This window comes from Sporolactobacillus shoreae (assembly GCF_004684935.1).
In the GTDB taxonomy this organism is placed as follows: domain Bacteria; phylum Bacillota; class Bacilli; order Bacillales; family Sporolactobacillaceae; genus Sporolactobacillus; species Sporolactobacillus shoreae.
The window spans coordinates 1-48,650 of record NZ_SRJD01000020.1 but is presented as its reverse complement, the minus strand read 5'-3'; the positions used below and the strand labels follow the sequence as shown (position 1 = coordinate 48,650).

49 protein-coding genes and 1 pseudogene are annotated in these 48,650 nt (G+C 43.5%); 33 read left to right on the top strand and 17 right to left on the bottom strand.

Annotated elements, in window-relative coordinates; genetic code table 11:
• The first annotated feature begins 194 nt into the window (after window positions 1-194).
• The 3 genes from vanR (at window position 195) to E4665_RS14545 (ending at window position 3,003) form a co-directional block, all read left to right on the top strand.
• Window positions 195-890, top strand: coding sequence for a VanR-ABDEGLN family response regulator transcription factor (gene vanR, locus E4665_RS14555; RefSeq protein ID WP_135349523.1), 696 nt, complete (start codon window positions 195-197; stop codon window positions 888-890).
• Window positions 880-2,004, top strand: a complete 1,125-nt coding sequence (locus tag E4665_RS14550) for a sensor histidine kinase (protein ID WP_135349522.1) — start codon at window positions 880-882, stop codon at window positions 2,002-2,004. Before vanR ends, E4665_RS14550 begins: the two co-directional genes overlap by 11 nt.
• Window positions 2,005-2,079: 75 nt before the next feature.
• Window positions 2,080-3,003, top strand: a complete 924-nt coding sequence (locus E4665_RS14545; RefSeq protein ID WP_135349521.1) for a D-alanyl-D-alanine carboxypeptidase family protein — start codon at window positions 2,080-2,082, stop codon at window positions 3,001-3,003.
• Between the two features lie 538 nt (window positions 3,004-3,541).
• Here E4665_RS14545 and E4665_RS14540 read toward each other — a convergent pair.
• Window positions 3,542-4,414 carry an aldo/keto reductase gene (locus tag E4665_RS14540; protein ID WP_135349520.1) on the bottom strand — a complete coding sequence of 291 codons (873 nt, stop codon included), beginning with the start codon at window positions 4,412-4,414 and terminating at the stop codon, window positions 3,542-3,544.
• A 241-nt stretch (window positions 4,415-4,655) separates the two neighbouring features.
• Here E4665_RS14540 and E4665_RS14535 point away from each other — a divergent pair, with 241 nt between their 5' ends.
• Window positions 4,656-5,312: a Crp/Fnr family transcriptional regulator gene (locus E4665_RS14535; protein WP_135349519.1), complete on the top strand. Its 657-nt coding sequence runs from the start codon at window positions 4,656-4,658 to the stop codon at window positions 5,310-5,312.
• A gap of 119 nt (window positions 5,313-5,431) precedes the next feature.
• Here E4665_RS14535 and E4665_RS14530 read toward each other — a convergent pair whose 3' ends face one another.
• Genes E4665_RS14530 through larA form a run of 6 tightly spaced genes read right to left on the bottom strand, consistent with a single transcriptional unit; the run spans window position 5,432 to window position 10,371 of the window.
• Complete coding sequence (locus E4665_RS14530; protein ID WP_135349518.1) at window positions 5,432-5,914, bottom strand: helix-turn-helix domain-containing protein; 483 nt, start codon at window positions 5,912-5,914, stop codon at window positions 5,432-5,434.
• Window positions 5,911-6,159 carry a hypothetical protein gene (locus E4665_RS14525; protein ID WP_135349517.1) on the bottom strand — a complete coding sequence of 83 codons (249 nt, stop codon included), beginning with the start codon at window positions 6,157-6,159 and terminating at the stop codon, window positions 5,911-5,913. The genes E4665_RS14530 and E4665_RS14525 overlap by 4 nt, the downstream gene beginning before the upstream one ends.
• Window positions 6,160-6,176: 17 nt before the next feature.
• Complete coding sequence (larC, locus tag E4665_RS14520) at window positions 6,177-7,448, bottom strand: nickel pincer cofactor biosynthesis protein LarC (protein WP_135349516.1); 1,272 nt, start codon at window positions 7,446-7,448, stop codon at window positions 6,177-6,179.
• 17 nt (window positions 7,449-7,465) lie between these two features.
• Window positions 7,466-8,215, bottom strand: coding sequence for a nickel pincer cofactor biosynthesis protein LarB (gene larB / locus E4665_RS14515; RefSeq protein WP_135349515.1), 750 nt, complete (start codon window positions 8,213-8,215; stop codon window positions 7,466-7,468).
• Complete coding sequence (larE, locus tag E4665_RS14510; RefSeq protein WP_135349514.1) at window positions 8,202-9,062, bottom strand: ATP-dependent sacrificial sulfur transferase LarE; 861 nt, start codon at window positions 9,060-9,062, stop codon at window positions 8,202-8,204. The genes larB and larE overlap by 14 nt, the downstream gene beginning before the upstream one ends.
• A 34-nt stretch (window positions 9,063-9,096) precedes the next feature.
• Entirely contained in the window at window positions 9,097-10,371 is a 1,275-nt protein-coding gene (gene larA, locus E4665_RS14505) for a nickel-dependent lactate racemase (protein ID WP_135349513.1), read from the bottom strand.
• Between the two features lie 437 nt (window positions 10,372-10,808).
• Between larA and E4665_RS14500 the strand changes: the two genes are divergently transcribed.
• Together E4665_RS14500 and E4665_RS14495 are read left to right on the top strand one after the other, a co-directional pair.
• Window positions 10,809-11,753: a C40 family peptidase gene (locus E4665_RS14500; RefSeq protein ID WP_135349512.1), complete on the top strand. Its 945-nt coding sequence runs from the start codon at window positions 10,809-10,811 to the stop codon at window positions 11,751-11,753.
• A 145-nt stretch (window positions 11,754-11,898) separates the two neighbouring features.
• Entirely contained in the window at window positions 11,899-12,858 is a 960-nt protein-coding gene (locus tag E4665_RS14495) for an aldo/keto reductase (RefSeq protein ID WP_135349526.1), read from the top strand.
• Window positions 12,859-12,902: 44 nt separating this feature from the next.
• Here E4665_RS14495 and E4665_RS14490 read toward each other — a convergent pair whose 3' ends face one another.
• Complete coding sequence (locus tag E4665_RS14490; protein ID WP_135349511.1) at window positions 12,903-13,781, bottom strand: helix-turn-helix domain-containing protein; 879 nt, start codon at window positions 13,779-13,781, stop codon at window positions 12,903-12,905.
• Between the two features lie 542 nt (window positions 13,782-14,323).
• Here E4665_RS14490 and E4665_RS14485 point away from each other — a divergent pair.
• The 4 genes from E4665_RS14485 (at window position 14,324) to E4665_RS14470 (ending at window position 19,865) form a co-directional block, all read left to right on the top strand.
• Window positions 14,324-16,861: a glycoside hydrolase family 31 protein gene (locus tag E4665_RS14485; protein ID WP_135349510.1), complete on the top strand. Its 2,538-nt coding sequence runs from the start codon at window positions 14,324-14,326 to the stop codon at window positions 16,859-16,861.
• A gap of 15 nt (window positions 16,862-16,876) precedes the next feature.
• A complete protein-coding gene (locus E4665_RS14480; RefSeq protein ID WP_135349509.1) occupies window positions 16,877-18,466 on the top strand; it encodes an alpha-amylase family glycosyl hydrolase in 1,590 nt (529 codons plus the stop codon).
• 431 nt (window positions 18,467-18,897) lie between these two features.
• The gene (locus E4665_RS14475) at window positions 18,898-19,425 is read left to right on the top strand and encodes a YcxB family protein (RefSeq protein WP_135349508.1); all 528 of its coding nucleotides are present in this window, start codon (window positions 18,898-18,900) and stop codon (window positions 19,423-19,425) included.
• A 35-nt stretch (window positions 19,426-19,460) separates the two neighbouring features.
• Entirely contained in the window at window positions 19,461-19,865 is a 405-nt protein-coding gene (locus tag E4665_RS14470) for a DUF4064 domain-containing protein (RefSeq protein WP_135349507.1), read from the top strand.
• A 147-nt stretch (window positions 19,866-20,012) separates the two neighbouring features.
• Here E4665_RS14470 and E4665_RS14465 read toward each other — a convergent pair whose 3' ends face one another.
• Window positions 20,013-20,372, bottom strand: coding sequence for a winged helix-turn-helix transcriptional regulator (locus tag E4665_RS14465; RefSeq protein ID WP_135349506.1), 360 nt, complete (start codon window positions 20,370-20,372; stop codon window positions 20,013-20,015).
• A 132-nt stretch (window positions 20,373-20,504) separates the two neighbouring features.
• On the opposite strand from E4665_RS14465, the gene E4665_RS14460 reads away from it, so the two are divergent.
• The 5 genes and pseudogenes from E4665_RS14460 to E4665_RS14445 all read left to right on the top strand — a co-directional run bounded on the left by E4665_RS14460 (window position 20,505) and on the right by E4665_RS14445 (window position 24,778).
• On the top strand, window positions 20,505-21,707 hold the full coding sequence (locus E4665_RS14460) for an MFS transporter (protein ID WP_135349505.1): 1,203 nt from the start codon (window positions 20,505-20,507) through the stop codon (window positions 21,705-21,707).
• Window positions 21,708-21,898: 191 nt separating this feature from the next.
• Window positions 21,899-22,708, top strand: a pseudogene (locus tag E4665_RS18560) (DUF896 domain-containing protein); the annotation flags it as partial.
• A gap of 93 nt (window positions 22,709-22,801) precedes the next feature.
• Window positions 22,802-23,749, top strand: coding sequence for a ring-cleaving dioxygenase (locus tag E4665_RS18555; protein WP_167815217.1), 948 nt, complete (start codon window positions 22,802-22,804; stop codon window positions 23,747-23,749).
• Window positions 23,750-23,832: 83 nt separating this feature from the next.
• Window positions 23,833-24,300, top strand: coding sequence for a MarR family winged helix-turn-helix transcriptional regulator (locus tag E4665_RS14450; protein ID WP_135349503.1), 468 nt, complete (start codon window positions 23,833-23,835; stop codon window positions 24,298-24,300).
• Between the two features lie 76 nt (window positions 24,301-24,376).
• Window positions 24,377-24,778 (top strand): DoxX family protein, encoded by a 402-nt coding sequence (locus E4665_RS14445; protein WP_135349502.1) that lies wholly within the window; start codon window positions 24,377-24,379, stop codon window positions 24,776-24,778.
• 322 nt (window positions 24,779-25,100) lie between these two features.
• Here the strand turns inward: E4665_RS14445 and yidA are convergent, their stop codons facing one another.
• Window positions 25,101-25,913, bottom strand: a complete 813-nt coding sequence (yidA, locus tag E4665_RS14440; protein WP_135349501.1) for a sugar-phosphatase — start codon at window positions 25,911-25,913, stop codon at window positions 25,101-25,103.
• Between the two features lie 203 nt (window positions 25,914-26,116).
• On the opposite strand from yidA, the gene E4665_RS14435 reads away from it, so the two are divergent.
• Together E4665_RS14435 and E4665_RS14430 are read left to right on the top strand one after the other, a co-directional pair.
• The gene (locus E4665_RS14435; RefSeq protein ID WP_135349525.1) at window positions 26,117-26,539 is read left to right on the top strand and encodes a GNAT family N-acetyltransferase; all 423 of its coding nucleotides are present in this window, start codon (window positions 26,117-26,119) and stop codon (window positions 26,537-26,539) included.
• 112 nt (window positions 26,540-26,651) lie between these two features.
• A complete protein-coding gene (locus E4665_RS14430) occupies window positions 26,652-28,124 on the top strand; it encodes a nicotinate phosphoribosyltransferase (RefSeq protein ID WP_135349500.1) in 1,473 nt (490 codons plus the stop codon).
• 108 nt (window positions 28,125-28,232) lie between these two features.
• On the opposite strand, the gene E4665_RS14425 is transcribed toward E4665_RS14430, so the two are convergent.
• Window positions 28,233-28,790, bottom strand: a complete 558-nt coding sequence (locus E4665_RS14425) for a DEAD/DEAH box helicase family protein (protein WP_135349499.1) — start codon at window positions 28,788-28,790, stop codon at window positions 28,233-28,235.
• A 67-nt stretch (window positions 28,791-28,857) separates the two neighbouring features.
• A complete protein-coding gene (locus tag E4665_RS14420; protein ID WP_135349498.1) occupies window positions 28,858-30,099 on the bottom strand; it encodes an MDR family MFS transporter in 1,242 nt (413 codons plus the stop codon).
• A gap of 118 nt (window positions 30,100-30,217) precedes the next feature.
• Between E4665_RS14420 and E4665_RS14415 the strand changes: the two genes are divergently transcribed.
• The 7 genes from E4665_RS14415 to E4665_RS14385 all read left to right on the top strand — a co-directional run bounded on the left by E4665_RS14415 (window position 30,218) and on the right by E4665_RS14385 (window position 39,513).
• A complete protein-coding gene (locus tag E4665_RS14415) occupies window positions 30,218-31,981 on the top strand; it encodes an ABC transporter substrate-binding protein (RefSeq protein ID WP_135349497.1) in 1,764 nt (587 codons plus the stop codon).
• A 110-nt stretch (window positions 31,982-32,091) separates the two neighbouring features.
• Window positions 32,092-32,850 carry an exodeoxyribonuclease III gene (locus E4665_RS14410; RefSeq protein WP_135349496.1) on the top strand — a complete coding sequence of 253 codons (759 nt, stop codon included), beginning with the start codon at window positions 32,092-32,094 and terminating at the stop codon, window positions 32,848-32,850.
• 98 nt (window positions 32,851-32,948) lie between these two features.
• Window positions 32,949-34,070, top strand: coding sequence for an NADH-dependent flavin oxidoreductase (locus tag E4665_RS14405; RefSeq protein WP_135349495.1), 1,122 nt, complete (start codon window positions 32,949-32,951; stop codon window positions 34,068-34,070).
• Window positions 34,071-34,262: 192 nt separating this feature from the next.
• On the top strand, window positions 34,263-34,739 hold the full coding sequence (locus E4665_RS14400) for an S-ribosylhomocysteine lyase (RefSeq protein ID WP_135349494.1): 477 nt from the start codon (window positions 34,263-34,265) through the stop codon (window positions 34,737-34,739).
• 230 nt (window positions 34,740-34,969) lie between these two features.
• A complete protein-coding gene (gene acsA / locus E4665_RS14395) occupies window positions 34,970-36,691 on the top strand; it encodes an acetate--CoA ligase (RefSeq protein ID WP_135349493.1) in 1,722 nt (573 codons plus the stop codon).
• Between the two features lie 203 nt (window positions 36,692-36,894).
• On the top strand, window positions 36,895-37,854 hold the full coding sequence (locus E4665_RS14390) for a D-2-hydroxyacid dehydrogenase (protein ID WP_241654884.1): 960 nt from the start codon (window positions 36,895-36,897) through the stop codon (window positions 37,852-37,854).
• A 318-nt stretch (window positions 37,855-38,172) separates the two neighbouring features.
• On the top strand, window positions 38,173-39,513 hold the full coding sequence (locus tag E4665_RS14385) for a murein hydrolase activator EnvC family protein (RefSeq protein WP_135349492.1): 1,341 nt from the start codon (window positions 38,173-38,175) through the stop codon (window positions 39,511-39,513).
• An 83-nt stretch (window positions 39,514-39,596) separates the two neighbouring features.
• On the opposite strand, the gene E4665_RS14380 is transcribed toward E4665_RS14385, so the two are convergent.
• Both E4665_RS14380 and E4665_RS14375 read right to left on the bottom strand, forming a co-directional pair.
• Window positions 39,597-40,427, bottom strand: a complete 831-nt coding sequence (locus E4665_RS14380) for a DUF6612 family protein (protein WP_135349491.1) — start codon at window positions 40,425-40,427, stop codon at window positions 39,597-39,599.
• A 53-nt stretch (window positions 40,428-40,480) separates the two neighbouring features.
• Complete coding sequence (locus E4665_RS14375; RefSeq protein WP_135349490.1) at window positions 40,481-40,855, bottom strand: VOC family protein; 375 nt, start codon at window positions 40,853-40,855, stop codon at window positions 40,481-40,483.
• Window positions 40,856-41,054: 199 nt separating this feature from the next.
• On the opposite strand from E4665_RS14375, the gene E4665_RS14370 reads away from it, so the two are divergent.
• Window positions 41,055-41,441 (top strand): Spx/MgsR family RNA polymerase-binding regulatory protein, encoded by a 387-nt coding sequence (locus E4665_RS14370; protein WP_135349489.1) that lies wholly within the window; start codon window positions 41,055-41,057, stop codon window positions 41,439-41,441.
• A 460-nt stretch (window positions 41,442-41,901) separates the two neighbouring features.
• On the opposite strand, the gene E4665_RS14365 is transcribed toward E4665_RS14370, so the two are convergent.
• Genes E4665_RS14365 through E4665_RS14355 form a run of 3 tightly spaced genes read right to left on the bottom strand, consistent with a single transcriptional unit; the run spans window position 41,902 to window position 44,444 of the window.
• Window positions 41,902-43,059 (bottom strand): tyrosine-type recombinase/integrase, encoded by a 1,158-nt coding sequence (locus E4665_RS14365; protein ID WP_135349488.1) that lies wholly within the window; start codon window positions 43,057-43,059, stop codon window positions 41,902-41,904.
• Between the two features lie 46 nt (window positions 43,060-43,105).
• A complete protein-coding gene (locus E4665_RS14360; protein ID WP_135349487.1) occupies window positions 43,106-43,549 on the bottom strand; it encodes an ImmA/IrrE family metallo-endopeptidase in 444 nt (147 codons plus the stop codon).
• 4 nt (window positions 43,550-43,553) lie between these two features.
• A complete protein-coding gene (locus E4665_RS14355) occupies window positions 43,554-44,444 on the bottom strand; it encodes a helix-turn-helix domain-containing protein (RefSeq protein ID WP_135349486.1) in 891 nt (296 codons plus the stop codon).
• A 107-nt stretch (window positions 44,445-44,551) separates the two neighbouring features.
• On the opposite strand from E4665_RS14355, the gene E4665_RS14350 reads away from it, so the two are divergent.
• The 8 genes from E4665_RS14350 to E4665_RS14315 form a co-directional block, all read left to right on the top strand.
• Window positions 44,552-44,791, top strand: coding sequence for a helix-turn-helix transcriptional regulator (locus tag E4665_RS14350; protein ID WP_135349485.1), 240 nt, complete (start codon window positions 44,552-44,554; stop codon window positions 44,789-44,791).
• Between the two features lie 84 nt (window positions 44,792-44,875).
• Window positions 44,876-45,634, top strand: coding sequence for a BRO-N domain-containing protein (locus tag E4665_RS14345; protein ID WP_135349484.1), 759 nt, complete (start codon window positions 44,876-44,878; stop codon window positions 45,632-45,634).
• Window positions 45,635-45,639: 5 nt separating this feature from the next.
• The gene (locus E4665_RS14340; RefSeq protein WP_135349483.1) at window positions 45,640-45,921 is read left to right on the top strand and encodes a DUF771 domain-containing protein; all 282 of its coding nucleotides are present in this window, start codon (window positions 45,640-45,642) and stop codon (window positions 45,919-45,921) included.
• Window positions 45,922-45,935: 14 nt separating this feature from the next.
• Window positions 45,936-46,172 (top strand): hypothetical protein, encoded by a 237-nt coding sequence (locus E4665_RS14335; RefSeq protein WP_135349482.1) that lies wholly within the window; start codon window positions 45,936-45,938, stop codon window positions 46,170-46,172.
• A 3-nt stretch (window positions 46,173-46,175) separates the two neighbouring features.
• Window positions 46,176-46,487 carry a hypothetical protein gene (locus E4665_RS14330; RefSeq protein ID WP_135349481.1) on the top strand — a complete coding sequence of 104 codons (312 nt, stop codon included), beginning with the start codon at window positions 46,176-46,178 and terminating at the stop codon, window positions 46,485-46,487.
• Window positions 46,484-46,735, top strand: a complete 252-nt coding sequence (locus E4665_RS14325; RefSeq protein WP_135349480.1) for a hypothetical protein — start codon at window positions 46,484-46,486, stop codon at window positions 46,733-46,735. Before E4665_RS14330 ends, E4665_RS14325 begins: the two co-directional genes overlap by 4 nt.
• A gap of 70 nt (window positions 46,736-46,805) precedes the next feature.
• Window positions 46,806-48,101 (top strand): AAA family ATPase, encoded by a 1,296-nt coding sequence (locus tag E4665_RS14320; protein ID WP_135349479.1) that lies wholly within the window; start codon window positions 46,806-46,808, stop codon window positions 48,099-48,101.
• On the top strand, window positions 48,101-48,650 hold a 550-nt coding region (locus tag E4665_RS14315), incomplete at its 3' end, for an ATP-binding protein (protein ID WP_135349478.1). The genes E4665_RS14320 and E4665_RS14315, both read left to right, overlap by 1 nt.

Sequence of the window (48,650 nt, the reverse complement as noted above, 5' to 3'; positions counted from 1 at the left end):
CATACAAAGGAGTGGCTCCTTTTTCATTAATTTTAATCACCCAATCAGTGAAAATGAGAAAATCGTTACAACACTGAGTAAGTAAGCATTTTAGCTAATCAAATAGATTGGCCGTGAATAATTCAGGCTTGTATTTATTGATAAAATAAATTCATAGGTCTTTTTTATCGGTTAGTGAGCGAAGAGGTGTTGTTATGAGTACAAATATTCTAGTCGTGGATGACGAGCGGGAAATTGCTGATTTGGTAGAGTTGTATTTAAAAAATGAAAATTTTACAGTTTATAAATATTACCGGGCTCAGGAAGCTTTAAAATGTATTGAAAATGTTCCACTTGATTTAGCCATATTGGATATCATGCTCCCAGAGGTAAGTGGATTGACGATTTGTCAAAAAATACGGAAGAAGTATAACTTCCCTGTTATCATGCTTACAGCTAAGGTTGAGGAGACGGATAAAATAACTGGCCTAACGCTTGGCGCAGATGACTATATAACGAAACCATTTAGCCCATTGGAAATGCTTGCAAGAGTGAAAGCTCAGCTGCGCCGTTTTACAAAATATAATGAGAAGGCTCAGTTAAATCAGGAAGTCATTGACTTTTCAGGATTGATTTTAAATAAAAACACTCATGAGTGCTATTTTAATGAAAAGAAGCTGCATTTGACACCAACTGAATTTTCGATATTACGGATACTCTGTGAAAATAGGGGACAAGTCATCAGTTCTGAACAAATTTTCCATGAAGTGTGGGGAGAAAAATATTTTGTAAATAGTAATAACACAGTCATGGTTCATATCCGTCATTTAAGAGAGAAAATGAATGAACCGGCCGGAAATCCGAAGATGATAAAAACAGTATGGGGGGTGGGCTATAAAGTTGAAAAATGATTATAGAAAATTAAAAGTCAGGATATTGGTTCAAATTATGGCCACTATTCTGTTGACTGGAGTGGCTGAAATTTTTCTTTGTACGGTTTTTGTGGATGGTGTTTTTCAAAGACTGTTTGCAGACGCAGTTGTAAGATTTTTTCAAGGTGTTTTCTCTATGTCAGAAAATCAAGCGATTTATTTTTACCAGCAGTTCTTTGTCTTTCATAAAGCAGAAATACTAATCGTTACATATTTTATTCTGCTCATGTTTTCGCTTTCGCTGGTTTTAACAAGAGTCGTCCGTTATTTTGATCAGATCAGCAGGGGTGTGGATCAATTGTTGGTAGATTCAGAGCAGCCGATTATATTAAAGCCTGAGCTTTCTTCCATGCAAATAAAACTGAACAAGGTGAAGTCTGTACTGATTGAAAGAAAGAGAAGTGCTGCTGAAAGTGAACAAAGAAAAAATGACCTGGTCGTTTATTTAGCTCATGATCTTAAAACACCGCTTACATCCGTGATTGGGTATCTCAGTCTGCTTCAGGAAGCTGATGATTTACCGACTGTACAAAGGAAAAAATATACAACAATATCTCTTAATAAGGCTTTGCGGCTGGAAGACTTGATTAATGAATTCTTTGAAATAACACGGTTTAACCTTCAAAACATTGAGTTGGAACAGAATAAAATCAATATATCTCTGATGCTTAATCAATTAGCTGACGAATTTTATCCGATTCTTGAGCACAAAAATATGAGTGCCCTTGTTCAGTCGGATGATTTAGTAATCAGAGGAGACGCGAACAAATTGGCCAGGGTATTTAATAATTTACTTAAGAATGCGGTAACGTATGGGTATGAAGACAGCATAATTGAAATCTCTGCAAAAAAAAGGGATGAATCGATAGACATCTCTTTCAAAAATAAAGGGGATAAAATATCAGGGCAGCAACTCAATCATATTTTTGAAAAATTTTATCGCCTTGATTCAGCACGATCCAGCCATACAGGCGGTACAGGGTTAGGTCTCGCCATTGCCCAAAAAATTGTGGAGCAGCATCAAGGAACGATTAAGGCTTCAAGCAGCGAGGACTTTACGGAGTTCGTCGTGTCTCTTCCACAAAAATCTTAAGGTTTTAATAAGATGATCTTAATAAACAGCTTCTCTTCAAATGATTCAATGGATTACGAAGGGAATTGTTTTTTTATGATGAAGAAAAGCTTGTACAGATTGTTCACGACATTCTGTCTTCTTGTTATTTTTGCCATTTGCGTATGGGGGATCTTTCAATCCGGGATACAATCAATATTTCAGAGAGAAGGAGTAAGTGGAGCAAGCAGCATCAATCATTCAATTGGTGATATTTACAGTGCACATGCTGTTCTACTTGATGTGTCAGACGATAAAGTTTTATATCAGAAAGCGGCTGATGAGAAAGCTTATCCCGCTTCGCTGACAAAGATCATGACGGTCTTGTTAGTGATTGAGCATCTTCCAGATCTTCAGGTTCAAGTGACTTTATCAAATAGTATCTTCAGTCATTTGCAGGGGATGGACGCGTCTACAGCAGGCTTCCTCCCAAATGAACAGGTCAGGGTAAGCGATTTACTGTATGGGACGATGCTGCCGTCGGGCGCCGATGCTTCGCAGGGGCTAGCCATTGCGACCGCGGGATCAGAAAAAGCGTTTGTTCAAATGATGAATCAAAAAGCAAAAGAACTGGGAATGAGAAATACCCACTTTGCCAACGACAGCGGGTTAAATGATCCAAGTCATTATACGACCACTAGAGATATGACCACTCTGTTGCAATACGCGTTGAAAAATACGAAATTCCGGGAAGTATTCACCGCCCGGCGGTATTTTATCTCTCCGACGAATCTGCACCCCGATGGAATGACGGTATACAGCACTTTATTTCAGGAAATGATTCATACCGAGTTTGATGGCATCAGTATTATTGGCGGAAAGACAGGCTATACCGAAGAAGCGGGTCTGTGTTTAGCAACGCTAGCAAGAAAGGGCCATTCAGAATATTTGCTTGTAACAATGGGTGCACGTGGCGATCATCAAACTCTTCAGTTCAACGTGATTGATGCGATCAACATTTATAAAAAATTTTTGGAATGAAATGCAGTAATGTTGAGCTGTTTTTTTAGATGAAACTGTAACAAGAATCTCGAACTTCAATAAATGGTTCATCCGTGAACAGACAACCTTTGGTAGGAAGAGTGTGAAGCAGAACTGCTATTATAGAATGAGTCCACCTAAGTACCCTCATTGAAATGGTTTTTTTTAATAATCCGACGATATGTTTTAATTGAACGTCTAATGTGCAGTGGATATGGGTATAGTAGTACTATAAATAACTTAAGGGAGTGGACTCAATGTCAAACTTTTTCTATTTTGTCGGCCCTTTAATGTTGATCATTGGATTTGCATGGGGTTTAACCCTCATTCTTTCACGAACACTTAAAAAGGATGAACAGAAGAAATAACAAAACAACAGACTCATAAATTCTCCAAAAAATAAACTCAAAGAAATAGAAATCCTTCTGAGCTGATCTAACACTCAGAATGTAGCGTAACAAAAAATGAATAAACGCTACCAAAAAGGGTCTTTTCACTTCTGTTGTGTGAAAAGACCCTTTTTGTGATCGTAAAAGAATTACTGGGACACAGCCTGGGATAAAGACTGAAAATCTTCATCGCTCAGCTGTATACCTGCCGCAGCAATATTCTCTATAACATGCTGAATTGATGAAGTTCCCGGGATCGGGAGCATCACCGGCGAACGCTTCAGAAGCCATGCGAGAGCGATCTGTGCTGGCTTAGCTTCGTACTTTTTGGCGATCTGTTCCAGAGGGCCTCCATCTTTAGCAAGTGCGCCGGTAGCGAGCGGGAACCACGGTATAAAACCGATCTGATGCTTCTCACAGTAATTGAGGACCGTTTCTGAATCACGTTTTGCCAGATTGTAAAGATTTTGTACGGATACAATCGGTGTGATTTCATTGGCAGCCTGAAGTTCGCCGACGCTGACCTGGCTCAATCCGATGTGACGGATTTTTCCTTCCAACTTCATTAGTGCGAGTTCACCGATTTGATCGGCGAGCGGGACTTTTGGATCGATTCGATGCAGCTGCAGGAGATCAATCGTGTCCACACCTAAAGTGCGAAGATTCATTTCAACCTGCTGCCGCAGATATTCCGGCCGGCCAACCGGGATCCATCTATCCGGTCCTTGTCGCGTAAATCCAACTTTGGTCGCGATCACAAGATCGTCCGGGTAAGGATGGAGCGCTTTTTTGACAAATTCATTGGCCACGTAAGGGCCGTAAACGTCTGCGGTATCAATAAAATTCACACCTAGATCGACGGCTTTCTGAAGCACGCGGACTGCTTCATCCGGATCTTCCGGATCTCCCCAGACTCCGCGGCCGGTCAGCTGCATCGTTCCATAACCTAAGCGATGAACCGGCAAATCCTCGCCAATCTTGAAAGAGCCTGCTGACGCTGCTGTAATGGTTTGTTCAGCCATTCCAATTCCTCCTTTTATTACGCTTGTCAGGAAATCGCCTATCGGACGAATTCCTGTATCGAGTTAATCATAGTTTTCTTCTTTCACTGATTCAAAAAAGAGGTTCTGACGTTACACAATTGTCACAATTAAAAAAAGGGGCAGGGGTAATTGACCTAGAAAAGAAACAAGCTTTTTTTTGAGGTGTATGATAACATGAGTGAGTGCTATTGCGATAAAAAAACAGGAGTTCTTTAAGTAAATGAAATATCCGGTTATTGTTGATTACTTCCAGTCTAATAATGCATCAATCATAAAGAAAAGCAAAAATGAATATATTACCTATTCGGGTCTGTCCACTTCCTATGTATGGCTGTTGAAGGAGGGTGTGGTTAAATCAAGCCTGATCCTGAAGGACGGAAGAGAGTTCAATGTTGCATACTTGCAGAAGGGGGATATTGTCTCCTTGCTGCGCGAAGATAATATTGCCGAACCGCTGGCTCCATACAATGTTAGGGTGGAGACAGAGTGTGCCTATCTTTATCAAGTTAACCGGATCGCATTCTGGCAGGATGTCTATAAGAACAGAGATCTTCAGCGCGAGGTTTACCGTTTTTACCGCAAGGAACTTGAAGATGCTATATTGAAAATCCGTGATTTTTCCATGAGTGGAAAGAAAGAGGCTCTATACACAATCCTTTTGCGTTTCGCACGGAAATTCGGAGTACCTTTCCAAGAAGGCATCCTGATCGATTTTGTGATTACGAACGAGGAACTGGCAAAATTTGCGGGCATCAGCACACGAAACAGTGTCAACCGGATGCTGCATCAACTCAGAGAAAAAGAAATCATTGAAATCGTTCAATCCAAAATCTACATAAAAAACATTCAGTTTCTTGAAGAGAATGTTGTAAAGTGATGCAAGGCAGAATGTCGAGCAAATCCGTTTATTTATAACGACATCAATGAAGCAATAAGTCTTGTAGTAATCAGCCAAATATATATATTAAAAAGGTCCAGTATTTACCCAAAAGGGTTTTACTGGACTTTTCTAACTTTCCGTTTCAATGAATCTCTGTATTCCGAAGGGGACATCTTTTCATAGTTTTTGAACATTTTGGTGAAGGATGCATGATATTCGTAGCCCAGTTCATAGGCGATAGTCAGGACGCTGAGCGAATGATCCTGAAGCAATTCTTTTGCGCGCCGGATTCTCAGCAAATGGATGTATTTCAATGGAGTGATCTTCATCGTTTGTTTGAACCAGTCGCTGTAATAGCAGGGCGTATAATTTTCCATAGCCGCCAGATCTTTGATATCGATTTTTTCTGTAAAATGCTTTTGGATATAGCGGACGGATTTGCTGGCCTGATTGTGAACAGCTTCTGTAAATATGTATTGAAGCATTTTAATAACGCCATTTGCGTCGTTCTCGCTGATTTCACTCATTAGGAGCATCCTGGCATAAGGCCACTTATTATCCGTTTGCCAGATACAGTCGCCATGCTCAATCAGTTTCATTTTGAAAAACTGCCAAAAGGCTCTGGAATATCGATAATAATGCTCTCATTAGGCACATCAGCATATGCTGTGTACTTTTGATGAAATGGCATCAGGTAGAGATCATTTTCAGTGACTGTTGCTGTTCTTTCAGGCGTTTCAAAAAATACCTTGCCATGCAGCGGGATCATGAGCCGGCACTGATTACTGAAAACCGTTTGTTTCTTCATGTCAAAGGAAAGGCGACAGTGATGTACATCCGTCATAAGTGCAAATCACCTTCTCATTCCGTTATGACGCTTTCGCTTTTCTGTTCCCAGTCTCTGTCCAGTATGCTTTTCTGTGCAGCCTCGCAGACTTTAGCCAGCGGGACCTTATGGCTTATTGCAAGACGCGCACAGTCATCAAACTCGGGTGAGTATTTTTCAATATCATCGAGGAAAGCATGTTTGACCTGAACCGGTCCGAACTTGGTCCGAACAGTCAAAAACTCGCGATTCATCGTTGAACGCGGACACTCAAATGTTCTAATGCCAAGCGTTGTTGTTTCAGCTAGAATGATGTGAATCATTTTTTGTTTGCTTTCCGGTTTGGACAGCACGGAAAGCATAGTGGCGGGCCGGTTTTTTTTCATATAGATGGGTGTGAAAAAAACGTCCAGAGCACCTTCGCTGAGCAGTCTGTTCATTGTATAGCCTAACTGCTCACCATTCTGATTGTCGATATTTGCCTCCAAAAGGATGGTTTGATCAGATTCATGTTCATCCATGGACTCTCCCAGCATACCGCGCAGAGCATTCATTCTTCCTGTTTCGCGTTTGCCGGTACCGTAGCCGATCGCCTGGACATCCATCTGAGGTATTTTGCCAAATCCGGAGGCAATCGTCTTTATAATAGCCATGCCGGTTGGGGTAATCAGTTCTGTCGGTATATCCTCCTGAATGTATGGAATCGGACGTTCACTCGATGCGAGCATCTGTGCAACTGCCGGAACAGGAACGGGCATGATGCCATGTGCACAGGTTATATAGCCGTTTCCGTCATGAAGTGGGGAGGCATAAATCTTTTCAACTCCCAGCAGTTCAAGCCCGATAAAAGTGCCTACGATATCAACAATACTGTCGATGGCGCCAATTTCGTGAAAATGAACCTGATCAACTGGCTTCCCGTGTACGTGTGCTTCAGCCCGTGCGACTTCCTCAAAGACACGGATCGCGTGGGTTTTGACTTCATCAGAAAGCCCGCTTTTTTCAATGATTGACACACAGTCTGCTAAATTACGCGACCCAGAGTGATCATGATGGTGAACTTGGCAATGATCGTGATCACCTTGATGATGGTTTGAGCAGGGACGCGCTTCAATCAATTTCACGTCGGCATCCGTCCCGACGATGCCACTGGTTATTTTCTTTGAGAAAGTAATCGAGTAGCCTCCGACATGCAGTTTTTCAAGCTCTCTCGTCAGACGTTTTTCATCGACGCCTAAATCGATTAAGGTTCCGAGAATCATGTCACCGCTGATTCCGGAGAAACAATCAAAAAATAAAGTTTTCATCAATTACACCTGCCATTTCAGTCTTTAATCATCAGGCAAGCGGTGTAGGCCGCTCCAAAACCGTTATCAATGTTCACTACACTAACACCGCTGGCACAACTGTTCAGCATGGTCAGCAATGCGGCAAGACCATTGAAGCTCGCACCATAACCGATGCTTGTTGGTACCGCAATAACCGGTCGGTCAACGAGCCCGCCGACAACACTGGCAAGTGCGCCCTCCATGCCGGCAACCACGATGACCACATGCGCCTTGCGAAGCCTGTCTAACTGGGCCAGTAACCGGTGAAGGCCGGCAACGCCTACATCATAAATGCGGTCGACCTTTTGTCCAAAGGTCTCGGCGGTGACAGCAGCCTCTTCTGCAACTGATATATCGGAAGTTCCTGCGGTTACGACTGCGATGGTTCGTTCCGGATGAAGCTGCTGAGTTTTTGGATTAACAACGATACATTTCGCAGATGCATGGTAGACGGCATCGGGCGCAATTTCAAGCACACCTTCATACACATCTTTTGAGGCACGGGTACCGAGAATACTTGAACCTCGTTGGATCATCGCCAGAGTAATACCCTTGACCTGATCTATGGTTTTTCCTTCGCAATAGATCACTTCCGGAAACCCGTTCCTGATCTCGCGATGATGATCTACCTTGGCGTAACCAAGATCTTCAAAGGGAAGGGTTTTCAACTCTTCAAGTGCATCATCGATACTTGAGGTTCCTTTCTGAACCTGTTTAAGCAGTTTTCTTAAATTATCGTGATCCATGGATACTCATCTTCACTTTGTTTTTCGTTTCTTCGTCGAGAACCTCATTCAGACTTCCCGAACGATAGCCACTCAGGTCAAGCGTGGTATAGCTGAAGCCGATTTCTTTAAATTTTTCAGCGACTGTGTCCATAATATTGCTATTGAAAAAAATGGAGCGTTCTTCAGGAGCAACTTCAATTCGTGCAATATTCCCATGGTGATAGCGTACACGCAGTTTTCTGAAATGGAGGTTCTTTAACACGCGCTCAGCCGCACTGATTTTATTCAACTTCTCTTCAGTGATTAATTCACCATACTGGACGCGGGAAGCCAGACAGCTGCTCGCCGGTTTGTCCCAGGTTTTCAGATGGTAACGTTTTGAAAAAAAGCGGATATCCGCTTTGGTCATGCCCGCTTCCTTAAGAGGGCTGACAATCCCGATTTCATCCAGTGCTTTTAACCCCGGACGGTAGTCTCTCATGTCGTCGGCGTTGATCCCTGCGGCAACCCATTTGATGCCGCGTTTTTTTGCTTCCTCGGCCATGCATGTGAATTCAATAGTTTTGCAAACATAGCATCGATTGGGCGAGTTATGACTGAATGAAGGGGTCTTCAGCTGATTGAGGGGAATCAGCATATAGTTAACGCCGCTTTCTTCATAAAAAGATGTGACATCCTTCAAATCATCTTCAGTCAGTGTGGGCGACTGGATCGTCAGAGCAAGTGCGCCGTCGCCTAGTTCTTCCTGAGCGACCTTCAAAAGAAAAGTACTGTCGACACCGCCTGAGAAGGCTATGGCAATTTTTTGATAACCGTGAAGTAATTTTTTCAGGCGATCCAGTTTCTCAATCCGTTCATCTGTCATCTAAAAACATCCTTTCTTTAAGACCTTCAAGCCATTATTTGACAACTACAGCGAGTCCGTCAGGAATAACCGTTACTTTTGCGTCTTCGCCTTCGATAGCGTAAGCGCGTTTCAAAGCGTCTTCGAGCGTTGCGGTGTTTTCCATGTGCATGGATGTTACAAGCTTTGGATCGACGAGATCAGAGACAATGAAGACGTGATGCTTGTCGAGGATTCGCGCGAGAATCTGCGACGTCCACTGATCGGGAATCGTTTCCTGGCGGGCTGTATGGATCGCTTTTTCAAGAAACTCCGCTGGTGTTTTGGCTTCCGCGAGGTTTTTGTAAAAACCTTCGCCGCCATGCCCGTCGGAACAGCCTGCGACCATGATAATGACGCCGCCTTCCTTGTTCGTCGCTTCAGCGGCGGTCATGCCCTTGACCGACTGATAGATATTCTGATCAAGCGGATAGCCTCCATTAGTCACGATTGCAATATCACACGGTGTTTTCTTGACTTCCGCTAGTTCTTCGACAAAATGGCAGCCTTTTTTATGAGCTTCCTCCATATCACCGGCAAAGGAACCGATAATCTGTTTCTCTCCATCAAGAACTACATTCAGGATAAATTTCAACCCCGCAGTTTTAGCCGCGTAAACCATATCTTTATGGATCGGATTGTGGTGCAGATTACCTGTTCGCGCCTGATCCGAATCGATAAATTCCCCGCAGTGGTTAGCCATTATCGTTTTGTATGACGCGATGCCGGGAAGCACTGATTTCCTGCCTCCGGAGAATCCGGCAAAAAAATGTGATTCAATAAATCCCTCAGAAATCAGGAGATCGGCTTCGGCGGCCACACGGTTAATGATGCATGGTCCGCCGGAAGGGAGTGTTCCGATTTGTACCATAGAAGAGTCGTCCGTTGAGACATGCATGATGATTTTTTCGTTCGCAACAATTTCCTCTCCATATTTGTTGATAAGCTCTTCGTGCGTTGAAGGGCGGTGAAAACCGGTGGCAACCAGTATTTTGATATCCGCAGCGGGTTCCACGGAACGGATTCGACGAAGAAGGATCGGCGTGATGATCTTTGAGGGGACCGGGCGCGTGTGGTCCGAGCTGATAATGACAATGTTTTTCTTGCCTTTTACAAGTTCCTCAAGTTTTGGCGAGCCGATCGGATGGTCAAGAGAGGCCTCAACGGTTTCTTCCTGGGTAAGATCGGTGTGAAAATTTTCTGCTTTTGAGGTTAGAATGCCTGCTAAATTTTTCTCGCTGATTTCTGCAGTGATTGTTGTCTTATCATAGGGCAGTTTGATGCTGACCATAGAATCATCCTCCTGTGAATAATCGTTCGGGAATCTGTGTTGCAGTACGAGATTCCGGGCACGAGTGCAAGTATAGCAAATGAAACTTCGACAGGTTGTAACTCATGATGTTACCAGGAGTTGTTAACGGCAGATAATAACTTATGATGTTAACCTGTGTTACTTTGGATGTAGAAGTTATAAAAAACGCAGCAGGATTTTCTGAAATGCAACTGTCATTATCTGCTAATTCAGTCAAAAACTCATTTTATTTACTGACTTTAGATCAATTATTATCACGATGTAACAAAGACGTATCAGCTCTGTGATTAAGGTGTAACCGCTTTGATAAAATTAGGGACTAACATTGAGTTGTTGAAGCGTGACAGATCCAATTTACATAAGAATCGGCAATCTGCGTTTCAAAGAGAAAGCGAATGAATGGGGAGGATGTTTTAATGAAAAAAAGCGTTTTATCACTGGCTCTTGCAGGCGGACTGATTATTGGGGGAACAGGTGGCCTGCATCAGGCGAAGGCAGATTCTCCAGTGAATCCGGCGGACCTGGCGAAACAGGGCATTGGTGAAGCCTACAGTTGGGGAAACAATGATTGCTCGGGATTTACAATGAAGGTATTCGCAAAATTGGGTGTTACTCTGCCCCACAACGCGGCAGCACAGGCCGGCTATGGAAATTATGTCAGCAAGCAGGATCTGCAACCGGGTGATCTGGTCTTTTTTCATACGTATGGTACCGGTATTACCCATGTCGGCATTTATGTCGGCAACAATCAGATGATCAGTTCGGAAACGGCTCAAACTGGCGTCCGTCAGACTCAGATATTTGGTGGAGGGGCTTCAAGCTATTGGGCTCCCAGATATGTGACTGCCCGCCGTATTATCGGCACTGCCCCTCAGGTACAGGCGGCCAAACTACTGTCTGCGAAAACAACCACTCAAACAGTAGAAAAGTCCTCAACTCGCTTTGAAAGCAAAACGATACAACCAAAAGCCACAACAGTGGTAAATCAGGAAACTCAAAAAGCCGTAGGATCAACTGCACCTGCTGAACCCAACACTTCGGCCGTTCAAACGAAGCCGATAAAAACGGGACACGCGGTTTACGTCGTTCAGGCAGGTGACACACTTTGGGCGATCTCCCGTGATAACGGTATTACAGTTTCTCAGATTCAAAAATTCAATCAATTGTCAAACAGCACCATTTTCCCAGGGCAAAACCTGAAGCTTCAGGCACCGTTAAAGAACTACTCAATAAAGAAGGGAGATACCCTGTGGGCGATCGCCCACGAGAATAGCACCACGGTCAGCCAGCTAATGAAAACAAACCATCTGTCTTCTGAGTTGATCTTTCCAGGAGACAAACTTACGATTCCACAAAATTAATGATCTACCAAAAATTAAAAAAAGTTAAACTAAAGATTCTCTGTGTCGACTCAGGGAATCTTTTTTTACGGAGCTGCTTTTCTGGACAGTTTTTGGAGGATTGCTGATAATGAAAGAGTCAAGATTATTAAGGAGGGGATCTTTAGTGCTCTATCATTCTTTGGGCAATACGGGGTTGACGGTTTCCAACATTTCCTTAGGGACGATGGCTTTCGGACGCTGGATCGATGAAAAAGAATCAAACAGGATCATTGACACAGCTTTGGATGCCGGGATCAATGTGATTGATACGGCTAACTTTTACGGTAAGGGGCAGGATGAAGCATTCAGATATGGCACTGGTGCCTCCGAAGAGATTATCGGACGAGCACTGAAGGGCAGAAGAGATAAAATTGTTCTTGCCACCAAAGTAGGTCTCCCAATGGGAAAAGGCGTTAACGAACAGGGTTTATCAAAAAAGCATATTTTGCAGCAGGCAGAAGAATCATTAAGAAGGCTGCAGACCGATTATATTGATTTATATCAAGTGCATCGGTTCGACGAGAATACTCCGCTTGAAGAAACACTTGAAGCACTCACGACGCTTGTCAGGCAGGGAAAGGTCAGGTACATCGGCTGTTCCAATTTCGCGGCCTGGCAGATTGAAAAATCAAAAAAGGTGAGCGCAATAAAAAGTCTGGCTTCATTCATTTCATCGCAATCCCAATACAATTTGCTCTCGCGGGAAGCGGAGCAGGAACTGATTCCATATTGCCTGTCCGAAAATGTCGGGCTGCTCGTTTATAGTCCGCTCGCCCGTGGTATGCTTTCAGGCAAATACACTTCCGGGGCAGACTTTCCAACAGGTAGCCGGGCGGCTTCCGGCGAAAAGTTGATTTTTCAATATTTCAATGAAAACAACTTCGAGCGAGTGACGAAGTATCAGAAAATTGCTCAACGTTATGAGAAGAAAATAGCCCAATTTGCTCTTTCATGGATTCTGAATCAACCAGCAGTAACTACAGCCATTCTAGGCGCCAGCAAGATGCAACATGTTACGGACGCGGTGGCTGTTAGTGACTGGAAATGGGATGCAGAGCTACTCACGGAAGTAAATGGAATTTGAATATACGGTAATTTTAATTCCTTAACAAAGAAGCATAAAAAGTTTTAAAAACTGATGCTAATATCTGTTTTTTGTCTTACTTCTTCCAAAATTGCATTAATCATTTGAGTTTGATCAAGTGCCTTATTTATAGCGATTGCCTTTTTTATTGAAGCGATGCCTTCGCTATTCTTTCCAAGGTTAATAAGCGCAACCCCCTTTCTTGCATGGGCAACGGAAATTAAATCATATCTTTTTTGTAAATCACACTCATGAATAGCTTTCTCAGAAAAGTGATGAGCCTCTGAAAACTGTAGGTTATTGATCATTAAAAGAGCCATATTTAATAAATAGGCTGGTTTTAACTCATTTATTTTCTCAACAAATGAAAACTTATTAATTTCCTTCAACGCTTTTTGAGCAATGGAAATTCCGGTTTCCAATGGAAAAAAGAAAAAAATATTGTTGATCAATTTTAGCTCGATAGTGTACCAATCATCAAGTTTTGACAACCTTTCCCAGACTTTGCTCGCATGTATATGTGCCTTTTTATAATCGTTTTCAGACTGAATTATGAGTTGAGCAATACAAATGGATCGGATATCGTCAACAACACTATCAGAATGATTAATTAGGTATTGTTCACAACTTTTTTTTAACTTAAAAAATTTACTGGTTTCAACGCTGGTTGACACCTGGAAAAAATCATGAATGATCTCTTCTTTACCCTCCAAAGAATACATATTTTGTATGTATTTTAATTCATCGTAAGATATGTCGAGCTTCTGCAGTATGTGCATGAATTTACCTACAGTGGGCTCCATAGTGCACGCCTCAATTTTCGCATAGGTGGTTCGTGACATATGATTATCAGAAACATACTTTTGAGTATATTTTTTGGATTCACGAATTTTTTTGAGAACTTCTCCCAATTGGTATGCCATGTGACCTTCCTCCTATTTAGGTGAATATATTATACATTTTAATAATGTGATGTCGAATCATGATACCATAAAATTATCAAAGGAGGTGTAAACCATGTTTAGTGCAAACGACATTTGGTGTAACTTTCTTAACTTGCTTGGCCTTTAATGCTGCTGTTACTAATGCTCCCCATTAGAATAGCATATATTTTTTCAGCTGCAATTGCAGCCTGCCGGCTGAGTCCTTCAACACATGTTTGGATTTACATAAGGCAAAGGTTCACCCGGTCAGAATTGAGGGCTGTATAAGCTCATTTTATCAGCATTATACAGCCCTCAATATATTTTTTGCTTAAATGTAATAATTTGTAATAAATGTAATATTATTCATGACTTATTTTTGGGCTTTTTTAATAAGGGGTATAAATTTGACAATGAATATATCTGAAAATTCAGATATAAATAAATTTACTTGGAGGGATTGTTTTGAGAGCTAAGCGGCTATGGCAGTGCAGTAACTGTAATGATTCCTTTAAAACGAGTGAAGAGGGGGTGAGAGGGGTATGTCACTGATGAAACCTAACATCAAGATCCTTGTATCAATTATCCTGGCATTACTGATTACTTTTTCGTCAGCTTTTTCATCGGCATTTGCTGCTGCCCCGCAGGAGACTCCACTGAATGAAAACAACTTGGAGACTCTTTATGTAAATGGTGCACAGAAAACCAGTGACGGGGTCAAATTTGATCTAGGTAAATATGATGGATATATCCATTTACTGTCAAAAGACATGATCAAGGTATCTGTGCTGCCAAAAGGAACAGCAGAAACGGATTCTCCGGCGATTGCTAAAAAAGACTGGAAAGCTCCAGAATTCAGCACGAAAGAAAATCAAAATGTCTATTCACTGAAGACGACCGACATTACGGTTGATATCAGTGAAAAACCTTTCGGCGTTAAAATTCTTGATAAATACGGCAAGGTTATTAATGAGGATTATTCTAAAAATGGTTCGTCCGTCGGCTATGAAAACGGTAAGCCGTACTTTTTCAAAAAGACCGACAGCAGCGAGAATTTTTACGGCTTCGGTGAACAGACTGGAAGCACGTTGAACAAACGTGGCAAGAGCATGGGTATGTGGAACTCGGATTCCTACGGTTATAACAATAGTACCAAGTACGTCTACACGACCATTCCTTTCTTTATCGGACTGAAGAATGGCAATGCGTACGGAATCCTTTTTGACAACCCGTATCACTCGTATTACAACATGGCCAATGAATCGAACGATTACTATTACATTTATGCGGATGGCGGCCCTCTGACCTATTATTTCATGAACGGTCCGTCCATCTCGCATGTGCTGGATCAGTACACAGAACTGACCGGAAAAATTAATCTGCCACCGGAATGGGCCCTTGGTCTGCAGCAAAGTGCCTGGGCGTACACACCGGAGCAACTTGTAAATGTCACTCAAACCTACCGTAACAAGGGCATTCCGCTTGATACGATGAACTTTGACATTGATTATATGAACGGCTACAGAATGTTCACCTTTAATGATGCTTACAAGCAGGCTTTTGATACAGTCAAAAGCACTCCGGGTATGCATACGGTAGTCATCAATGACCCTGGTATTAAACAGGATACGAATTATTCAGTGTTCAATGAGGGAACAGCCAACGATTATTGGGTGAAGAATGCAGATGGCACGCCCTATATCGGACCTGTATGGGCCGGTGACTCCGCATTCCCGAATTTCCTCAGCAGCAATGTGCGGAACTGGTGGTCGTCCAATATCGCTACCTCGCTTCTGAATGAAGGGGTTGACGGTATCTGGAACGACATGAACGAACCAGCTGTATTCAACGACGATCAGGGATTAGGTCATACGCTTCCAAGCGATTCCTACGGTGTTGACGATCAGGGCAATAAAGTTCTTGCACCGGCCTTCCATAATATGTATGGCGGACTCGAGGATGAAGCCAGCTATAATGCCTGGACAACCCCTGGCTCCAATAATTCAAATAAGCGTCCGTTTGTTCTTTCCCGGGATATGTATGCCGGAACGCAGCGATATGCTGCCGTTTGGACAGGTGACAGCTTGAGCGATTGGGAACACCTTCAGATGTCCATTCCAATGAATACAAACATCGGCCTCTCCGGTCAGGCATTTGTAGGGAATGATATCGGCGGATTTGGTAACGAAGCAACTCCTGAACTCTTCGCCCGCTGGATTGAAACAGGCGCCTTCCTACCATTCTCTCGTATTCACTACGATCAGTGGAGCGACCGAAACTATCATCAGGAACCATGGTCTTTCGGGCCAGAAGTAGAAAGCATCAGTAAAAAGTATATTGACCTGCGCTACCAGCTGCTTCCGTACCTGTACAACGCATTCCATGAAGCATCTGTGAACGGTACACCGGTTGAGCAGCCGCTTGTTTATCAGTTCCAGAAAGACCCTGGCACCTATAACATTGACGATCAGTACATGTTTGGCGATTCACTGATGATCGCACCGGTTGTAACGCAGGGAGCGACTTCCCGAAGCGTTTATTTGCCAAAGGGCGCAACATGGATTAACTACTGGGATCAGAAGGAATATACAGGTGGCCAGACGATCACAGTCGACGCCCCTCTGGATTACATGCCAATCTTTGTAAAGAAAGATTCGATTATTCCGACACGTGAGGTTCAGCAGTACACCGGCCAGGACAAGCTGACAAATCTTACACTGGATACTTATCTGAATCATGACGCTTCCTACAGCTTCTATGAAGATGACGGATCAACGCTGAATCACAATAAGGGTCAGTACAATGTGACAGATCTCAATGTCTCAAAGAAGGGCAATCATATTGAATTTAGTCAGGACAAAAAAGTCCAGAAGTATGATTCGGCACTCCAGTCCTACACATTAAAACTTCATAATGCTCAGGATCCTAAGAAAGTCAAAGCTGCAAATACAACTTATAAAAAAGCAGGCAGCCTTGACGATCTAAGTAAACAGGAGAACGGCTACTACTTCGATTCGAACAGCGGCGTCCTTTATGTCAAAATTCCTGTGAATGAAAAAGGCAAAGTATTCATTCGCTAAGAATAGGGGTGCGAAATGTTGAAAAAATTACGAGCACTTAAATTCCTATCGTTCATACTGACACTGACTCTTGTTTTCAGTTTTGCAACAGGCGCTTTTGCAAAAGACGTGTCGCCGAATCTTGCCACTCAAAGCAACCTTGGCGTTTATTATGAATTGTATGTTAACTCATTTTACGATTCGAACAATGACGGACATGGCGATCTTAATGGTGTGACGGAAAAATTGAACTACCTGAACGACGGGCACAAAAACAGCCAAACGGATCTGGGTGTGAATGCCATCTGGCTGATGCCTATTTTCCCATCACCCAGTTATCACAAGTATGATACAACGGATTACTACAATGTGGATCCGCAATACGGCACACTTCAGGATTTCCGCAATCTGGCGAAGGAAGCACATAAACGCGGAGTAAAAGTGATCCTTGATATTGCGCTGAACCATACCAGTAATCAGAACCCATGGTTCCAGTCAGCTGTGAAAGACAAGAACAGCCCTTACCGGGATTACTACATCTGGGCGAATCAAAACACGGATCTTAATGAAAAAGGTCCGTGGGGGCAGCAGCTATGGCATGAAACCTATCCGGGTTCGGGAGATTATTATTACGCGCTCTTTGATCCCGCAATGCCGGATTTGAACTATGACAATCCAAAGGTCCGTGAAGAAGTGATTAATATTGGCAAGTTCTGGCTGAAGCAAGGTGCGGACGGATTTCGCCTTGACGCGGCGATGCATATCTATACCGGGGACACGGATAAAAATGTTGCTTGGTGGGATGAATTTGATCAGGCCCTTAAAACAGTGGATCAAAATGTTTATCTCGTTGGAGAAGTCTGGGATCGGCCAAATAATATCGCACCCTACTATCAAGCACTGAACTCAAGTTTCAATTTTGATCTTGCCGGCAAGATTCTGGACGCTGTTCAGAATGGAGAAGACAACGGACTGGCGGCTTTCGAGATGAGCACTCTTTCTCAGTATCAGAGTGTGAATCCTGACGCCATTGACGCTCCATTTCTGACAAATCATGATCAGGAGCGAACGATGTCAGTTCTGAATGGGAATGTGGATAAAGCGAAAATGGCGGCGTCAATCCTCCTGACCATGCCGGGGAATCCATATATCTATTATGGAGAAGAAATCGGCATGCTTGGCGACGGACCGGATCCCCTGAAACGGGAGCCCTTCCGCTGGTATCCGGGTGACGGAGAAGGCCAGACAACTTGGGAAACACCGCAATATAATGTTGGGCCGAATGCAGTTTCGGTTGAAGCAGAAGACCAGGATCCCAACTCGCTTCTCAACCATTACCGTGAGCTGATCCACGTACGTGAGTCGAGCCCGGCTCTGGTCTCAGGGAATATTCAGGACTTTCAGACCGGAGACAGCCGAATTCTGGGCTATACAAGAAATGATCAGAAAGATTCAGTGCTCGTCCTGAATAATCTTTCAGATCAAACGGTCACGATAAGCGTGAATGAACAGGAATTTAAAACTCACAAAGTGCTGTATACCACATTTTCACACAAAAATGTGACGAGAGGACATGGAAAAGTGGAGATCACTTTACCGGCATTCTCAACCATAATGTTGAAGTAAGTTACTTGATCAAATTAGAAAAATGAGATCTTCAAGGGTTTAGCAGGGACGATTCCCGTCCTTCTGCTAAATCCTTTTTTATTATGGAAAAGCGTGGCAACCCTGCTTTGCGAAAGTAATCTTAAACTTACGATAATCCAACTATTGCCGGCAGTCTGTTTGTTCGGCGGAGTGGAGTTGTGTCTGTTGATTGGCATGCGGTGGCAGCTGTTTTCCCTTCAATTTAACAACCATTTTTACGAATCACTTACTGTACGCTGTGATTATGGGCGTGGCCTCCATGACGATTTTAAGACTGTTATTCTGAAACGCGTAAAAGTTACGCGGAATCTGAATCTTAGTGAATATCTGCCAGCAATCATGTATAGTAAATTATAGATTGATGAGTAGCATCTAAGCTTTGAATATTGGATGTTTAAAGGAGATGGAGGATGGAACTTCATTATCAAGTAGCGAAGGAAGATTACATTGCGTTCAATTTGTTTACATTTGAGCAATCCATTTCAAACAAGCGGTTAATTCGAACTCAGAAGCTGTTTTCGCTTATTTTTTTGTTAGCACCTCTTGTTTTCTCCCTGCTTGTTCATGAATTTCAGACCGGTTATTTCGTGATCAGCCTCATTATTGCTGCGCTCTGGATCGCGTTTTCAGCAAAAATATTCAGGTGGAGCTTTCACAGGAGACTGTCAAAAATGATTGACGAGATGGGAAAAGGAAAACTATGCGGTGAAACAGCACTGATCCTGACGGACAAAAATGTGATAGAAATAATGCCATCAGGAGAAGAGACAAAAGCGGAATGGTCATCGATCAATAAGGTTGCGGAAACAGATGAGTACTTTTTTATTTATTTTAATCCGATGGCCGCCGTTATTTTACCAAAAAGAGCTTTGGATGATGAATCTATTAAAGTGTTGAAAGAAACGATTCCTTCCGGTGTTTGTTGGGAAAATGAATGAGTTTTTAACATAATTTTTTTTAGGGGGTCTTCTTGTTGAAAAGGACTGCAGAAATCACATTGTCAATCATTGGAGGGGCACTGAGCCTTCTGGCATTAATTTCAGGAATACGTATCTTATCGATTGACACGAATGCGCTCAGAGTGCAGCTTATGGCTTCAGCAACGAACTCGAATCAAAATATTACTTCCTCAGATATTGACAATGTCATTCAGCTTGTGCATATTCTAGGGACCACATTAATCGTTATTTCGGCCATCAGTATTGTATTAGCGATTGCCGCTCTTGTTCTACTGTTTCTTCGTAAAAAACCTGTCCTTTCAGGCGTTCTGCTGATCGTGGCTGGTGTAGTCAGTCTGCCGGCTCTTTTCCCGGGCATCCTTTATTTGATTGCAGGTATCATTAATTTAGTCAGAAAACCGCGGAAGCAGCTTGAATAATTTTTACACATATACGTGAGGGTTATGAATCCGATTTTCAAGATGTGCCGAAATTAATTTTCAAACCGAAACCGCTTAGTAACAAATAGTCTCGCAAAACGCCTGCCCGAATGCTAAATCGGACAGGCGTTTTCGCTGCGGCGAGTTTTATTTATTTAGTACGCTTTCCTCCAAGTGACTTTCCGTTTCACCATAAGTCCTTCTGATGTGATTTTCTCCCCAAAGGCATAGACGATGAAGAACATCCTTTAATGTCTCGCCATATTCACTTAACTCATATTCGACTTTTGGCGGAACCTGATTGTACACTTTGCGATTAATGATACCGGCCTGCTCCAGTTCACGCAGCTGCTGTGTCAGCATCTTTTGAGTGATATTTGGAATCAGTCGCTTAAGTTCACCGGTTCTTTTTTTACCATTGATCAAATGACACAGGATCACGGGCTTCCACTTGCCGCCAATAACCTCAAGTGTTGCTTCAACAGATATATTGTATTTTTTATCCATGAAAATACCTCCTATAGGCACTTAAAAGTATCTACCTTACATTAAAGTGCGTACTTGTTGGGACGGCATGCACCATTCATAATAACATGTGCAGATAAATTTGAACATATTATTTTGAAAGGAGTCACTCATTTGACATCAAGAAGGGGTTTATTTTCACTTATATCACTGGCAATCAGTGCTTTTGCAATCGGAACAACTGAATTTATCAGCGTTGGCCTTCTGCCGCTGATCATGCATGACTTCCATGTTTCTTATTCTCTGGCAGGGCTCACTGTGACGTTATATGCGCTGGGTGTAACTGTTGGCGCGCCCATTCTGACCTCATTAACGGTCAAGATTCCAAAAAAGACATTACTGATCTTAATCATGGTTGTTTTCATCATCGGCAACTCTGTTGCGGCTACTGCTACTGGGATCGGAATGCTGCTGACCGCACGGGTGATTTCATCATTTTCACACGGTGTATTCATGTCGATTGGTTCAACCATTGCCGCTGATATTGTTGCTCCGAATAAAAGAGCAAGCGCTATTGCAATTATGTTTACAGGCGTGACTCTGGCGACGGTTACAGGTGTTCCATTAGGTACGTTCATCGGCCAGACATTCGGCTGGCGTGCCGCATTTATGATTATCGTGGCCATTGGAGTGCTCGCTTTGATCGCGAACAGCCTGCTTGTCCCTTCGAATCTTAAGAAGTCGCCGAGCATGAAATTCAGCGATCAGTTCAGACTAATCAAAACAGGTCCACTGCTTCTCGTCTTTATCATTACTGCACTTGGTTACGGAGGAACATTTGTTGTGTTCACCTATCTGTCCCCGTTGCTTGAAAAAATTACAGGATTTTCGCCAAGTTCTGTTGCTTTAATTCTATTTGTTTACGGAATCGCCATCGCAGTCGGGAACACCTTTGGCGGAAAAGTCTCAAATCATCGGCCGATGAAAGCCCTGATCTATATGTTTCTGTTTCAGGCTGCGGCCATTTTTATCCTGTATTTCACAGCACCATTTAAAACGTTTGGCGTTCTGACAGTGATCTTGATGGGACTGTTTGCCTTCATGAACGTCCCTGGGCTTCAGCTGTATGCCGTCGTTCTTGCGGAGCGTCTTGTTCCGGAGGGGGTTGATGTCGCGTCCGCAGTCAACATCGCAGCATTTAATGGCGGTGTCGCTCTGGGGTCACTGATCGGCGGACAAGTTGTCGCCAATATCGGTCTGATTGATACAACCTGGATCGGTGCGCTGATGGTTCTGGCGGCTGCTTTCCTGAGTATGTGGAGCTATGCTCTGGAACGAAAGTCATTGTCCGCAGAGGATCGGCTGCTCTCAGAGTGAGCCATTGATGAATTCTGTAAACTTAATCGATGAAAGACTGTCTCTCCCAGAAGAGGATGTATTCCTTCTCCGGGATATTTTTTTACGAGAACATGAATTTTGTTCACATAATTGACAAACTAAGAAAAAAGAGATATTATTATCTCGAAACAGAGATATATTAATTAAAAATATTATCTGGAGGTGAAGACATGAGCTTTAAGCACATTTTTAATGAAGGTGACACGCCACTTGCCCCGGTTCTTGTTCTCTTTCACGGCACGGGAGGAGATGAATATTCGCTGCTTTCTCTTGCCGAATCCATAGCGCCAGGTGCAGCGGTACTCAGTCTCCGCGGCAATCGCAAAGAAGATGGAATGAACCGGTTTTTCAACCGCTTTTCTGAAGGTGAAATAGATGTTGATGACTTAAAAAGTGAAACAGACAGTCTTCATCGCTTTCTTAATGAATTTGGTCTGAACCATGAATTTACAGAGCGGAAAGTGATCGCCGTCGGGTATTCAAATGGAGCGAATATGATTGTCAGTCTTTTACATCATGAAGCATCTGTTTTTAATGGTGCCATCCTGTTCCGTGGCACGGACTACCGTTCTGAAGATCCATACGGTGATTTGAAGAAAGTCTCTGTTTTTGTGGCGGCAGGCCTTAATGATTCGTTGATTTCTCAAGAGTCGACAAAACAAATGACTTGGAATCTGAAAGAGGCAGGGGCTTCCGTTCAGGAAAAATGGACTGTAGCCGGCCATCAGCTGACAGAGGATGAAGTGCTTGCGTCACAGAAGTGGTATCAGTCTTTTGTGAGTGGAGATTCAGAGATGAAAGATTTGCTGAAAGAAATCAATCGGCTGGCCAGAGCAGCAAAAGAGCGGCCTTTGACCTCTGAAGAGAGGGAAATTCAGGGCAAGCTGAGAAAACGGTATATTGAAATCTTTCGAGGAACATTCAGACAAAACCTGCTCAATGTAAAACTTATTGATGAAAAGGGCAATGATGTGACGCCGCATAAAGTGAAAGTCATTCAGGATCAGGTGGATCAAATGCGCGATGAAAGAAAGTCAAACCTATTGAAAAAGAGAATGAAGGAGGCCGAACCAATGAATGAGTTATTCGGAATTCACCATATTTCGATTGTAACGAGCGATGCGAAAAAAAACTTTTCCTTTTATACAAAAGTACTGGGGATGCGTCTGGTCAAAAAGACTGTCAATCAGGACGACATCTCAGTCTACCATTTATTTTATGCCGATCAAAAGGGGAGCCCGGGGACCGATCTGACCTTTTTCGAATTTCCCGGTACACGTCCCACCCGAAAAGGAACGAACTCTATCTCACGTGTTTCGCTGCGGGTACCGAGTGACCAGTCTCTTGATTATTGGAATAACCGTTTTGATGAACTTAAAGTAAGCCATCAAGAAATTTCAACCTTGTTCGGACATAAGATCCTTGAATTCGAAGATTTTGACGGTACGCCTCTGCGTCTGATATCAGACGAAAAGGATAAAGGGGTCGCAGGAGGGATACCTTGGGCGGGCGGACCGGTTCCAATGGAGCACGCGATCCGGGGATTAGGAACTGTAACGCTTACCGTGTCACATCTCGGAATGATGCGTTCATTCCTGACAGATATACTTCATTTCAGGGAAGTGGCACAGGAGGGAGAGAATATCCTATTTGAAGTCGGCGAGGGCGGTCATGGCGCGCAGATTATTGTCCGTGAAGACCAGAATCATATGGCTGAAGTTCCGGGTTACGGAAGCGTGCATCATCTGGCTCTCCGCGTTGCAGATCAGGATGCTTTGAATGAATGGATCAAAGTCATCAATAAGACAGGAATGCCTAATTCCGGATTTGTTGATCGTTTTTATTTTAAATCCCTGTACGTTCGGGAATTCAACCGCATTTTGTTTGAATTTGCAACTGACGGGCCTGGATTCGCTACGGATGAAGATGAATCGTCTCTGGGCCGCACACTCTCTCTGCCGCCTTTTCTGGAAGGGAAAAGAGAGCTTATTGAAAGCCAGCTTGAGCCCCTGGATATTTGAACGATAACAAACAGTTACCCTTGACAGGGAAGGTGGGTCAGGATATAATTGTCTCGAATTAGAGATAAAAGGGATGAATCATTATGGCGGAGAAAAATCAGGAGCAGACGGCCGAGGCGAAAGACATCTCTCTGAAGCTCTGGGTGGTTCTGACGAGAGCAGAACAATCCATTCGAAAAAGAATCGAAGAAAATATTAAGAGTTACGGTCTCAATCTGACTGAGTTTGGTGTACTCGAGCTGCTTTACCATAAGGGAGATCAACCGATTCAGAAGATCGGCAGTAAAATCCTGATTGCCAGCAGCAGCACAACTTATGTGATTGATCAGCTGGAAAAGAAAAAGCTGCTTAAAAGAAAACCATGTCCGACCGATCGTCGGGTAACGTTCGCCGCGCTGACAGATGACGGAACCGATTTGATGAAAAATATATTTCCGCAGCACCGGAACGCAGTGGATCAGATTCTTGGTGGATTGAATCCGTCTGAGAAATTTGAAATGATTGAGCAGTTGAAAAAGCTTGGACTGTTTGCGGCGGGGCAGGTTGATTGAACGGGAAAGTTTTGCTTTCTTAATTATTTCGAATTCATGATATATGAATTAATAATATTATATTGGAGTGATAGAATTGATGAATTTAGGATTGCTGATTATTCGTGTTGTATTAGGATTAACTTTTGCAGGGCATGGCACACAAAAACTTTTTGGCTGGTTTGGAGGCCATGGAATTAAGGGAACCGGTGGATTTTTTGAATCCATCGGAGTTAAGCCGGGAGTACTGATGGCTGTTATGGCCGGACTATCTGAACTCATTGGCGGCGTGCTGTTTGCAGTGGGACTGCTGACTCCCCTGGCGGCCTTGTTGATCACCGGAACAATGATTGTTGCAATAGCAACGGTTCATGGGAAAAATGGTTACTGGGTGACTGAAAACGGGTTTGAATATAATCTGCTGATTATCGCCGTTGTCATTGGTACTGCTCTGATTGGGGCTGGTATGTATAGCCTCGACTCACTCTTCTTTGGATAAGAGCGTGGGAAGCCTTTTTACGAATCAATGATTACAGCTATTATTCTATTAGCATGGAAGATGCCTTCCAAACCTGATAAAAAGAATCAATCAGGCTTGGAAGTTTTTTTTTGTTAAATTAAATAAAAATATGTACGTTCTATACATTTAGGTTTTTAATGATATCACTGGTCAATGTGCTGAATGTCCTTTCATTAGATGTGATGGCTCACTGACAGGATCTGAAAGGAAAAATAGTAGACAAAAGGAATTTTCCTCCTATCTGTAAGGGCTGAAAATTCACTCAAATAAATGACAAGGCTGGCATTATATATTTGCTGGATCATTGGTTAAGAACAAATTTTTCGACTGCGAACGCGACCCCGTCTTCGGTGTTCTTTTTGGTCACGAACTGTGCAATGTCTTTTACTTTTTGAATGGCATTACCCATAGCCACACCGAGACCCGCGTAACGAATCATTGCCAGATCGTTTTCCTGATCCCCGAGTGTCATTATTTCTTCAGGCCGTATCTTCAGGTAGCTCCCCAAGATCTGCAAGCCTCTTCCTTTATCCACTTCTTTGTTCATGATCTCCAGAAGAATGGCCCTTGATTTCATTATTGTATATTTTTCAAAGTACGTTTCTGGAATTTTTTTAATCGCTGCGTCAAGTCGTTCCTGTTCCGTACAGAAAACAACCTTATTCACCTTCAGATCACCGGGAAGCTGGTCCATTGTCGTACCGATAAATGGCAGGGAATGCATGACCGTTCCATATAAAGAAGGCCTGCCCTTCGGAGGCGTCGGGCAGTAAACGTTTTCCTGATCAATAAAATTCATCGGTACACCAAGTTTCTGGCTGAGCGTGTAAATTGAACGGACATCGCTACGAGTCAGAATCTTTTCAGAGAGGACTTCACCACTGTCTGTTTTTTGCACAAGGCCTCCATTGTAGGTTATCGCGAAATTTCCGGTTTCGTTCAGTCCAAGCACATCCAGATATTCTTTGATTCCTGCAATCGGCCTGCCTGAACAGAGGACAACTTTTACACCAAGTCTCTTCGCTTTCATTAATGTTTCCCGGGATCTTTGACTAATCTTCTTCTCATCATTCAGTAAGGTTCCGTCAAGATCGATAGCAATCAGTTTGATCAAAGTGAATTCCTCCTCGGTTGTTTCGCTTTACAGATTCAGTATACAGCTAATTGGGGATGTGACAACGGTTCCTGTTCCTATTCCTGAACTCCGGGAAAAAAAGAAGCGGATCCTTCCAACCCAAAGTATAATTATTGTTGTCTAAGGGGCGTGTTGATACTTTAAGATAGGAGCAAAATTTTGCAGGGAGCGGATAAATGTCAATGTTCATTTCAGAACAATGGAACGACCAAAGCTCTTCGGATTACATCAGGAAGAAGCTTATAGAATATAACGCGGGCTGCCTCTCGGATGAAATCAAGTCGCCTGTTGAAAATCTAAATTTGCTGCTGAAAGACGAAGACGGCAAAATATACGGAGGAATAACAGGTACCATTTTCTGGGCCCATCTCCATGTGGATTTTCTCTGGGTGGATCAGAGTCTGCGCGGAAAGGGGTATGGGAGTCAGCTAATTAAAATGGCTGAAAGGCTGGCGAAAGAGAAAAAATGCCGGCTCATCCTGCTTGACACGTTCAGTTTTCAGGCTCCGGATTTCTACAGAAAAATGGGATATGAAGAGTATGGAGTTGTCCAGGATCACCCGGCAGGTTACAGTCAACATTTTTTTGAAAAAAGACTGAATTGATCCACCGGGTATTTCAGTGAATCCGTTTTCGGTTTACAAGTTTGTAGGTCAATAGTATACTCGACTCAATATATGACTTACATAACCGACCATAATTGGAGGAAGTAGAACAATGGAGAGCAGGTTTGACGTGAGAAATGACCGGGATCTGACGATGCTGGTCGATTTTTACGAACTCACTATGGGAAACAGCTATCTTGAAGAAGGGGTAGGCGACCAGATCGTCTATTTCGATATGTATTTCCGCAGAGTCCCGGATGGCGGCGGCTACTGCATCATGGCGGGCGTGGATCAGTTGATTGAGTATTTGGAAGATCTCCGGTTTACTGAAGATGATGTCAATTATCTTCGGTCAACCGGACAATTTTCCGAGAAATTTCTTGATTACCTGGCCCATTTTAAATTTTCATGCGACGTGTGGGCCATACCAGAAGGCTACCCCGTTTTTCCGAATGAACCGCTTGTTACGGTCAGAGGGCCGGCCATCCAGGCACAGCTTCTGGAAACGATGGTTCTTGTGACCATCAATCATCAGACGCTGATTGCGACCAAAGCCAGCAGAATTTGCCGTGTTGCGGGGAACCGATCAGTCATGGAATTCGGATCACGGCGCGCTCAGGGTTATGACGGCGCTATATATGGTGCGCGGGCAGCTGTGATCGGAGGATGCTCCGCGACAGCGAATACTCTGGCAGGCATGATGTTTGATATCCCGGTTTCCGGTACAATGGCGCACAGCTGGGTTCAGCTTTATGACAGCGAGTTAGAAGCTTTTCGTGCATGGTCACGTGCTTATCCGGATCAATGCCTGGTTCTGATTGATACGTACAATGTCCTCAAATCCGGCCTGCCGAATGCGATTAAAGTTTTCAAGGAGCTCAGGGATAAGGGCCATGAACCACTGGGCATACGTATTGATTCAGGTGATATTACTTATTTGACTAAAAAAGTCAGAAAAGCTCTTGATGAGGCAGGATTTCCAAAAGCAATCATCGTCATCTCCAATTCTCTTGACGAACATATTATCAAAGATGTTCTGGCGGAGGGCGCTCAAATTAATTCCTTTGGTGTTGGTGAACGGCTAATTACTGCCAGGTCAGAACCTGTCTTCGGCGGTGTCTATAAACTGGTTGCTATTGAAAAAGAGGGCAATGTGATCCCGAGAATTAAGATCAGTGAGAATGAAGAAAAAATCACAAATCCAGGCTTTAAGAAAATCTATCGTATTTATGAAAAAGGCGCTGATAAAGCGATTGCTGATTTGATCTGCGACAGTGAAGAGGTAATTGATGAAAGTAAACCGCTGACTATTTTTGATCCGGTATACACCTGGAAGAAAAAAACGCTGAAGAACTATAAAGCCGAACTGCTACGCAAACAGATTTTTAAAACCGGAGAACTTTGCTACGAGAGCCCGTCCGTAGTCGAAATAAGAAACTTTGCGAAGGCTCAGGTCGAGAGACAATGGGCGGAAGTTCTTCGCTTTGAAAATCCCCATAACTATTATGTGGACTTGTCTCCAAAAGTATGGAATGCCAAATTTGAACTTCTGAACAAATACTCGGAAGAGTTTAGTGGGAAATAAGCAAAGTAGAAAAGCGCAAAAAATATGAATTAATAAATGTATAAAAAATGGTTTGGGGGACTTCTCCAAACCATTTTTTATGAATCTCAAGAGCTTTTCGTCAATTGGTTATAAATGGAATGTCTCTTTTATTTGTTGCGCAACCTGTTCCGCACTGACGTGTGTATTATTGATTCTTAGATAATGAGGCTCGGTAATTTCACCTTCTTTGGAATTCAGTCGATATTTTTCCATTGAATGTAACAGATCCTGTTCAGATGATTTAATATCCCGTTTCGTTGGTTTATGTTCCAGCCGATTTGAGGTTGTGTTTCTTTTTAGCCGTTCTTTCACGCTGGCTTCTAACTCCACAAAATAAACCTCGGCTTTAGTTGAATGAAAAATATCACAGATCTTCTTAATATTCTTCCAGTCTTCGGCATTGTTAAATGCCCACACAGTCGTGAATATGATTCCGTACTGATCGCTTTTTGCGAAAGCTTTTAAAATCTCCTCCCGAAACAGGTGGCAGAGCCGCCACATCTCCGGACTATAGCCGAATAATGGAACGAGCAAATCAATGGTCATATGATTATGAAACAATTTCAATTCAGTGATTTTTGCCAGTTCCTGTCCCACGGTCATTTTCCCGACGGCCTGGGGTCCAAATAGAAGTACAAACTTCACTTGAAATCCTCCTCATTAGCGTAACTTTATTGGATTTCCCGCACGCGATTGAACTACTCTGCCACGTTCAGACCGGGACGCTTTTCTTCTGCAGCCAATGGATGGAGCTATAAAAGCAGTACATGCCCGCGAGTCCCATAGTAAGAAATAGAGCAGCCATAACAAAAGAGGGGAAGAATGCGCCGGCTATAACACCAAGGGATCCCATAATCTTGGCCCCCTGAAAAACAAGTCCATAAACAGCCATATAAGATCCCCGCACATTCTCTCTTGCCATTGAGGCAACCATGGACTGGCATATAGGCACATACATGAGTTCACCTAACGACGAGACGATAATCATGATAAGCAGTAGGATCCACAGATTACTAAAAGCCAGCGTCACATAGCCGGATATATATAAGGCGAGCCCAATGAACAGAATATTTGTGGATCGATAACGTTTCATCCACTGATTGACTGAGAGGGTAAAAAGTACAATGAGCACCGTATTTTCTACGCGAAGCCAGCTGAGCATCTTCAGCCCGTTCACTGATTGGTTCAATAAGAACGCGTGAAATTCGCTTTCAAGACGGATGGCGATATAATTATTCATCTGAAATTCAAGAGAAACAATCAGCAAATGTGCCAGGCAAAAAATCAGAAAACGATGATCCGTCATGACGAGACGATAATTTTTCCCCATATCCTTTATCAAATCGAGTGGGGCGGACATGCGCGGCCATGTTCGCGTTTGCCCGCTGTCCTGCATAAATAGGGTCAGAAGCAGAAGCACGAGGACCGAAGTCATTGTGAGTGCGACAAACAGGGTAAAACGGTGGCTGTTAAAATAGAACCCGCCGATGATCGTACCGGCTGCAATAGACAAATTCACGGACCAATAGTTCACGCTGTACATGAACTGTCTGTTTTCTTCCGTGCTGACATCAATCAGCATCGCTTCGGCAGCAGGGTTCATTAAACCGTTACTGATACTTTGGATGAACATCATCACAAAAGTGATGAAGGCGGATAAGAACCATGGTGAATTTGATACGGCCATAACTGAAAAGGCAAGAATCTGAATTGCCTGGGCAAGAACCATGACTTTTTTTCGCCCAAAATGATCAGACACATAACCGCCGAAAAAACTGGTGACCAGGGATGCGATCACGTTAAGAAACAGCAGGAAACCAGCTGTCGCGGCCCCGAATTCATTGGCAAAATAGATCGCCATGAATGGAAAAACCATGTTCCCGACAAATCGGGAGAGAAACGAAGTCATCAGACGAATTTTGATATTTGGATGAAGGGACATAAAAGTGTTCATGAGACCGAACTCCAATCTCTTTCTGGGAATAACTCTATTTTTTTATAAAATAAATGGTGAAAAAAGTGTAAAATAAAAATAATAATTTCCCCTTTTTTGAAAGAGAGGGCTGTTTACTGTGGAACTGGTGGATTATTATACAGATCTGTATCTGAAGCTCGGGGCGGACCGGAACCGGCAAACTGAAGTGACTGTGAAAAAATGTGCAGATATCTTCTTTTGCTCGGAGCGAAATGCGAAATTATTGATCCACAAAATGGGAAACGATCAATGGATTTGCTGGACAGGCGGACTCGGGCGGGGGAATCAGTCAAAAATTATTTTTCTTCGCCAGCTCACACCACTTGTTACTGACTATATGGCTCTGGCGATTGAAAATGGAAATCTTGAAAAGGCGCTCGGCTTTATTCGTGATCACAAACTTCCGGCTGAATTGCTTAAAATTTGTTATGAACGGATTCAGAAACAATTCGGTTATAAAGTGGGGACGGGAAGAGAATGGCCGCTGGATATCCTGAGAATACCGATGCGGCGTCCACTTGCGACGCTCGATCCGGCATTTGCGGCGATTACAAGCGAAACACATATTGCCAGGCAGATTTTTGATTGCCTTGTCAATTACAATGCGGAAACAAGATCCATTGTTCCGCATATCGCCCATTACTGGGAAAACTCTGATGACAGGAAGGTGTGGACATTCTACCTTCGCAAGGGCATTCTTTTTCACCATGGAAAAGAACTGACCTCTGAAGATGTAAGATATACATTTGAACGGATTCATGATTCAGCGCATCAACTGCCGTGCCACTGGACGCTCCAGTCACTTAGAAGCATGGATACATCGCACCCGTACAGGATTACTGTGAAATTCTCAGATCCTGCTCCATTTTTGCTTCATTTTCTCAGTGCACTGAACATGGCAATACTCTCTTCAGACATCGGATATAATGCAAACCGGATCGTTGGAACCGGGATATTCAAGCTCGTAAAATATACGAAGGAGCAGATTATCCTGGAACGGTTTCACAATTATTTCCGTGAACAGGCACTGCTTGACCGCGTTGAAATCTTTTTCGCCCCCGATTTGATCACACAAAAGCGGCAATTTGATGTACCAAATTTACCCATATCGATGAATGATAAAGGACGGACTCTTGAAGAAAATGGATGCAGCTACCTGATTTTTAATTTTAATAAATCCGGAGTGCAGCATGATATTTGGTTCCGGAGAGCAATGAATATCCTTATAGACCGCTCTAGGATGATCCGGGATCTTGGTAGTGACAGGTATATGGCTGCAAACAGTTTTCTTCCTTCTGAAACAAAATGCATTCAGCTTGTACAGGAAGACGAGGGTAAGATTACCGCTTCATTAAAAAAAAGCCGGTATCATGGTGAACGACTGAGACTTTATCATTTCGATCATAACAATGTACGGGAAGATGCAGAATGGATTAGGAACCGTGCCGCTCAATTCGGCATTTCTCTTGATCTGGTGCCACTTCCGCTTAACCAATTTTATAGTAAAGCGATCATTGAAGACGCAGACTTGCTGCTTGCCGGAGAGATGATTGAAGAGAACGTAGAACTTGGCGTTGTTCAATTATTTTGCAATCAGAGTAGCCTTGTGAGGCGGTTTATGAATGATACTCAGAAGCGCCGTATCGATCAGCTGATGGGACGTTTTATTCAGGTGGAGAATTCAGGGGAATGGAAATCAATGTTCAGAACGATTGAGGATATGATTAGAGACAGGCGTCTATTGCTCTATCTCTATCATATTCGGAGAGAAGTCAGTTTCCATGAAGCACTGACAGGTATTGAGATGAATGCGTTCGGGTGGGCGAATTTCAGCAAGTTGTGGATCAAGCAGGGATTTTAGTCGAAAAATGGTCTGGCCCGAACGCAAAATTAGTCGAATTCTTTGTGCGGCAGGAAATAATGTTATAGAATCAGGCATACAGAGACTTATAGTCAGTGAGGAGAATTCAGTTGAAATTCATATCATGGAATGTGAACGGTTTTAGGGCGCTGCAGCGCAAGATGGACGTCGGTGAATGGTTGAAGGAGACTGGAGCAGATGCGTTCTGTATTCAGGAAACCAAGTTGCAGAAAGATCAGGTTGATTTTCAGTCGACAGAGTATCTGCAATACTGGAATGATGCGGAGAAGAAAGGCTATTCAGGAACGGCGATTTTCACGAAGAAGGAGCCTATAGATGTCACTTATGGCATAGGCATTGAAGAGCACGACCATGAGGGTCGAGTGATTACTCTTGAGTATGAAAACTACTATTTGATGACAGTATATACCCCCAATTCCAAGCGCGATCTGAAACGGCTTGGCTATCGCATTCAGTGGGGCGAGGCTTTTACAAACTATATTAATAGACTGGATGCAAAAAAACCGGTCGTCTTTTGCGGGGATCTGAATGTTGCCCACCAGGCGATTGATCTGAAGAATCCTAAAACAAATGTAAAAAATGCGGGATTTACTGTTGAAGAAAGAAATGACTTTTCCAAACTGCTCGACTCCGGTTTTACCGACAGTTTTCGTTATCTCTACCCGGATCGTGAGGGCGCCTATTCCTGGTGGTCCTACATGGGAAATGCCAGAGCAAGGAATGTCGGCTGGCGGATTGATTACTTTGTCATCTCGAATAGGCTCAGCCATCGGGTTAAGGAGGCTAAAATATTGGCGGATGTCACTGGCTCCGATCACTGTCCGGTTGAAATTGATCTATCCCTGTAAAAAAATGTGGCTGAAGCAAAGTATTACAGGGTGAGGATCAGATTCACCTATAATGGATAGTGAGTTTTATTATCTTGCTGAAAGAAGGAATGTTACCCATGTCTTACTATGATGAATTGTTCCACCCGATTGTATTACCCAACGGTGTGGAACTTTCGAACCGACTGGCGATTGCGCCGATGACTACCTGGTCCGCAAATCTGAACGGAACGGTTTCCGACCAGGAATTGGCTTACTATAAGAGACGCGCAGCTCTTTCAGGACTTTTTATATCGGCCTGTATCGCTGTTTCACCGACAGGTCTGGCTTTTGATCATCAGTTTATTGCCTATGACGACGCGGTTCTGCCGAGACTGAAAAAGTTGGCTGATGCCATGAAATCTGCAGGGAGCAAGGCTGTTCTTCAAATTCAGCACGGCGGCAGCGAGGCGGATCCAAACTTTGTTCTCTTTAATCAAACGGTAAGCGCCAGCGCTGTTCCTTCATTTTCCAATCCTGAAACAGTTCCCGAGGAAATGACTGAGGAACAGATTCAAACCGTTATCAAAGAATACGGACTTGCGACAAAGCAGGCGATCCTCGCCGGATTTGACGGAATTGAGATCCACGGAGCCAATCACTATCTGATCCAGCAGTTCGTGTCGGCGCATTTCAACCAACGGACGGACGAGTGGGGCGGAACTCTGGATAGGCGGCTGCGCTTTCCATTTGCTGCACTTGAAGAAGTACAGTCCGTAGTAAAAAAATATGCGGATGATTCATTTATCGTTGGCTATCGCTTCTCTCCGGAAGAGATTCATCGGGTATCGGGCTATACGGTTAATGATACGCTGCAGCTTGTGGACGGTCTGATCGAGCGCGGTGCTCATTATCTGCATGTTTCACAAAATAATATTAAAGCAATCCCTGCTGGAAATGAGGAGGGCAGTGAGACAATCGTTCACATTCTGGCCTCTCATATTAATGGACGCGTCCCGCTGATTGCTGTCGGAGGGATCCATCGTCCTGATGAAGCTGTAGCGGGATTGCACGATGGTGCCGACATCGTCGCACTCGGCAGGGAAGCGATTATGGATCCAGACTGGACTTTAAAAGTAAAAAATGACCAAGTGAATCAGATTCAGGTTACTCTGGGCTCAAAAAGTCAGGAAGAACTGGTTGTTCCGGATCGTCTCTGGAAAATTATTACCCAGCCAAGCGGCTGGTTCCCGCTTGCATAACCCTGTTTAGAAGCATTGAGCTTGTGACATGGGTTGTGAATGATCATATACTGATTCATCGAAACAGATTTGAAATGCGGGTAATTATATTTTTTTTTAAGCCGTTTTCTGAATCAGATACGTTTTACAGTTTCATTGATTTGTGTTATTCTGTGTTCACTAATTCAATAAGTATACTTGGAGATGATTGCGATGGCAAAGGTCGAAAGCTTCCAATTAGATCACAGGATTGTCAAAGCGCCGTACGTTCGTCTGGCCGGAACGGAGAACGACGCGAAGGGCAGCCTGGTTCAAAAATATGATCTGAGATTGCTTCAACCTAATGTTTCTGCTGTTCCCACTGGCGCACTTCACACACTGGAGCATCTTTTGGCAACATATATGCGGGATGAACTGACTGGAGTGATCGATATATCCCCGATGGGCTGCAGGACCGGATTCTATTTGATCCTCTGGAATGAGCACAAGCCTTCAGAGATTGCGGCGGCATTGAAGAATTCCCTTGAAAAAGTTTTGACAACAACGGAAGTTCCGGCAGTTTCACCGGTCAGCTGCGGAAATTACAAAGATCACTCTCTTTTTGGTGCCAAAGAATATGCGAAAATCGTCTTGGACGCCGGTATTAGTGATGATCCGTTTCAAAGGCATATCCCTGAGAAAATTGACTGACCCGCACATCTCCATGTGTGCTGGATAATAGATTTGAAGTGAGTGTCCGGATTAATTTCCCGGCACTTTTTTTATTTGAAATTTTTGTTACTTGATCCTTGCGAAAAATGGCGAAAGAAATCTGCTGAATTCAAGGCGCTCTTTTTGAAAAGATAAAGCATTCATCATATAATAATGAAAGCGCTTAATGTGACAATTCTGTGACATTTTATTCGACTGGAGGGATCTTCATGCTTGACAGTTTCTTTTTGCCGGCCGAACAAGGAGTACATGAACTTGATGATCTTGAAACAGTAAGGAAATCTTTTGACTGGAAGCAGGCGGAACATCAGTTTAGCTGGCATGAAACCGGAAAAATCAATGCGGCATACGAGGCAATTGACCGTCATACTGAAAAGGGTAGTGCAGACAAGGTTGCTCTTTATTATTCGGATCTTTCAAGAGATGAGAGTTATACTTTTGGGGAAATGAAAAAACTGAGTAACAAAGCTGCAAATGTCCTGAAACAGAAGGCGGACGTCAGAAAGGGCGATCGGGTTTTTATTTTCATGCCCCGGTCTCCGGAACTGTATATTCTCTTTTTAGGTGTGATAAAAGCCGGAGCAATTGTCGGTCCCCTGTTTGAAGCGTTTATGGAAGGAGCTGTCAGAGATCGTCTCGAGGACAGTGAAGCAAAAGTATTGTGCACGACTCCGGAACTGCTGAAACGTGTACCTTATCAGTTACTGCCACATCTCAAACATATTGTGCTCGTCGGAGATGGAATTAATGAGGATGAATATTTTATTGATTATAAAAAGGCTATGGATCAGGCCGACAATGATTTTCTGATTGAATGGATGGATCGGGAAGACGGGCTAATTCTGCATTACACATCCGGATCCACAGGGAAACCGAAGGGTGTACTTCATGTTCATGAGGCTATGGTGCAACATGCTCAGACCGGGCGCTGGGTTCTGGATCTTAAAAAGGACGATGTTTATTGGTGTACAGCTGACCCGGGATGGGTAACCGGGACCTCTTACGGAGTTTTTGCCCCCTGGCTAAATGGTGTAACCAATATTGTACGCGGCGGACGATTCAGCCCGTCGGACTGGTATCAGACAATTGAAAAATACGGCGTTACAGTGTGGTACAGCGCCCCGACAGCCTTCCGCATGCTGATGAGTGCCGGAAAGGTACTGGCAGAAAAGCATAATTTTTCAAGCCTTCGTCATGTTCTTAGCGTAGGTGAGCCGCTTAACCCCGAGGTGATCCGCTGGGGATGGCAAGTCTTTAAAAAACGGATTCATGATACTTGGTGGATGACGGAGACAGGGGCGCACATGATCTGCAATTATCCCTCAATGAAAATTAAAGCCGGTTCAATGGGTAAGCCTGTTCCCGGAATAACCGCTGCGATTGTTGACGATTCCGGTATCGAGCTTCCACCAAATACAATGGGCAATCTGGCGATCAAAAAAGGATGGCCGTCGATGATGCGGGCCATCTGGAATAATAAAGAAAAATATGACTCATATTTTACATCAAACGGCTGGTATGTCTCGGGGGATTCGGCCTATATGGATGAGGACGGCTATTTCTGGTTCCAGGGAAGGGTCGACGATGTGATCATGACCAGCGGTGAAAGAATAGGACCCTTCGAAGTTGAAAGCAAACTTGTGGAACATCCGGCGGTGTCGGAAGCTGGGGTGATCGGAATCCCGGATCCGATAAGGGGAGAAATCATCAAAGCCTTCATTTCGCTCAGAGAAGGGTTTGAAGCCAGTGAAAAACTTAAGGAAGAGATTTATCATTTTGTTAAGAACGGTCTGGCTGCCCATGCAGCGCCAAGAAAAATAGATTTCAAAGATAAACTGCCAAAAACACGGAGCGGAAAAATCATGCGCCGGGTGCTTAAAGCGTGGGAACTTGGGCTCCCAACAGGAGATTTGTCAACGCTTGAAGACTAATATGATTTAGATGCGAAGAGCCCGAGCGGCTCTTTTTATTTGAACTTGATTTCCGGCGCTTTCTGCTAGATTAACAGCGCGGGTATGTTTATACTTTAATTTGATTACAGGGAAAGAGTGTATCGATATGAAATTAAAGATTTTTCATTGCGACTGATACACGTTCACTATAACAGAGCTTACAATCTGAAGGGAACAGGTGAATGGGTGTGAAGAAGATTGTACTGGGGTTTACTGACGATTTTAAGCTGTCAAAAACGATGCTGGAGACGATTTCCAAAACGTATAGGGATCAAATCCTGTTTTTAAAAACTGATGGGGAAAACTTTGAGCAGCTCAAAGATGCAGACGCGTTTATCGGGTGGCCCTCGGATCAGATGATTCAGGCGATGCCGGAACTGAAATGGCTTCAGCTGCCAAGCGCGGGAGCGAATCAGTTTGCACATCACCCATTACTCAAGGAGCAAGTAATCGTTACAAATGCAAGCGGTGCATTCGGTGCGTCCGGAGCGGAACACATTCTGGCTCTGATTCTGTCCTTTGCCCGGCAGCTGCCGCTCTACGTCAGGCAGACAGAGAAACATGTCTGGAGAGAAGAATCGGATGTTCGGCAGCTAGATGAGTCGACGGTCGGAATTATCGGGCTTGGCGATATTGGCTCTGAGGCTGCGATCCGATTGAAAGCTTTTGGTTCCACGGTCCTGGCGGTCAAGCGTACAGTGAGTAATAAGCCGGACTACGTGGACGATGTTTATGATATGGAAGGTTTGGATACAGTTCTTCAAGAAAGTGACTTTATCGTTAATGTGCTTCCTCTGACTGCTGAAACATCAGGGCTGTTTGACCGAAAAAGATTTTCATTAATAAAAAAGGGTGCCATTTTTATTAATGTCGGACGCGGGGGAACAGTTGATGAACAGGCGCTGCTCGAAGCTTTGAACTCTGGCAGAATCGGCGGTGCTGGCCTTGATGTCACATCAATTGAGCCGTTACCTGAAACCAGTGAACTGTGGCGCTTTCCAAATGTAGTGATTACTTCCCACTCCTTGGGTGTCGGATCTGGAAAGCTGAAAAAAAGAGAAGAACTGATCCAACGGAATATAGAAAATTATCTGCTGGGAAAGCCGCTCATTAATGTTGTTAACAGAAAACTTGGCTATTGATCGTTGTGTTTCTCACTCGATAACTAAATGATACGGAAAGATTAGAACCCGGGGACTGAATGTTTCAATTCAAGCCCCGGGTTTTTACTTTGCATTTTAAGAGCGTAAATAAGTTACAAAGAATAAAACCTAATGCCCGAACATCCCTGGTCGTCTAAGATTCAGCCCGCGCCAGAGGCCCAGATTCGCCAAGGCTTCTTTATAAGAAGAAATATAATTGTAATATTATTTGTCTCAAAAACTCGAATTCTGTTGATATAATAGATATGTTAACTAGTGTTGGAAGATAATGATCGTTTTTTAAGGAGTTTGGTAGTATTGAAAAAAACAAAAATTTATCGCGCATCAATGGCTGCAGGGCTGGCGATATTTTTGGCCGCCGGATTTGATCTGAGCCCTGCCTCAGCTGAGACCCAGTCTCAGCTGAATGCAAAGCTGGGTTCAATCAAGGAAAAACAGATCAATAACCAGAGTGATCTGAAGGCTTCCAAGCAGAAACTTTCTCAGAATAAAAACAAACAGAATGATGTGTTGACTGAAATTGTACAATCTGAAAATAAAATCAACAGTATGAACAGCCAAATTTCAAAAAAGCGGGCGGATGTCGGACAAAATCAGGCAACCGTCGCCCAGCTTAAAACACAGGTCGGGATTATCGAAAAAAGAATCGACCAACGGGGAAAATTATTAGACAGGAGAATTCGATCTATATACATAAACGGTGGAGCGGTGAGTTACATCGAAGTACTTTTGGGATCCAATAGCTTTGGTAATTTCCTTGACCGCCTGCTTGCGGTGAAAACAATAACAGATCATGATGCCGGGATCATTGCGGCTCAGCAAAAAGACCAGGCTGCCCGGCAGGTGAAACAAAATGTGATTCAGAAAAAACTGGAGCAGACAAAGCAAGATCTTGCCAGTCTCAATACCTTAAATCAGGGTCTGATACAGGAGAAGTCGAAGCAGACGGGGCTTCTTTCCCAATTGAAAAAGCAGGCGTCCGATATTAATGATACAGTTATGAATAAGAACGAGGAAGCCGGTATTCTTCAGGCTCAGGCGGCTGTGATTAACCGACAGATCTCGAATCTTAAGAAGGAAGAGGAGGCAAGGAAAGCCGCTGCTGCTCAGACGAAGAGTGTTTCGAGCGGGGGATCCGCTGGTTCGGGGACGGTTCAGACAAGCGGTAGTTCAAACGGGGGATCCACCGATTCAGGAACGGCTCAGGCGCTCCAAAGTCCTAATCCTGTTCATGGTAATTTTATCAAGCCTGCAGCAGGTGTCATTTCGTCAGGATTCGGCTATCGGTCATTTGATCATGAGTTCCATCCCGGTATTGATATTGCCAACAGTACAGGGACGCCGGTTTATGCGGCTGCTGATGGTATTGTGTTCAGAGCCTATCAGTCTTCCAGCTATGGAAATTGTGTCATGATCTCTCATTTTATCGGCGGACGGACTTATACTACAGTTTATGCCCACTTATCAAGTTACAATGTATCAGATGGTCAAACCGTCTCTCAAGGCCAGCTTATCGGTTTGATGGGGGCGACGGGTGAAGCGTTTGGTTCCCATCTTCATTTCGAACTCTATATCGGGCCATGGACACCACCGCCGCATAATGGCGCAGTTGATCCGATGCAATACATTTCTCAATAACGTAAAAGAAGAGGCTCAGATGAAAGGAAGTTTCAACAAATCCTTTCATCTGAGCCTTTGTTAATCTGACAAAAAAACACAGCTTATGGAGCCGTTCGAACATTTCCAGGGATCGATAAATCTTTTAGTTGATTTATCGCGGAGAAGTTACCGCTGACAGACATTGAAATATCAATGGATTGCTCGTTTTCAACTCCAGTCATTTTAACTGCGGTGCGGTAAGCTTTTGGATAAAATGTTTTCCTGTCGATCGTGTAAGCAGAGTCAAATTTTGTAATTTTCATTTGGTCTATGGCACTGCCGATCATTTGTGCCAGAGGATTCCCTATGTAAATGAACGCGATTCGCTTTGCAAATTTTTTAACGGCTGTTTCGCTGTACGTAAAGCTGATGAGGTAGTCATTTCCCTTCTGAATGACCGTGCCAGTCTTAACAAGATCTTTAGGAAAACGAATCAGTACTTCATCCTCCATTTGCTTAAAACTTTCTTTGATTAATTGCACATCAACATTTTTTTTACTTTGGCTCAGATCCGCCTTAGTCCAGGAAGCAGAGGGTGATAAGTTCAACTTAGCGTAAATGTTTTTTTCATCCATGTACGCTTCTACCTGTGGGAGTACTTTGTTATTAATGCTGGCAGAAAAGTGCTGATGCAAAAACATCGGGCGAATCGACATTTGCCCATGGGTTGACGCTTCGCTGGCGATTGTCTGGTTTCCGGATTTTATAAGCAGGTTTGCGGTGAGATCCACATTGGAATTTCGGATCTGTCCGCTTTGTGCCAAGGCGTTTTGCAAGATTGATCCATTGTTTATTTTGCTGATCGTTACAGATCCGCAGCCGTTTAATAGGATTAAGAACAATAGAAAAACGGCAGGAAGCCCTTTAAGTTTTATCTGATTCCTAAAAAACATAAGTTTCCTCCTGCCGTAAATCACGCAAGGCATGCAAATAGTCTGATAAATTTTTATTTTGCTTCGGAATTTTCCTGGAAAATGCCAAACAGATATCCCTGAGGATCTTCACAATACGCTAGATAGCCGACACCTGGAATCGCGTGTTTAGGAATGACGTTTTTTCCCCCATTTGCGTGAATCTTTTCTACATATTCGTCTACATCTGTAACTTCGATTGTGTTTGTTGTTTTTGATTTTCCATCATCAGAAGTGCCGAGACCCCCATCGATACCTGCGTCATCCGAACTGCCAGTACGGATCAGCCAGTAGTCAGAGTCCCAATTCTCGAACTTCTGAAAGGACCAGTGAAAGACATTCGTGTAAAAGTCGATCACTTTTTCCGGATTGGGTACTTCAATATCAAAATGGACGATCCTGTTTGCCATTGAACCATCTCCCTTCAAAATATATGTATTAACTTTATATTAATTCGACGACAGCTAAAAAAAACCTTCAACATGGAACCTGAAAAAAGGGTCGATTGTGATCATAATAATAATAAATATGAAGAATTTTTGAAATAAAACGTTTATTTTCTGCACAAGCGGGAATTTAAAGAATAATGAGCTCAGAGGAGGGAAGCCGATGAAAAAATTAGTTTTCTATACGTATCCAAGCTGTACATCATGCAGGAAGGCGAAGGGATGGCTGAAGCAGCATGATATCAGCTATGAAGAACGTCATCTTTTCCGCGACAGGCCTAATGTTTCTGAACTGATGGAACTTCTGAAACTTTCAAAATCCGGTGTTGAAGATATTCTTGCGACCAGAAGCACGCTTTATAAACAATTGAATGTTGATCTGGACACAATGCCGCTCAGCCAGGCGCTCCAGCTTCTTTCTTCAGAGCCCAGGCTGCTTCGCCGCCCGATCCTGACTGATGGTGAAAAACTTGTCGTCGGCTATCATTCGGATGATTTGATGCGGATTACTGCGGATAATAATGAAAGTCAGGTCAAGCAGGCTAACTAATATTACTCCTTTTTGAATTATGGCGGACTGAAGCATACGATGCGTGATTTCAGGCCGCTTTTTTCATGCATAAATATTACTTTTTTTAGAGGATTTGAGATTTGGGAAGAGAATAATATAATAGAGTGCAATTTGCCCGTAAAGAGGGGTGAACATTCTGCCCTGCCAGGACTTTTCGGATGCACTGGTTCAATATATTCCATATTAAGAGAAGGTGAATATTTGAAAGAGCCATTAAACCACATCGGAAGAAGGAGCAGGGAATTGCTGGCTCATGCATACAGCGCCGATGCTTCGGACATCCACTTTATTCCACGCATCCGTGACACTTTGGTTGAGCTCCGAATTCACGGATATCTGTATGAAATGGCAATTTTGAATTCAGATGATGCAGAGCGAATAATCAATCACTTCAAGTTTTTATCCGGAATTTATAATTGTACTAATTTATGCCTTAGTATCAGCTTTTTTCATCCTTTTGGGTTCCGTTGCCCCACAGCTGCCCCACGAATTCATCATACCGCTTTGCACTTTCGTCCGCGATATGCTCCGACACATGATGATATATCCCAATCGTCGTCGACTCCTTCGCATGCCCCAAACGCTTGCTGACATATTTAATATCTGCCCCAGCGTCCATTTCTAGGACGGTATGAGTATGGCGGAGAGAATGGGTTGAGATATGATCGATGCCAGCAAATTCACAGGCCTTCCGGATCCAAAAGCGAACGGTAAGATGTGATGAAAAATAGACGCCATCTTCACCGGGGAAGATCAGGTTACGGATATTCTTTATCCCATCGGCATCGTTATCCGTTTCTTGCCTTGACTTCCATGCTTTTAAAACTTCATTCGTCGTTGGGTCTAGTTTAATTCGACGATATGCGGATTTTGTTTTTGGCTGATCGATGAACGTGCCCTCATGTGTCCTGTGTACGGCTGTTTTATTAATAGACAAATAGGGTTCCTCGTAATCGTCCCAAGTCAAAGCAATCAATTCGCCGCAGCGCAAACCTGTATTCAGGTCAAGAAATAGAGCAGTGTAAGCCTTCTGACCAAGTGTTTTAGCAGCAGTAATAAATTTTGGTATTTCACTAAGTTCGAGGATCTTCTTTTTGTCCCGATTATCTTCACGATTCGAAATGACCACATCAGCGGCGGGATTTTTAGTGAGGTACCCAATTTTTACAGCGGTCTTAAAAGCGTCATGGTAACGCGCATGGTACGTCCGAACTGTTGATTGGGCGTATTTTTTTGCAATCTTGTTAATAAATTTTTGGTAGGTAATCGCGTTTAGTTTATCCAGAAGTAGGTGACCGATTTCCGGCTTTATAACCTTAATTGCCCGCTTAATGCTTTCTTGAGAATTATAGGCCAGCTTGTCTTTTTTGTACGTATCAAACCAAAAATCAAGATAGGCGCTCACAGTAATCCGTTCATTTTGATATGCCCCATCCTCAACTTTTCGTGTGGCTATTTGCCCCTCTTGCCGCGCCTCTCGTTCTCGCTTAAAACCTCCCTTAGACTTCTCATGCCATGTACCGTTTTCATCCTGATAACGAACCCGGTATTGCCATGCTCCATTTCGATTACGTGTTGTAAGTTTTACCTGAATCATCTGTTTTCACCTCCTTTGAAGGAACGTACGTTCCTAATTTTCTGTATTAAAAAAGCCTGTCCGGCAAAGAATTAATGAATCTTTCCATTTCAAGCGGTATTCCGTTCATTCTTAATAGCTGCTGAGATGTTTCGTATTCTGATAGTCTTGCATGATTAAGTAATAGGATCTGGGCAGTTGACCAGGCATTTGCCTGGGATTCAATTTTACCTTTTGAAATCAGCGTCCGTTTATCCAAAAAGGGCGTGTTTGCGTTCGGATGGAGAATGGCATGACCAAGCTCATGAGAGCATATAAAAGGGCGTTTATAATCTTCCATATCTGAATTGATATGGATTACTTGTTGTCTGGCATTTTTAAGATAAAAGCCATAGGTTTCCCCCAGTGGGAGATAACGAATCAAAATATGTTTTGCTTTTGCAACTTCGAAAGGATCTACCGTTTTGTATCTGCGAATTGTTTTTAAAAGCATAGCAAGAATCCATTCCATGGTCTCACTCCCAGTCACGGTATTTCTTGGGAGTGAATTTTTTCTTTGCAATCTGCTTGGTTAATCGCAAACTACTTTCAATGGCAGCCCGAACAAGATCCTGTGTTTCCTGGTCCATAGGCTCGCCATCGTAGGCAAGGGATACATTTGAATCCATTTTGTTGAGAATATTTTCAAGCTGTTTGCCAATGTCTCGCTCATCCTTTTCAGAAAGAGGAGGAAGGGCATTTTTATCCGGTTTTTTATTTTTACCACTCAAATACGCGTTCTGTTGCTCGATCGCCTGTTCAATTACTTTTTCCTGTTCTTTACTTTTTGGATGAATCACATTTTCTTTCATTTCGCGCCAATGATCTTCGTCAACCGCTTTCTTAAACGCCTCATATTGGTCCACATCCCCATCAAATTGAGAAGGGATTTCTTCATCGTATAATCCGTATTCATTCAAAAAATAAGGAAATGACATATCAAATACCTTTAATATCTTATCAAGTTGTTCCGCGGGAATAGCTTCTCCTAATTCGTATTTAGAAATAAGTCTTTGGTCTATGCTTACCATTTTGCCTAACTCTTCTTGGGTAAACCCTTGATGTTTTCGCTCCTCACGTAAGGCCCAACCGAGGCCTTCAATTCCGTCACTTGCGAGGGCTTCATCATCAAATTGATAAGATACCTTTCCCTCACGGCATAGGATAAAATCAGTAGATACCTTAAAAATATCAGCCAGCTTTGCTAGAACATCACTGGGTGGAACCGTGCGTCCTGATTCGTATCCAGAAATGGACGCACGGTTTGGAATACCTAGTGCCTCGGCTAAATCGTCCTGAGTTAAACCCTTTGTGGCTCTCAATTTTTTTATCCTTTGCCCCATTTGTTTTCGATCCTTTAAATCCATTCCAATACCTACCTTCAAAAGAAAAGTAAATAAACCCTTGACGGTTGGTAAAATACCGACTATACTGGTTTTCGTAAGGTAAACCAAACAAAAAGGAGGTTATCCCAATGCCAGCAACGGTTGCCGACCGTCGTCAAATTTTTCGCGAACTGCGTAATAAAAAAAGCGTTTCTCAATTCAAAGCCGCTACCGACCTAAATATTACCGAAGGCCAATTTCGTAATATTGAAACGGGTCGAAGCAATCCCAGCGTTCGATTGATGTTCCGGATGATTAGCTATTTTGGAACACCTGGGGAAGAACTTTTCCCGGATCTTGTGGAAGAAGATTCGGATAAATGTTCTTAACAAATAGAATTATAATTCGTTAATTAAATTTACGCAAGTACAATTAACGATAATTTACCAAACAATTTAACGGAGGGGTAAAGTATGCCAAAAACTGAAAACCAAGTAAAAATATTTGAAAATTCAGACTTTGGAAAACTCCCAGTGATCGTGGTAAATGACAAACCGCAATTCGGAGCAACGGAATCAGCGGAAATGTTAGGTTACGCTAAACCGTTAAATGCTATTGCTCAGCATTGCAAAGAAGATGGGTCCTCATTTCAGGGGGTCATCGATTCCCTAGGTAGAACACAGAAAAAGAAATTCATTTCCGAGGGCAACCTTTATCGCCTGATCACGCATTCGCATTTACCGGCCGCTGAAAAATTCGAATCATGGGTGTTTGATGAAGTGCTGCCCGCGATTCGTAAGACCGGCTCATACGCAACTAAGAAAGACGATCCGGATCTTTCAACAATCCGTGCAAAAGAAGCCGATGCGAAACTGATGAACGCACGTGCTCGTCTCGGACGCCAGTATCACAAGATGCTCAGTGAGTATAACGACGTGCTTTCCCCTATTGCAAAGCAAGCTCTTATCTCTCTTGAGGTCAATACGCTCGCAGGAAAAGATTTGCTTCCAGAGCCCAACTCAGAACCCAAGGGCTACAGCGCGGAAGACCTTGGCAAACTTGTTGGCTGGTCAAAACAAAAGGTTGGTAAGTTTGCCAACGATAACGACCTCAAAAAAGAAGAAAATGGAAAATGGCTCATGAGCAAGTCACAGTATGGCCCAAAACAAGTCACCACATTCGTTTACAACGAAAACGGTAGACAGAAATTCCTTGAACTAGTTAGGGGCTGATCTCAATGCCTGACGTTCAAGTCATCGTTGATAATCAGTTCTTAGCGCAAGAGGTAGATAAGGTTATTGGCCAGCGACTATCAGATATGGGTGTCGGGACTTATTGGACGATGCAGCGCCTCGAGTACGAAACAGGGCATAAACGAGACTGGATCAAGGATCACATCCTAAGCGACCCAGCCCTGTTCCGAGAACCACGCCCAATCGCAAAAATTGTAAAAGGTCAGTGGCTATTCAGGGCCAAGGGCATGTCAGAGCACCTTGACAAACTGTTTGATCAACTATAGGAGGTAGTTGGTAAATGAGGGCATTAAATCACATTGAACCGGCGCACGATGAACTAACGAATATCTACTCAGGCGTTGGCCTAGTCTACACCGTTAGACAGCGTATCATCATAAAAAGTACGGCGGAACAGCTTTATTTCTTCTTCGCAAACATCCAGACGCATGCCGTAGCAAAGCACCGCATGCCGATGGCACGTTGGGCGCTGCGGATGAAGTCTAAGTATTTCAGACTGATGAAGGGAGGTGAGTAATCTATGGAACCACTTAGACTACCAGTCAATGTCTCTGATAGAGCCATTGACGCCATTAATCAAAAAACTTCGGATGAATCAATGAGGCTTTATCGGTTCTTCGGTGCAACGTCTCAAAATGATACAACAGCTATCGGTAAAGATGGTTTTAAGAAAATTATCGATGCCGTATTCGACGGACGTGAAGTTCTGAACCCCGAAACGGATGAAGAGTTTCTAAAACGGATTGGTCGGCATCCGGCAACCGTTGACGGTTGCCGACTTTACAATCTGGCTAAAAAATACGTTGAGTTGAAAGGAGCTGAGAAGGAATGAGCCCAGAAACGAAAGCAGCGTTACAAAAGCATTTCGATGCTCTTTCTCGCGGTGTGAATCAAGGAAACAATCTTCAAAAAATCGTAGCCTCTGCTAAGGCAACGGAACTTGGTGAACTACTGCTAATTCTTGTTGAAGACTATCCAGAAATTGGAGAAGCCGTGCAGAAACAGATGGATGATTTTACAGCTGAATCACTGTTAAAGATGATTCTTGGCGTGAATGAAGTCAACATCAAGCATCTATGAAAAAAGCCGCTCTGCAAAGCGGCTCAAATCCCATCTGTGGTCATTATACCACGAAAGCGAGGTTTTATACATGGTTACGATCAGCAAACTTGAAATAGAAAATGTCAAGCGCGTAAAAGCCGTCAAGGTTGAGCCATCACCGGCGGGCTTAACCATCGTTGGTGGTAAAAACAAACAAGGCAAGACAAGCATTCTAGACGCTATTGCGTGGGGATTAGGCGGTAACAAATATCGCCCGTCTCAGGCAAAGCGCGAGGGATCAGTCACCGATCCTTTTCTCCATATTGTTCTTTCCAATGGACTGATTGTCGAACGCAAAGGAAAGAACAGCGACTTAAAGGTTATTGACCCCAACGGGCAGAAAGCCGGCCAACAGCTGCTCGACGTTTTCGTGGAAGAACTTGCTATTAATCTACCAAAATTTATCAACTCAACATCAAAAGAAAAAGCCAACACGCTTCTACAGATTATCGGCGTAGGGAACAAGCTACATGAACTGGAACAGCAAGAACAGGAAGTCTATAACCGGCGCCGTACTATCGGTCAAATTGCCGATCAGAAAGCCAAGTTTGCCAAGGAACAACCATATTTCCCTGATGCTCCGAAGGAACCTGTGTCAGCATCCGATCTAATTAAACAGCAGCAAGAAATACTCGCACGTAATGGCGAAAATCAACGCAAACGGCAGTGTGTGACACAGATACAGGCGGAGTTTGAACAGGTCGGCCGGGAAGTAACCCGGTTGACAGCGCAGCTTAATGCCGCACAGAAGAAATACGGAGAATTGCAAAGCGACCTTGCTGTCGCACAGAAGGACGCACTCGACCTGCGGGACGAATCAACAGCCGAACTCGAATCCAATATTCAACAGATCGATGACATTAACCGGAAGGTGCGAGCCAATCTCGACAAAGACAAGGCGGAAGATGATGCCAAGGAATACGGTGCTCAGTATCAGAAACTCTCTCAGCAGATCGACCAGGTGCGTCAGGAAAAAGCTGATTTGCTGACGAACACTAACCTGCCACTTCCTGGTCTGTCTGTCGATGATGGCGAGTTAATCTATGAAGGGCAGCAATGGGACAACATGAGCGGCGCTGATCAACTCAAGGTGTCAACGGCGATTGTCCGCAAATTGAAGCCAGAATGTGGATTTATCCTCCTGGACAAGCTCGAACAGATGGACACAGATACGCTCAAAGAATTTGGTACATGGTTGGAACAGGAAGGTCTGCAAGCCATTGCCACGCGCGTCAGCACGGGTGACGAATGCTCAATCATCATTAGTGATGGATATGTGGAAGGTCAAGAAAAGGCGGAAGAAGAACAGTCACAGACAAAGACATGGAAACCAGGTGAATTTTGATGGACATAACACGTGGTAAGGTAGCCAAGGCACAGAAAGTAGTTCTGTATGGCATGGAAGGGATCGGCAAATCATCACTTGCCGCGCAGTTTCCGAATCCTCTATTTATCGATACAGAAGGTAGCACTGGTAATATGAACGTTTCCCGTACGCCTAAACCGACAAGTTGGACAATGCTGAATCAGCAGATTGACGAAATCAAGCGAGACAAGCTCTGCAAAACTCTTGTCATTGACACGATTGACTGGGCAGAGCGTATGGCCATCGAGAAAGTGTGCGCCGATGCACAGAAAAAATCAATTGAAGACTTCGGCTACGGTACCGGATATATCAAGCTTGAGGAAGAACTTGGCCGATTTTTGAACAAGCTGCAAGACGTGGTTGACGACGGAATCAACGTCGTACTGACTGCACACGCACAGATTAGAAAGTTTGAGCAGCCTGACGAAATGGGCGCCTATGATCGGTACGAGTTAAAGCTTGGAAAAAAGACGTCAGCCCGTACGTCAGCACTCGTCAAAGAGTGGGCAGACATGGTGCTATTCATCA

What these genes read in the sequence shown, in the direction of transcription:
- vanR (WP_135349523.1), top strand. Translation starts at nt 195, where the DNA reads ATGAGTACAAATATTCTAGTCGTGGATGACGAGCGGGAAATTGCTGAT.
- E4665_RS14545 (WP_135349521.1), top strand. Translation starts at nt 2,080, where the DNA reads ATGATGAAGAAAAGCTTGTACAGATTGTTCACGACATTCTGTCTTCTT.
- E4665_RS14540 (WP_135349520.1), bottom strand. Translation starts at nt 4,414, where the DNA reads ATGGCTGAACAAACCATTACAGCAGCGTCAGCAGGCTCTTTCAAGATT.
- E4665_RS14535 (WP_135349519.1), top strand. Translation starts at nt 4,656, where the DNA reads ATGAAATATCCGGTTATTGTTGATTACTTCCAGTCTAATAATGCATCA.
- E4665_RS14530 (WP_135349518.1), bottom strand. Translation starts at nt 5,914, where the DNA reads ATGAAACTGATTGAGCATGGCGACTGTATCTGGCAAACGGATAATAAG.
- E4665_RS14525 (WP_135349517.1), bottom strand. Translation starts at nt 6,159, where the DNA reads ATGACGGATGTACATCACTGTCGCCTTTCCTTTGACATGAAGAAACAA.
- larC (WP_135349516.1), bottom strand. Translation starts at nt 7,448, where the DNA reads ATGAAAACTTTATTTTTTGATTGTTTCTCCGGAATCAGCGGTGACATG.
- larB (WP_135349515.1), bottom strand. Translation starts at nt 8,215, where the DNA reads ATGGATCACGATAATTTAAGAAAACTGCTTAAACAGGTTCAGAAAGGA.
- larE (WP_135349514.1), bottom strand. Translation starts at nt 9,062, where the DNA reads ATGACAGATGAACGGATTGAGAAACTGGATCGCCTGAAAAAATTACTT.
- larA (WP_135349513.1), bottom strand. Translation starts at nt 10,371, where the DNA reads ATGGTCAGCATCAAACTGCCCTATGATAAGACAACAATCACTGCAGAA.
- E4665_RS14500 (WP_135349512.1), top strand. Translation starts at nt 10,809, where the DNA reads ATGAAAAAAAGCGTTTTATCACTGGCTCTTGCAGGCGGACTGATTATT.
- E4665_RS14490 (WP_135349511.1), bottom strand. Translation starts at nt 13,781, where the DNA reads ATGGCATACCAATTGGGAGAAGTTCTCAAAAAAATTCGTGAATCCAAA.
- E4665_RS14485 (WP_135349510.1), top strand. Translation starts at nt 14,324, where the DNA reads ATGTCACTGATGAAACCTAACATCAAGATCCTTGTATCAATTATCCTG.
- E4665_RS14480 (WP_135349509.1), top strand. Translation starts at nt 16,877, where the DNA reads ATGTTGAAAAAATTACGAGCACTTAAATTCCTATCGTTCATACTGACA.
- E4665_RS14475 (WP_135349508.1), top strand. Translation starts at nt 18,898, where the DNA reads ATGGAACTTCATTATCAAGTAGCGAAGGAAGATTACATTGCGTTCAAT.
- E4665_RS14465 (WP_135349506.1), bottom strand. Translation starts at nt 20,372, where the DNA reads ATGGATAAAAAATACAATATATCTGTTGAAGCAACACTTGAGGTTATT.
- E4665_RS18555 (WP_167815217.1), top strand. Translation starts at nt 22,802, where the DNA reads ATGAATGAGTTATTCGGAATTCACCATATTTCGATTGTAACGAGCGAT.
- E4665_RS14450 (WP_135349503.1), top strand. Translation starts at nt 23,833, where the DNA reads ATGGCGGAGAAAAATCAGGAGCAGACGGCCGAGGCGAAAGACATCTCT.
- E4665_RS14435 (WP_135349525.1), top strand. Translation starts at nt 26,117, where the DNA reads ATGTTCATTTCAGAACAATGGAACGACCAAAGCTCTTCGGATTACATC.
- E4665_RS14430 (WP_135349500.1), top strand. Translation starts at nt 26,652, where the DNA reads ATGGAGAGCAGGTTTGACGTGAGAAATGACCGGGATCTGACGATGCTG.
- E4665_RS14420 (WP_135349498.1), bottom strand. Translation starts at nt 30,099, where the DNA reads ATGAACACTTTTATGTCCCTTCATCCAAATATCAAAATTCGTCTGATG.
- E4665_RS14405 (WP_135349495.1), top strand. Translation starts at nt 32,949, where the DNA reads ATGTCTTACTATGATGAATTGTTCCACCCGATTGTATTACCCAACGGT.
- E4665_RS14400 (WP_135349494.1), top strand. Translation starts at nt 34,263, where the DNA reads ATGGCAAAGGTCGAAAGCTTCCAATTAGATCACAGGATTGTCAAAGCG.
- acsA (WP_135349493.1), top strand. Translation starts at nt 34,970, where the DNA reads ATGCTTGACAGTTTCTTTTTGCCGGCCGAACAAGGAGTACATGAACTT.
- E4665_RS14390 (WP_241654884.1), top strand. Translation starts at nt 36,895, where the DNA reads ATGGGTGTGAAGAAGATTGTACTGGGGTTTACTGACGATTTTAAGCTG.
- E4665_RS14380 (WP_135349491.1), bottom strand. Translation starts at nt 40,427, where the DNA reads ATGTTTTTTAGGAATCAGATAAAACTTAAAGGGCTTCCTGCCGTTTTT.
- E4665_RS14375 (WP_135349490.1), bottom strand. Translation starts at nt 40,855, where the DNA reads ATGGCAAACAGGATCGTCCATTTTGATATTGAAGTACCCAATCCGGAA.
- E4665_RS14370 (WP_135349489.1), top strand. Translation starts at nt 41,055, where the DNA reads ATGAAAAAATTAGTTTTCTATACGTATCCAAGCTGTACATCATGCAGG.
- E4665_RS14365 (WP_135349488.1), bottom strand. Translation starts at nt 43,059, where the DNA reads ATGATTCAGGTAAAACTTACAACACGTAATCGAAATGGAGCATGGCAA.
- E4665_RS14360 (WP_135349487.1), bottom strand. Translation starts at nt 43,549, where the DNA reads ATGGAATGGATTCTTGCTATGCTTTTAAAAACAATTCGCAGATACAAA.
- E4665_RS14355 (WP_135349486.1), bottom strand. Translation starts at nt 44,444, where the DNA reads ATGGATTTAAAGGATCGAAAACAAATGGGGCAAAGGATAAAAAAATTG.
- E4665_RS14350 (WP_135349485.1), top strand. Translation starts at nt 44,552, where the DNA reads ATGCCAGCAACGGTTGCCGACCGTCGTCAAATTTTTCGCGAACTGCGT.
- E4665_RS14345 (WP_135349484.1), top strand. Translation starts at nt 44,876, where the DNA reads ATGCCAAAAACTGAAAACCAAGTAAAAATATTTGAAAATTCAGACTTT.
- E4665_RS14340 (WP_135349483.1), top strand. Translation starts at nt 45,640, where the DNA reads ATGCCTGACGTTCAAGTCATCGTTGATAATCAGTTCTTAGCGCAAGAG.
- E4665_RS14335 (WP_135349482.1), top strand. Translation starts at nt 45,936, where the DNA reads ATGAGGGCATTAAATCACATTGAACCGGCGCACGATGAACTAACGAAT.
- E4665_RS14330 (WP_135349481.1), top strand. Translation starts at nt 46,176, where the DNA reads ATGGAACCACTTAGACTACCAGTCAATGTCTCTGATAGAGCCATTGAC.
- E4665_RS14325 (WP_135349480.1), top strand. Translation starts at nt 46,484, where the DNA reads ATGAGCCCAGAAACGAAAGCAGCGTTACAAAAGCATTTCGATGCTCTT.
- E4665_RS14320 (WP_135349479.1), top strand. Translation starts at nt 46,806, where the DNA reads ATGGTTACGATCAGCAAACTTGAAATAGAAAATGTCAAGCGCGTAAAA.